Below are 57,671 nucleotides of genomic sequence, written 5' to 3' on the forward strand. Positions count from 1 at the left end.
GGCTGGAGTTCCAGAATGATATATTGAGTGTGCAAATAAGATTACATATATTTTCCCTAAGGCCCACGCTACAGCTTATGTACTTATGTGCTGAAAAATAGCTTACTTTAAGTTAGAGTATCCTGTAGACTTCTATGCGGCTTATTTAACAATTACAAATAGACACTTTGATGTAGAGACACTTACAACAAATGATTTAGCTACTATAAAGAGAAAATATCAAGAGGGAAAAATGCTTATAAAGAGTAAAAAGAGTGGAGAAAATATAGAAAAAACTAAATACTTAGTAATTATTTATGAAGTAGCCCTAGAAATGATTTCTAGGGGAATTACATTTAAGATGGTTGATTTAAATGAGTCACTCGCAAGTACATTTAAGCCAGATAGAAAAAATAAAACAATATTACTTCCATTCTCTTCTATTGCTAGATTGGGAGCTATTACAGCTAAACAGCTAGAAGATGAACGAAATAGAGGAGGTAAGTTCTTAAATAGAGAAGACTTAGAGAAAAGAGTTAAGTTGAATGTAAGTATTTTGAAGTTACTTGAACAACTAAAAATAATAGAACCAAAAGTAAAAAGTAGTTAAGGAATTCACTTAACTGAGGCATGATTGCCTCAGTATTAAGTCTCAAGTTGGAGTTAAATTCAATATTCCAGGATAAGTAATTTGTATTTCGAAAGCATTAACTTCTTTTAATTCTGGAATTCCTAACTTTCCCCTCTTCTTTTTCAATAAAAGAAGTTGGGAATAAGTAATTAATCAAAATGAAGACTTTGAGTGAAAGAAGTGAATTAATAGAAATGCATTCCCTCCGCAAGAATCAATTTCCTCCATTTGAGTCAATTGATGCTTCTTTATGAGAGAAAATTTAAAGTTTTCTTCTTTAGTTTCTTTAAGTTCTATGGAAAAATATTTTCCAGAATAAACTCCATAGAAATCTAAATCACCTTTAGAAATTAATTTCACTTGAAAAGAGGATTTAGAGGGCTCAAAGCCTCTTTTTCCAGAAGTTGATAAGTGACTATAGTCTGGATTAGTTTTTCGCAAATAAGCTATCTTATTTGCTCTATAGTATTCAGCAGTATTGAGCATTAATTCTTCCAGAATTTTCCCTCTATTTCTAAAAGTTAGGTGTCCCATATTAGAAGTTCTTTCTATTCCTTTATTATCCCGTTGGGGATAAAAAGGAATAAAAATTAGTTATTCTCTAGTTTTTGTGAAGACTCAAAGTTCTGCACTTCTAGAAGCTCAATTAGTTTCTATTTCAGCTCTACTAGGGAGTAGAGGTGAATTAGATTTAAGAGTGAAACGAGGGGGAATAATTTCTCCCATTTCTGGAATTTTTATATAAGAAGAGTTTTGTCGCTTTCACTCCAAAACTATTTCATCCTCTAGAGATTGGAATGTAATTATTAAAAGTTTTCCATTAACTTTTAATAATTCTGCAGCTTGTCTTAATGCTTCTTTGAAACAATTTAGTTCATTGTTGCACTCAATTCTTAAAGATTGAAAGATTAATTTCATTGGATTTTTATTCTTTCTTTTATTGAGAATTTTGCTTCTCTCTATTATCTCCTTTAACTGATTTACTTCAGTTATAGGAGTATTCTTTCTAAATTGAATAATTGTTTGAGTTAATCTTTCAGCTTCACTGATATTTCCATATTTCTTAAATATTCAATTCAATTTTTTGGGAGGATAGTTATTTAGTATTTCATAAACACTTTTACCTTCTAGACCAAATCTGAGCTCTAGTGTTGAAGAAGAGCTATTGTAACTAAAAGTTCTTTCTTCATCCTTCAATTGAAGAGTTGAAAGACCTAAGTCAAATAGTATTCCATCCGCGGGAGGAAGACTGTTAGTTTTTCAATAATTTCTCATACTTGTGTAATTTACATTTAGAAAACTAAATCTAGAATCCTGAGAAGATAACTCCTCAGCATATGGAATTACTTTAGGGTCAACATCCATTCCTATAAGTCTGGAATTCACTCCTAAACTTTTTAGAAATTCTTTGGAGTGTCCTCCACATCCAAATGTGCAATCAATATAAATTCCATTTGCAGATGAAAGTCAGTTTTCGCAAACTTCTCTTAGCATTACTGGAATGTGCATGTACAACTATCTTTTTCCCCTAAAGTGGGGAAAAGAAATTAATTTATTCCGCTAAGTGTTTTTCTGGAGTTTCTTTAATAATTTGTTCTTCTTTTCAACTATCAAATAATTCTTTAGATCATACTTCAATATAGTCTCCAACTCCTATGAAGTACATTTCTTCATCTGCATCAAACACATTTAGAAGTTCATCTGGAATTCACATTCTTCCTTTGGAATCGATATCAACAGTTTTGGAGCTTCCAATAAAAAATCTTCTAACTGTATCAACTTCTTCCATAGTTGTACATCCATTTAATTTTCTAATAGCATAATATTCGAAGAAGTCTAGTGTTCACATACTCAAGCAACCTCCAGCCGATCTTGTCATAACTACTTTGTCCTTTAGTATGTGTCTTCATACTAGAGGAACATTTACTCTATTTTTTCCATCCATTCTTTCAGCATAAGTTCCTGCGAAAAAGTGTCTTGTTATTGTTTTGGGCTTATTACTGCCCTCCACTTTCTATTTTTTATTTATGGATGAAACTTGTAATAAAGTATTTTTTGCTCTGAAACCCATTCTTTTTCTATGTCTCTTTTGAGAAATTAAGTGAATAATATGAAGTTTTTTAGCTTTTAAGTGTTTAACTACCTTACACTTAACTTCTAGGTTTTCTAGGTAAGGAGTACCCACTTTTTCATCTCACATAAGAACTTTATCGAAAGTTAATTCACTTCCAATTTCTGTATTGTCCAAGAAACAAGAAATAATATTATCTCCTACACTGCATAGATATTGTTTGTTTCTTATTTCGAAACAAATATTAGGAATCTTTTTTTCTTCTTTAATTACTTCTTTTTTCTTGGCCATTTAATCTTTATTATTCTTCATCTTCAGAATCATCTGAATCTTCTAGATCTTCTTCCTCTTGAGTTTCAACATATTCATTTAAACCATTTAAAGTTTCAAGATCTTCTTTAGATAACTTTATTTCTTTAGCTTTAATTATTTCTCTTATTTCTTCTTCAGCTTCAGGAACTACTATAGGAACAATTTCATGATTAAGAAGGAAGGCAGCTAATAGTGCTTTAATAGTAATTCCATATTTTGCAGCCATATCTATTAGGATTGGATTTTGCTTATTTTTGGAATAATCTCCAAAAGGTAGAGAAGCTTGAACTTCAATATTGTGTTGCTTTCCGAATTCTATTCCCTTTCAATTCATACTATCTACTGAGCAATCATATTGGAGAATGTCTGGGAAAACTCCAGTTAATTTGTGCAGTCAGTTAATCATTGCATTACTGAAATTGCAAAGACCAATTCTCTTTGTTAGAGAATTTTGCTTGCAATTAACTAATTGCTTGTAAGCTGAGAAATTTAGTTCTTTATTTGGTGAAGGTCTGTGAAGCAAATAGGTGTGCATAACTGTAGTAACACCTATTTTGCTTAGAGAAAACTTTAGAGATTTAATGATTCCTCCTGAAAATTGAGAAGGTCATACTTTTGACTGAAAGTATGGAAGAAAATTGAAGTTTGCATCTTCCTTTCTAAGAGTTTTGAGAGTTAATCCAATGATAGCTTCATTTCCATACTTTCATGCACAGTCAACAAAGTCATAATTACTTTCATTAGCAGCTTTTAGATATGGAGTAAGAATTTCAATAATTCGAAGAGATTCTGTCCCAAAACCAATTTTTGGAACAAATTTAGATTCTGAACTCATGAAGACTATCTCTTAGTGAATTGAGGAGATCTTCTAGCTTTGTACTTACCAATTTTCTTTCGTTCCTTAACTCTACTGTCTTGAGTTAACAAATTAGCTTTTCTGAGAGATACTTTCATTTCTGGATAGTATTTCAGTAAAGCTCTTGCTATAGCTAGAGTAAGAGCCTTAGCTTGAGAACTCAATCCACCACCCTTAACAAAAGCTTTTATTAAGTACTTTTGTCCTAGGTGATTAGCAGGTAAATAGGAAAAAGGAGAAAACAGTGTAGGAACTAGATATTCATCATTGAAGTAATCAATAGGAGTAATAGTTCTTCTATTTTCATGGTTTCCTACATAGATTTCCATTTTGTGTTCTAATCCTTCAGTACCACTGAAAGGAGTAAGAACAACATTCACTCTACTCTTTTTCCTTTTAGAGTAGGATCTAATTTCTGTCATTGATTTAGTTATTTGTTCTTAAAAACTATTAATAATGTAAATAATTTAAGAGCTTTTTAGAAGCTTTTAAAACAAAAGATAAATTGACCTAAGATAAGACTTTTTACTTTTTTAAATTTTATTTTTTTCTATATTTATATTTCTTCTTTACTTAAGTTAAAAGTATAGAAATAAAAGTTTTAGCAATCAAATATTTCATTTGCTAAAATATTTGAAGAATTAAGATAGTTAGCAAACTATAGAAAAGCTCTTTAACTATAGTTAACAAAAGTTAACTAAATAATAAGTTATTAATTTAGTGATTTTTTTAATTTTTTAGCTATTAAATATATGGGAAGTGTAAAAAAGAATATTTACTTAATTATTTAGAAAACAAGATGGCAGGAAGAAAAAAAGAAAAAGAAGAAAACAATTTGGATATTCCAGTTTTGAATAATTCCCTCCCACTCTTAATTTCTAGAAATCTTGTAGTATTTCCTCACTCTAAAAGTTCCTTAGAGGTCGGAAGACCTCATTCACTATCAGCCATTAATTGTGCCCTTGAAGCTTTCAAGGGACAAATAATAGTAGTTTCTCAAAAGGATTACGATGTCGATCATCCTTTGCAATCAGATTTCTTTAATGTCGGAACTCTCTCAAAAGTTGAAGTAACTAAGAGACATAGTGATGACTCTTTATCAATTGAACTTAAGGGAATTCAAAGAGTAAAGATATTTAAGGCTAAGCTTCAGACATTCCCTAAACATGAAAATCTTGGAAATTTCTGATTAGCTGATTATGAAGTATTAAAGGAAAAGAATACTTCCTTCTCTAAAAATAAAGCTAATCTTGAAAAGCTATTTAAGTATTTTGAGGGAATTTTTGAAATGTCAGGAGAAGAATTTGAAATGCTTAAAAAGCTTTTCTTGTTTGAGGGTTCTCCAACAAGATCAGCTAAGTGTTGCGCTGAATTAATAGATAAGCTTTGCGGTATTTGACCGCAAGGAGAGGGAGAAAATGTATTAACAAAACAAAAATGATTGGAAGAGCTAAATCTATCAAAAAGAATTGCTTTGATGTTGGAATATGAGTTCCTAACAGAATCTGAAAAAGCAGAAATAAATAGTTCTATTACTAAGAAAGTAAATAGAAATATCTCTAAACAACAGAGAGAATTCTATTTAAGAGAAAGAGTAAAGGTAATTAAAGAAGAGCTCGGAGAAGGGGTATCTAAAGATGGAGAACTTGCTAAGTTCAAGGAATGACTTAAAGACAATAATGCTCCAGAAAACATTAGAGAAAGAGTAAAGGAAGAAGTAAAGAAGTTAGAGTTTGCAAGTGCTCTTTCAACTAATGAATCACTAATTATTCATACTTATGTTTCTTGACTAACTTCTTTACCTTGAAATTCTTTCTCAAAAGATCAAAAGAATATTTCCAAGGTAAAAGAAGAACTTGACAAGAATCATTATGGTCTTGAAAAAGTAAAGGAAAGAATAATGGAATTTGTTGCAGTCCAAAAGAAAACTAAGAATCCACAAGGAACCGTTATCTGTTTAGTTGGGCCTCCAGGAGTAGGTAAAACTTCTCTTGCCCAATCAATAGCTAAGGGACTTAACAAAGAGTGCGTAAAGATTTCACTAGGTGGAATGAATGATGAAGCAGAAATAAGAGGTCACAGAAAAACCTACGTGGGAGCTATGCCCGGAAAAATCATAAGAGGCTTAAAGCAAGCTAAAGTAAGTAATCCTCTATTTCTTCTAGATGAAATAGACAAGATGGTGGAAAGCCATCATGGAGACCCAATATCTGCTCTTCTAGAAGTATTGGATCCAAAACAAAATAGTGAATTTATGGACAACTACATAGAAGAAGAAGTGGATCTATCCAAGATAATGTTCATAGCTACAGCTAACTATGAGGACAATATTCCTGATCCTTTGTTAGATAGATTAGAGATTATTAGATTAACTTCCTATACAGAAAGAGAGAAGTTAGAAATAACTAAAAATAAGTTAATTTCTGAGGTTTTAGAGGAACATGCTCTAAAACCTAGTGAATTAACTTTCAAGGATGAGGCAATAACTTACATTATTCAAAAATACACCAGAGAAGCTGGTGTAAGAAATCTAAAGCAATGTCTTGCTAAGATAGCTAGAAAGTTCATTCAGAGACAAGAAATGGAAAATGGACCTGATTTTGAAGAAATAACTATTGAATTAGTTAAAAAGTATCTTTCAACTGAGAAATATGAAACTACATCAAAAGATGAAGTTTCAATTCCCGGAGTAGTTAATGGAATGGCATATACAGAATATGGAGGCAACTTACTTCCAGTAGAAGTTAGTTACTATTCTGGAAAAGGCAATTTAATACTTACAGGTAACTTAAGAGATACTATGAAGGAATCAGCAAGCGTTGCTCTTTCCTACATAAAAGCTAATCAAGATGAGTACAAGTTGAGTGAGAATAAGTGAGGAGAATTAGACATAAATCTTCATGTTCCTTCAGGGGGAGTACCAAAAGATGGTCCTTCTGCAGGTATTACTATAACTACAGCAATGCTTTCAGCATTCCTAAAGATTCCAATACCTAATAATGTTGCTATGACGGGAGAAATGACTCTGAGAGGAAAAATACTACCAATTGGAGGTTTAAAGGAGAAGATAATTTCTGCTGTAAGAGGAGGAGTAGAAATCATCTTCTATCCTAAGGCTAACGATAGACACTTAGAGGATATTCCTAAAGAAATACTTGAAAAAATACAGTTAAAGCCTGTGAGATATTATTCAGAGCTTTACAACGAGCTCTTCCTAAATATTTGTAAAAAAGCAGATACCTAAGGAAATCTTAGGAATTAATAAGCCATGTTCTGTATTTTTCGAGAAAATGTGAGTAATTAATCTAATTTAGTTTTTCAACTAAATTCCTAAGCTTAGTTGAATTCCTAAGCTTAAATTCCCTTACCATTATTTAGGTTTCTTGCTTGAGGGGTTTACCGCGTTTCACACTTTTACATTTCTGTAAAGCTCGTCTCTGTGGCACTTTAAAGAAACTAATTCATATAGCTTTAGGCTACTTAGAATTATTTTCCGCCATCAACTAGATTTCTCTAGCCGTTAAGTTTTATTTTTTATGTACTTACACAAACACTATAGACATCTCAGTCTATGCAAGCATGGACTTTCCTCTCCCCTAAAATAGCTCTAGGAGAGCTACTCACTTATCCCTAAAATACCTTTAGGTACCTGTTTTTTATCATACAAATTTAAGAGTGATTAAAAAACAAATGATTTAAATTTAACTAGGAAACTATGAGTATGAGAAAATTTCACAAATTAAAAGAAGATCAAGTTAATCAGTTAGTACAGAAATTTAAAGATTCCAACTCTTTCTTAACGTTGAAGTATGATTCCTTGGGAGTCAAATCTTCAAACTGGTTACGGAAAGAAGTAGGAAAAAAGGGAGGAGAAGTGAAAATGGTTTCAAATAATGTTTTGAGAAGAGCACTAAAGAGTTTTTCTAATTCTGAGATAGATTTAGAGTCTAAAGGACAACATTTTGTCCTCTTAATTAATTCAGAAAAGATTGAATTATTAAAGCTTTTGGCTGAACTAGCTAAGAAATATGAGCCACTTCAAGTTGGTATTGTTTACTGCGATAAAAAGTTCTTTTTAGATAAGGAACAAATTGCCTATTTGCCCGCTTGGGGAGAGAAGGAAGTGGCTATTGGAAAGCTTGCTTATCTATTAACTTTCCCAATCCTTTCTTTAATATTTGTATTGAAGGCTATAGAAAGTAAAAAATAAAATAATGTCAGACGCATTGAAGAAAAGCGGAAAGGAAATAATTGAATCAATTAAGTCCTTTACAGTTGCTGAACTTAACGAACTAGTAAGACAATTAGAAGCGGAATTCCAAGTTAGTGCTGCTAACTTTGCAGCTCCATCAGCTGCTTCAGGAAAGAAGGAAGAAGGTGAAGATTCACAAGAAGCAGTTAACAAGGATCTTTACCTAGCTTCTGCAGGAACAAACAAGATTGGTGTTATTAAGTTGATTAGAGAATTAACCTCACTAGGATTAATGGAAGCTAAGAAGATAGCTGATAGTGCTCCGTCACTAATTAAGGCTGATGTAACTGCTGCACAATTTGATGAACTTAAAGCAAAGTTTGAAGCTATCGGAGCAACTGTAGAATTTAAATCCTCTTCTAAGTAGAAGAGTTTAGCGTCTTCGCAAAAGCGAAGAGTTAAAAAAATTATTATGTTTTCTTGTTTTAAGTTTTTTGAAAATTTTGGAAGAAATAATAAAATGGTGCCGAATAAGTGAATCGAACACTTCTCTAGTCATTACCATTGACTTGTTTTACCACTAAACTAATCCGGCTGGTACTTTGGAGTTTTCTTTAATCTCCTATTTCTATATTACCCAGAAGGTTTAAAAAAGCGTTCAATGTCTAAACTTTAAAGTAATTTGTCTAGCGTTCTAAAAATTAAATTAACTTCTTTTGATTACAGACTTCTAGATCTGTGAGTGAAGAAAATTGTTGAATTAGCTTTAAGACACAATTCAGTAGTTAGAGGACCTATCCCTCTACCTACTAAGACAAAAATCTATACTGTTTTGAAATCCCCTCACGTTAATAAGCCTTCAATGGAACACTTTCAAAAGAAAGAACATAGAAGACTAATTTTGATCTCAGAATATGACAGTAAGCTGTGTGCTTACTTTGAAAAGATGAGTTTACCAGCTTCTTTAGACCTTAGATTGTCAATAATGATGTAATTCTATGTCTAGAGAAGTTATTTGTCAAAAAATAGGAATGAGCAGCATTTTTTCTGAAGGAGGAGAATTAATTCCTGTAACACTTCTTAAATTAATCCCTTTGCAAGTTTTGTCTTGCAAAACAGTTGAAAAGGAAGGATATAATGCACTAGTTGTTGGAGTTGGAGAAGAATGTGAAGAACGAAAACTATCTAAACCAGTTAGAGGTCAATTCCAAAAAAAGGGAGTAGCACTTAGAAGAAAAATTACTGAATTATCTTGAGATGGTATCAAGGAATATTCAGTAGGTAATTTTGTTTCTTTCTCCGATTTGTTCCAAATTGGAGAAAAAATAAAAATTCAAGGAGTTTCAAGAGGTATGGGTTTCACTGGAGCTATTAAAAGATGGAATTTTGCCACTGGACCAAAAACTCACGGTGCAGGTTATCCACACAGATTCCAAGGTTCCTTGGAAACTGGTAGAGGAGGTATGTCACCTCAAAAAGTTTGGAAGGGAAAGAAAATGTCAGGTAGAATGGGGGGAGAAAATTGCACTATTCTTAACCTAAGAATAGTTCACATTGATTCGGAAAATAATATTGTTGCTGTTAAGGGATCTATTCCCGGAAGAAAAAAGAGATTAGTTAGAGTTAGATCACTTCACAAGGCAAAGGCAATTGTTCCTTGTGAACTTCTAAATTTAAAAAAAAGTAAATAGTAAATGAGCGTAAAAGAAGAAATAAAAATATATACATTAGATGGAGAGGTTGAATCCTCCATCAAATTTAGTGACTTTATTCCAGATTGAAAATCTGATTTTTACTATTCAGATGCAATTTTCCAAACAACTGTTAGTGAACAACAATCTAAGAGGTTAGCTAGACCTCACACAAAAACCAAAGGGGAAGTTTCAGGGGGAGGTAAGAAGCCTTACAGACAAAAGCACACAGGTAGAGCTAGACAAGGTTCTAGAAGAAACCCACAATTTGTAGGTGGTGGTGTAGCTTTTGGTCCTAGAAAGGAAGTTAATCACTACAAAAAGGTAAATAAGAGAATAAGAGCTCTAGCTATCAGATCTTCCTGAACATTAGCTCTAAATGAAAATAGAGTGTTCGGAATTTCTTCTAAAAAGCTGGAAAACTTTCCAGCTAATAGAACAAAGATTTTTTATTCTTTCCTCGGAAAATTAGGATTCCAAGGAGAAAAGAGAGTATATCTTATTGTTAAGAGTCTTTCTGAAGATATAGTTTTGGGAGCTAGAAATCTCCCAAACCTAAAAGTAGTAAAGGTTAATTCCATTACTATTTTTTCTCTTCTTAATGCAAGAAGAATTATCCTAAGTAATGAAGGATTTGAATGACTAAAAACTAATTATTTCTCACTATGGAAGTAATAGACGTAATAAGAGAGATCTATTATTACCAAAAGGGGCACCACTATAGATCTAGTAAAAGTTACAAGATAGTGTTCTTAGTAGATAGAAGAGCTAATAAAGTAATGATTAAGAAAGCTTTTAAGACTATGTTTGGAGTTCAACCTGAAAAAGTAAATACTCAAAATAGACATCCACAACCTGCAAGAATAATGCCTAAAAGTAGAAAGAACTTTACAAAAGCTAAAAAAATAGCTTTTATATATCTAAAGAAAGAAGATTTTGAAAAGCTAAGACAATTGTTTGCTATGGAAACAATTCCAGAAGAATTTCAATCAATGGCTTCAACTCTTGAAAGTGAAGTGGCAGAAGCAGCTGCTGCAGCAGCGGCTGAAGTTGAAGCTCAAAATAATTCTGAAGGAGAAATAAAGGCTGAAGATGCAGCTAAGGAAATTCAAGTTGAAGAAGTGGGAGATCCTGTAGAAATAAAAAAGGAAGAAGAAGAAAAGAAAGAATAATTATTAGTACTAAATGATTCTTACTGGAATTGCAAAAAAGATCTTTACTTCTTTGTTCCTTGGAACTTCACTAGGGGCAGGTCCTTACGGAATAGCAATGTCTTCATCAGCAATTAATGGAAGAGATCTTACTCCTGTAGATAGCAAAGATCCAGGTTTTGGAGAACTTTGTCTTCTAGATGAAGCTGTTTGTGAAGCTATTGCTGATAAAGAGTGAAAAGAAGATGAAGAAGCTTTGAAACAAGAGGAAATAAATAAAAATAAAGAGTATGAATCTGATTACTGAAAAGCTAGAAAAGATGACTACTGTGGATGAGGTTTTCAATGAGAAACATTAAATACATTCTTAGCTTGTGATGCTGAAGATGCTACACAACTTAAAAATCAACAATCTAAGTAGATATGGCAATTAAGCAAAAAGTACCTAGAAGCTCGGGAAGGAGAGTTGTAATCTCTATAGATTACAACAAGACTCTAACTAAGGATAGACCACACAAACCTTTATTAACTAAGTTAAAGAAACATGCAGGTAGAAATAATACTGGTCAAATTACTGTAAGACACAGAGGGGGAGAAAATAAGAGAAAGTATAGAATAATTGATTTCAAGAGAGACAAGCTAAATGTAAAGGGAGTTGTACAAACTATAGAGTACGATCCAAACAGAACTTGCTTTATCTCCCTTGTACACTATGCTGATGGAGAAAAAAGATATATTTTGGCTCCTTCAGAAATTAAGAAAGGAGATATAGTTGTATCAAGCATGGAAAGAACCAATTTAAGAATTGGTGATTGTATGCCTATAGGTGTAATTCCTGAAGGTATGATGGTTCACAATATTGAGATAAAACCTGGAGATGGTGGAAAAATGGTTAGATCTGCTGGATCTCAAGCACAAATACTTGGTAAAGACTTAACAGGTAAATACACTATTATCAAACTTCCTTCAAAGGAAGTTAGAAAAGTAATTAATGGTGCTAGAGCAACTATTGGTCAATTGTCAGCTATAGAACACAACTTAGTTAGATTGGGAACTGCAGGAAAAAATAGACACTTAGGAATAAGACCTACAGTTAGAGGGGTAGCTATGAACCCAAATGATCACATACACGGTGGTGGTGAAGGTAGATGTTCTATTGGTAGAGATGCTCCTAGAACTCCTTGAGGTAAGAGACACTTAGGAGTTAAAACTAGATCTAAGAAGAGATACTCTAATAGAATGATTGTTCAACGAAGAAATGCTAAAAATTAGATAGAGAGATGAGCAGAAGTTCTAAGAAAGGTTTATATGTTTTACCTAGCCTTCTTAAAAAGGCTGCAAAGATGCAGCAACAAGAAAAAAAGAAAGCCATTAAAACATGATCAAGAAATAGTACTATTTATCCAGAATTTTTGTCACTAACTTTCCTTGTTCACAATGGAAGAACATTTGTGACAGTTGTATGTAATGAATATATGTTGGGACACAAATTGGGAGAATTTGCTCCAACTAGAGTGTTTAAACAACACACTCTAGCTAAGTCAGGACATAACAAGAAATAGTTATGTTAGTTAAAGTAGTTCACAAGAATGTTAGAGTTTCCCCAAAGAAAGCTATTCTTGTTTGCAGATTACTTCAAGGTAAGTCTCTTACTGAAGCTTATAGAATACTAAGTTCTATAAATGAAAAGAAATCAGTGAAACTTCTTAGAAAAATACTTCTAGAAGCTTCAGCTAATGCAGTAAATAACTATGCTATGAGAGGAGATAATTTGCAAATACAAGAATGTGTTGCGAATAAAGGAATTATCTTAAAAAGAACATTCTATAGAGCTAAAGGTAGAACTGACTTAAGACTTAAGAGATGATCTCATATCTCAGTTACACTTAGAGAGGGAGAACAAGTTAAGAGATCAAAAGAATCAAGCAAAAAACATGAAGGTAAGGAATTAAGTACTAAGAAGGCTGAATCCAAGTCTTCAGAAGAATAGTTAGGTATGGGTCAGAAAAGTAATCCTAATTGCGTAAGACTTGGGTTCAATAAGAACTGACTGTCTAGATGAAATTCTCCAGACAGAAAACATGCTGCTCTTTGAATACTTGAAGATGAAAAAATTAGAAAATTCCTAAATAAGGAATGCAGAGATGGAATTCTAGCTCAAATAGAAATTGATAGATTTATCAATTTACAAGGTGTTTGAACACTTTCAATTACATTACATCTAATTGAAATTGGACTTTACAATCACGGTGAAACTAAGAATAAATTAGTGAGAATGCTTAGAAGGTTAACTAATAAGAAATGAGAAATTAATTTGATATTCCTAGAACTAAAAAATCCAGGAGTTAGTTCTATAGTTCTAGCTAATGAAGTGGTTGAACTACTAGAAGCTAGAACTCCACTAAGAATGGTTATGAAAAAGACTATTAAGAAGGCTATGTATTCTGGAGCTAGAGGAGTAAAAATACAAGTTTCTGGAAGAATTAATGGAGCTGACATGGCAAGAATAGAAAGCTGTACAGAGGGAGAAATTCCTTGTTCTACTCTTAGAGCAGATATTGAATACTGCTATAGAGTGGCTAGAACCACTTATGGAGTTCTAGGAGTAAAAGTTTGAGTTAATAGAGGACTATATTTTGGCTCTTATTTTGCTCCTATGCCTGATAGAGTTAGAGTGTATAGAGATGAGACTGGTAAATATTTAATTTCTCAAGGTAACTAGAGAAATAATTAAGATATCATGCAACCAAAGAGAACTAAGTGAAGAAAGCCTCATAAAGTTAGTTTTGAGGGAAAAGCTAAGGGGAATAGATATCTTTCTTTTGGATCAGCTGGACTTAGAGCGCTAGAAGGAGCTTGAATAACTGAAAGACAATTGGAAGCAGCAAGAATTGCTATTTCCAAGAGATTGGGGAAAACTGGAAAAATGTGAATAAGAATATTCCCGCATAATTCTATGACTAAGAAACCATTGGAAGTAAGAATGGGTTCTGGTAAGGGTGCTCCAGATCACTTTGTGGCTACTGTAAAAATGGGAACAATTATGTTTGAAGTTGAAGGACTTCCAGAAAAGGAAGTATTAAAGACTTTTTATAAGGCAAGTGCAAAGTTGCCTATAAAAACTGAGACAGTTTTTAAGGGAAAACCACTTCCGAAACTTTAGAGATTAGATTATGCTAAAAGAGTTAAGAGAAACTGATACAGAATCTTTAAAGTCAATGCTTTTCAAGTTAAAAGTAAAGCTATTGGAATATAGATTCCAATTAGCTCAAGGAGCTCTTAAAAATACTAGTTTAATAAAGCTAACTAAGAGAACAATTGCCCAAATATTGACAATTCTTCACGAAAGAAAAGAGCGTTTTAGTAATCAAGATTTTGCTAGATTCCTAAAACAAGCAGAAGAAGAAAAACAAGAACAAATAGCAAAGGCTAATAAGAAGTAATTATGGAGGGAGAAGGACAAGTAAGAAGAGCAAAAGTACTAACTGGACAAGTTATTGCTGTAAGACCTAAAACTATAGTTGTAAGGATAAGAAGGATATACAGAATTCCTAAGTATGGTAAATTGAAAATAAAGTACAAGAAATGTCATGCACATGATGAAAGAAATATAGCTAAGATAGGAGAAACTGTGAGTATCAGAGCTACTAGAGCTAGATCAGCTCTAAAGAGATGATCTTTAATTGTTCCTAATTCAGAGGTTTCATCCTCTAAATAGTTAGGTAAGTATGATTCAAGTTTTATCTAGATTAAATGTTGCAGATAACACTGGAGCCAAAGAAGTTGGTGTTATCAAAGTATATGGAGGTACTAGAAGAAGATATGCCGGAATAGGAGATATAGTTTTAGTTTCAGTGAAAAAGTTATCAACTTTTTCAGGAGTTAAGAAGGGAGAAATGTTTAAAGCTTTAATAGTTAGAACTAAGACTGGTATTAAGAGAAAGTCAGGAGCTACTCTTAGTTTTGATGAAAATGCATGTGTTCTTCTAAAAAATGATGGAACTATTCTTGGAACTAGAGTATTTGGTCCTCTAACAAGAGAGTTAAAGGAAAAAGGATATAACAAATTGATTTCAATAGCTGAATTCGTTCTTTAGTTATGAAAAGACTAAAGAAAGGCGATCAAGTTATGGTTATGACTGGAAAAGAAAAAGGTAAGCAGGGAAAAATTAAGCAAATAATTGTTGATAAGCAAAGAGCTGTTGTTGAAGGAGTTAATAGTTGTAGAGTTTATAAGAAAAATAGAGGAGCAGTAGATATGGAAAGACCTATTCATTTATCTAATTTAGCTCTTATGTCAGGAGGAAGAAAATCAGAACCTATGAAAGTTTCTTACATAGTTAAAGATGGAAAAAAGGAAAAAGTAAATAGAAAAAGTAATAAAGAATAGATATGTCTTCTAATAGCAATCCTGTTAGTTCTTTTAACTGAAATCTAAAGAGTAAGTACAGAGAAGAAATAATTCCTTCACTAATGAAGGAATTTAATTTCACTACTCCTATGCAAGTACCTAGACTTCAAAAAATAGTAGTAAATATTGGTTGCGGTGATGGGGCTAAGGAAAAACTTTATATTGAATCTTCATTTAAAGAATTAGAGTTGGTAGTGGCTCAAAAGCCAGTAATAACTAAAGCTAAGTCTTCTATTTCTGAATTCAAATTGAGAGAGGGACAACCAGTAGGAATCAAAGCTACTTTAAGAAATGATCGAATGTGATCATTTCTTGAAAAGCTATTTAAAGTAGCTCTTCCAAGAGTGAGAGACTTTAAGGGAATTAGTAAATCATCAGTAGATAAGCAAGGAAATCTAAATATTGGGCTAAAAGAACAAATTATTTTTACTGAACTAAACTATGACAAAGTAAAAAAATTAAGAGGAATGAATATTACATTTGTTACCTCTCTTAAAAATAGAGAAGCTTCTATATCTCTATTTGCGCAACTAGGATGTCCATTTTCTAAAACTTAAACTAACTTAGTAGGATATGGCAAGAAAAGCATTAATACTTAAACAACAAAGAATTCCTAAGTTTAAGACTAGAGCTTACACTAGATGTGGTAGATGCGGAAGAGCTAGAGCAGTATTTAGAGACTACAATCTTTGCAGACTTTGTTTTAGAGATCTAGCTAGTTGAGGATATATTCCTGGAATAACTAAGTCCTCATGATAACAGATTTAGTTGCTGACGCACTAAATCAAATTAAGTTAGGTAGTTGTGTCAAGAAAAAAGAAGTAAGTTTTTGATCTTCAAAATTACTAGAAGAAATTTTGAGAGTAATGGAAGAAGAAGGATATATTAGAGGATTTGTTACAAAGATTGAAAACAATAAAAGAAGAACTACTGTTTATCTAAAGTACAAAGATGGAGTTTCTTCCATCTGTGGACTTAAGAAAATTACTACTCCGAGCAGATTTGTTAGCTCTAAAGCCGAAAAGCTTCCTATATTAATGTCTGGACTTGGAACAGTAGTTGTAAGCACTTCTAGAGGTGTTATGTGTGAGAAAACAGCTAGAAAGCAAGGACTAGGGGGAGTTATTCTTGCATATATCTGATAAATATATATGTCACGAATAGGAAATAGAAAAATAGAAGTTCCAGCTGGAGTTAAAGTAGAAACCAATCCTAATTGTCTAATTTTTGAAAAAGATGGAAAAGTTAGAAAAATTAATTATGACAGTAAATTAGTTAAAGTGAGTTTGGATAATTCAGTTTTGTCATTTACAAGAGCTGATTCTTCAAAGTTCTCAAATATGATGCAGGGAACTTTGAATTCTCTTTCTCTTGGAGCTATTATTGGGCTAACTAAGGGATTCCAAAAAAAATTAATTATTGAGGGTGTAGGTTATAAAGTAGTTCAAAAGGGAGAAGAAATAGTTCTTTCTCTTGGATATTCCAAAGACATAATATTAAAAGTTCCAGCTGATGTTAAATTGGAAATTCCTTCCAATGGTAAGGAAATGACACTAAAGTCTCACAATAAGGAAGTATTGGGAGAATTTGTTGCACTTATAAAAAAGCAAAGACCAGTTGAACCTTACAAGGGAAAAGGGATTAGAATAGATGGAGAATATGTAATGAGAAAACAAGGTAAGAGTTCTGAGGGGACTAAGAAATAGTTAAAAGTTAATGTCTAAGGATAGTCTTGTAGAGATAAAAAAGAGACAGCTTAGAAGAGCTAAACGTGTCTCTGCTAAATCTAAAGAAGGTAAAAGATATATTCTTAGAGTTAAGAAAACAAATCTTCACCTTTATCTTTTAGTTAGATCTCACATTACAGGTAAGATGCTTTTTTCTTGTTCAACTTTGCAATTGAGAATTAAAAAAGGTAGTGAAGAATACATTGAGAAGCTTACAGCTTCTCTAATTGAAAAGCTAAAAGAAAGAAATATAGATAAATTAAGTTTGGACAGAGGATATCATTCTTACTCAGGAACACTTCAAAAAGTAAGAGAGATACTTTTAGCTAATGAAATAAAAATATAGTAAGTATGCAAGAGTTTAAGAAAGTAGGTTTTTACTATGACTACAAAAAGTCAAGAGAAGAAACTAATGTAAAGAGAAAGAACTCCAATCTACCTGCTGGTAGTCAATTAAAAGATGGAGAACAAAAGAAAGAAGATGAAAAGAAAACATTTAATTGACAAATTAGTGAATTTGAGGAAAAAGTGATAAAGATTAAGAGAGTATCTAAGACTACTAGAGGTGGTAGACAAGGAAGAGTATGAGTATTAGTTGCTGCAGGAAATAAAAAGGGGAAAATAGGTTTTGCAATTGGTAAGTCTAAGGAATACTCTACAGCTTTTAGTAAAGCTGCTAAGAAAGCAGCTAAAAGAGCTGTTAGAGTTCCAATGAATAGTAAAGGAACTATCTATCACGAATATTTGGGAAAACACAATGCTTCCAAAATTTTGCTAAAACCAGCAAAAGAAGGTACTGGAATTATTGCTGGTGGTCCAGTAAAGAAATTACTTCTTTTGGCTGGTTACAAAGATCTTTATTCAAAGAATTTGGGAGCCAATAATCCTGTTAATATGGTTAGAGCAACATTTGATGCTCTACTTTCTCAAAGATCTCCAAGAACTATAGCTAAATTAAGAGATAAAACATTTAATGAATTATTCCATTTAGAAGATAATGTTCAAGATCAAATTTCAGAAAATATAGACAATAGTTAGGTAATGAAGTTACACGAACTTCATTACTCTCCAGGTTCTAGAGGTCAGAGAAGAAAAAGAGTAGGTAGAGGTTTTGGTTCTGGTATTGGAGGTAGATCTACAAGAGGTACTAAGGGGCAAAATGCTAGAAAGTCTGGTACAGTAAGACTAGGGTTTGAAGGGGGACAAATGCCCCTATTTAGAAAAATAGGTAAATATGGTTTCAGCAATAGAGCTTTCAGGGAAAAAATCAGAACTATTCCATTAGCTAGATTTGAATTCTTTCCAGATGTAAAAGAATTCAATATGCTAACAATGCAAGAGCTTCGAATTATTAAGAGAAGAGATAGAAAAATAAAAATTATTGGAAATTCTTGTTCTCTAAAAGGTATTAAGATTTCTGCCCACTTATTCTCTAGGGGAGTAATTTCTTGAGCAGAACAAAATGGTGTTGAATTACATACTCTTGAGGATACTCAAGTATTAGATTGTTAGTCATCCTCCCAATAAAAAAATTCAACTAGCTCTAGGAAAACAAAGAGGGGCTTGAAACCCCTCTTTATTCTTCAGCAAGAATAGGGGAACTATTATTTCCCTTTCCGCTACTTTCGCTATTCTTTTCCTATTCCAAATAGGATCACATATAACAGCTCCTCTAGTCGATTCTTCTAGAAAAAATTCTTTATCTGGGTTAGCTCAACTTTTAAACCTATTCGGAGGAGGAGGATTTAAGAGAGCAAGTATTTTCTCTGTAGGGATTTCTCCCTACATTACTGCTCAGATAATTATGCAAATACTATCTAATGACCTTATTAAGAAGCTCACGGAATTAAGGAAAGCTGGTGAGATGGGAAGAGTCAAAATAGAGCTTTACACTCGTCTCTTGACTCTTCCATTTGCAATTATTACCTCACTAGGTACTCTTTACCTCCTAAATAATGAGGGAATTAGCTTCATTCACTTGTGAGAGCCTCCAACTAGAGATGGGACTCTTTATAAAGCTGGTCAACAAGTTGCTGAAAATCTTTCAACAACTGGTGGCAAACCATTTATTACATTTGGTCAACTGTACTTTATGCAAAAAGTACTAATGGTACTTGTATTTGTTTCAGGAACTTATATTTCCCTATTCCTTTCTGACTTAATTTCTAAGAAAGGATTGGGAAATGGTATCTCCCTTCTTATTGTTTCAGGAATTATTTCTTCAATTCCTGAAAACTTCTATTCTTCTTACCAATATCTTTCTTCATTGGAAGGAGGAGCTCACAATGTGAAGCTATTAATAAACATATTTAAGTTCCTTATATATGTTTTCTTCTATGTAATGGTTATAGCTTTAATGGTCTTTATCACAGGATCTGTGAGAAAGATTCCTATTCAGCAAACAGGTGCTGGACTAATACTAGATAAAAAGAAGTTAGGTTATTTACCTATAAAAATAATGCCTGTGGGCATTATGCCAGTAGTGTTTGCTGGTTCTGTAATGATCTTTCCTATAGGGATTGCAGAACTAACTAAATCTTCTTCTCCAGGATTTAATGCATTTATTAGAGATTATGTTTCTTTTGGTAGTCCAACAGGACTACTAATTTATTTCCTTCTAATAGTGGTTTTTTCTTTCTTGTATTGTCAAGTACAGTTCAATACAGAAGAAATGTGTAGATCATTTCAAAAACAAGCACAATTCATTCCTGGTGTTATGATTGGACAGGAAACTCATAACTATTTAAGAATGATTCTTAATAAGATAAATTGGTTTGGAGCTCCCTTTTTAGGATTAGTAACAATTATGCCCAATTTATTAAATTTATGAACGGGAATTCCATCACAGATTGCTTTTGGAGGAACAGGAATATTACTTCTTGTATCAACAGCACTTAACATATATGAAGAGCTATTGTCTACACATATAATTTCCAAATATAAAGCTGAACAAGAACTAGAACTATCTACTCTGGAGAATAAGTTACATTTATCTACAAGTAGTAAATCTCCTTACTTGCTATGGTAGATAGTTCTAGAGAGTTCACTTTAATAGTTCTTATAGCCCCTCCGGGATCAGGAAAGGGAACTCTTTCAGAATTATTAAAAGAACGAAAAGGTATTTACGTTCTTTCTGCTGGAAAAATATTTAGAACTTTAATTGCTCAGAGAAAAGAACAAGAAGATAATAGTGGGGAAAAATTACAAGATGTAAACAAAGGTGGATATCTTGCAGATGAAGTAGTTAATAAATATGCTATTGCTGAATTAGAAAGAATTCAGCAAGAACTAATAGAAAAAAATAATAGTAAAAAACTATTTATTACTTTGGATGGATATCCAAGAACTATGGGACAAGCTAAAGAACTAGAAAGATGATCTAAAGATAAAAAACTAATAATAGTTACGCTAGAAGGACTAAGTGATATTCAAATTCAAGAAAGACTAAGTAATAGATACTTATGTCAAGAACATGAGCATATATTTAATGCTCTTAATAAGGATTTTCCAACTAATGGAATTTGTCCAAAAGATGGATCAAAACTTATTAAGAGAGTTGATGACTCTCAAATAGAAGTTATGCAAAAGAGACTTAATTTACATAAGTCTCTTACATCACCTATTTGTGAGTACTATAAGTCACAAAATATAACTACTATAACAATTGACAGTAGTCTAACTATTGAGGGAATGTATCTTTCTTTCTGCGAAAAAATAGGTATCTAATTTTTTTTTAATTAACTTTTTTCCCTCAGCAGAAAACTAAAAAAGAAATAGAAAAAGAACTTTTTAGATAAGAGAAAGCTCCGTAAGGGAGATTTTCTCTTATCTATTTAGTATTTCCTTTTAAAGAATGCCTGAATATTTAGTGGGAATAGTTAGAGAAGTTGTTCACAAGAAATTTGTAATTGTTGAGTGTGAAATTGCAAATCCCTCTACTTTCTATTGCATTCTTTCTTGAAAAATAAGACTCAAAAAAATTGTGTCTTATTTTTTGTCTAGAAAATTTCCAGAAAAAATAAAACCCTTTTCTCTGGAATCCAAAGAAGTCATTTTTAAGTTAAAAAATTGTGAAAACTTTTCACTTCAGGATTCTGGAATTATTGTTGAAATAAGAAATTAACTTTTAGTTTTTTTGCTAGCAGTAGCTATTGTTGTGAGTACTCTTGCAGCAGCTTTCTTAATTTGAATTATTATTGAAGTTTCAATAACAAGAACAACTCCTTTTATTTGAAATTTTTTTGTAAAAAAAGTAGATCATAGGTGAGTTCAGTGACGCAAAGGTTTTATTATTTTCTCTCAGTGTCCCTACTTCACTAAATATCTTGTTTTAGTTGGGGACACTGATATGAATGGAACAAACCATTATTTAAAAAGAAGTTGTCAATTATCTTTCTGATTAGGTATCAGAAATAAGATAAAACCTATTAAGTTATTTGAGGGAGATGTAGTTCTAGTTTTGTGCAGTAATCCAATATTTGATGAATGAAAAATATTTAGAATAGTTAAGTTAAATTCTGCTCAGTTTGAGCAGAAAAACTATTCAAATATTCAAAATTAATTAATAGAAATGATTTTTAACTTAAATAGACCAGAAACTGTGAAGCCAAAGGCTGAACATGAAATTCAAATAATGAGAATAGGTGGTCTCATTTGACAATCTATTAGAGACCACCTAATTAGGGAAGTTAAAACCGGAATGACTTTAAGTCAAGTTGAAAAATTAGTAGAAGTTCAATTTAAAAAATATGGACTTTTTCCATCTTTTAAGGAAACTGGAAAGTTTCCATATTTAATTTGTACTTCTCTAAATAGTTGTGTAGTTCATGGAGCTCCTTCTGAAGAAGTAATAAAGGAAGGAGATAAGTTAACTATTGATTTAGGGTTTAAGTACAGGGACTACAATATAGATTCAGCTTTCTCCCTATTTTTTGAACCTGCGGGAGAAAGTGAAAAATCTAAAGAATTAACTGCAAAAATAAGAGATTACAAATATCTTGATCAATTAACTAAAGCAGCTTTTTATGAGTCTATTAGTGAATTAAAAGCTGGTTGCACTACTGGACATATTGCAGAAAAAATAGAGTCTTTCGTGAAGACCTATTTTCCTAAAAAGTATTCAATACTTTATGGCTTTACAGGACATGGAATTGGAAAGACGTTGCATGACTTTCCAAGAATACCAAATTATGGTTTAAAGAAAGAACAAGGTCATATTCTTTCTGCAGGCTCTACTATATGTATAGAGCCTATGATAATAGAACAGGAAGATGGTAAGTGAGAAATAGATAAAGATGGTTTTAGTGTTTGTGCAAAAAATAAGAATGCACAAACAATGCATTATGAGCACTTAGTGTTAATACTCGAAGATGGAGTTGAAGTATTAACAGCTAGTCAGTGAGAAATGGAAGAATTAAGATCTTCCTGAGAGATAATAAAGGGAGTTTAGTATATGTCTAAAGATAGTTCAAAGTTTTCTTTAGAGGGAAAAGTAGTTAAGATGGTGACAGCTGAAAATGTTAAGGTGGAACTTTCAAATAAAAAAGTAATGGATTGTCACTTAGCTAAAAAGCTCAAGAAGTATAGTTCATACATTCTTGAGGGAGATCCAGTTATTGTGGAAATTGATCCTTATGATCTCTCAAAGGGAAAGATAATAGAAAGAATAAAAGTTAGATAGAGGATTTTTTCCCTCTAAAAAGAGGGATATACTTTCTTTAAACTAAGTTTTTTATTCTTTTATAAAAATGACTAATACAGGAGATAAGGAATTAAGTTTCTATGAGAAACTTAAGTCTAAGTGAAGTCTAGCTGATTACCTAGAAGGTGAAATAAAAGAAGAAATTATTGGAAGTAAATACATATCAATTGAATGTAAAAACATTCATCCATTTGTATTTCAATGTGTTCTTTCCTGAAAACTTAGAAGACAATTTAGAAAAATTTCTAGAAAGGAAGAGGGAAATTCCTTTCTAGAAATAGGTAAAAAAGTGAAATTTAAGTGCAAGTTAAATTCAGAAAATGTTCTTAAGGGAAGAGCTTTAAATGGAGTTGGTATTGTAGTAGAACTTCTAGACTAAATAGACTAGAAGTTAACTAAAAAATGGAGCCAATAGCATGGATTATTACAGTATCTCTGCTATCCATCGCTTTTCTAGCTACAATAGCAGAGATAAAGAGATCTAAAACACTTCCTTCTACTTGATATCTTTTGTGTCAAAAGATAGATCATAGATGGATTCTGTGGAGAAAGGGAATAGTCCTTTCTTCAGAAGGAGAAGATAATAAAAAATACTCTGTTAATTTAGGATACTATGACGGAAATCGAGAACTCTATTATCTTCCTCATAGTTGCAAGCTATCGCTGCGACTCAGATTAAAGAGTTTACTTAGTGACTTTAGTCTAGAACCCGGAGTCCAAGTTCTAGTATTAATGTGTAATAAGAACATAAAGAAGATAATAAAAATAGTTAAATTTAAATAGTAGAGAGTAGAAATATATGAAAGTAAGAGCATCAGTTAAAAAAATTTGTGAACACTGTAAAGTAGTTAGAAGAAAAAACAGAATAAGAGTTATTTGTAAGATAGCTAAGCATAAGCAAAGACAAGGTTAGTTAGATGGCAAGAATATTAGGTGTAATTCTTCCAGATAAGAAAGAGCTATTTGTAGCTCTTACAAAAATATATGGAATTGGATTAACTACTTCCAAGAAGATTATTCAGTACTGGGTACTGAATAAGGTAATTTCTGAAAATAAATTGACTGAAGCAGAGAAGTCAAAACTAGAAGTCTATATGAAAAAAAGAGTCTATAGTTTGTCCTCCGAGGAGTTAGCTTCTCTATCTCAAGCCATAGTTAAACTTCAGTCAATTCAAGAGGAAGTGCCTGAAGTGTCTAGTTTCTTCAAGGATAGATTACTTCTGGAAGGGGATTTAAGAAAGAAAATTAGTGATGATTTGACTAACTTAAAGGAGATTGCTTCTTATGTTGGATTGAGACATAGAAGAAATTTACCAGTACATGGACAAAGAACAAGAACTAACGCTAGAACAAGAAAAGGTCCTAGAAAAACTGTTGCAAATAAGAAGATTGAAGGTAAGAAATAGTAAAATTTAATTGGCTGTTAAATAAATGTCAGTTGGAAAAGAAAAACCTAAGTCAAAGAAAAATAAATTTTCTTTCTCAAGCGGAATAATGCACGTAACTACTTCTATCAATAACACAATCATTTCTCTTTCCGATCTAGAAGGAAACGTAGTTCTTTCGGAAAGTGCTGGAACCATCGGATACAAGGGAACTAAGAAGGCAACTCCTTATGTTGCAAATCTAGTTGCTACTAAAATAGGAAAGGAGGCTAAAGAAAAAGGAGTTAGTACATTGGCAATTCATATGAAGGGAATTGGAAAGGGAAAGGAAATCGCTCTTAGAACTTTAATTGGACTTGGATTTGAAATTACTGAAGTAGCTGATAAGACTCCTTTGCCACACAATGGATGTACTCCAAGTAAGAGACCTAGATAGTTAGTTATGTCACTTTTGAATAAATTTACAAATTTTGCAATTGAAACAGAAGTTGTAGATTCTTCTGAAACTTCTGCTTCAGTAGTTTTTTACCCTCTAGAGAGAGGACTTGGCAACACCATTGGAAACACTCTTAGAAGACTTCTTCTAAGTTCAATTCCTTCTCCTGCAGTATTTGCAATAAGAGTTGCAGGACTACCACATGAATTTTCTCCAATTAAGGGAGTAGCTGAAGATGTTACTCAACTTATTATCGCTATTAAGAAGCTAGTTCTTAAGGTTGATGAAAAAATTGCTGATTTTGAACACCTAAAGGATCTTCCAATTGAAAAGTGACCTTTCTTGAAAATTAGAAAGAGCAAAGTTGGAGTTGTTCAAGCAAAAGATATTGAATGTTTTGCTGGAGTTGAAGTTGTAAATCCAGAACTAAAACTTTGTGAAATAACTGAAGAAGGAACTTCACTTGAAATTGACCTTTACTGTATGGTTGACAGAGGTCACAGAAGTTCAAATGAAAATAGAGAAAGACTAAGTACTCTTTCCCTAATTCCTATCGACACTACTTTCTCACCTGTTCTTCTAGTTGATTGAAAAGTTAGTGAAGAAAAGACTACAAAATATGGTATTAGTGACAGACTAAGACTTAATGTTTCAACTAATGGATCTATTAAGGCTCTTGATGCAGTATGGTATGCAGCAAAGATTTTGATTTCAATGTTCACCAAGATAGCTGAACATGATGTTGAACTATTTAAGCTTGATAGTTATGCTAAAAAAGTTGATAGAAAAGAAAAGGAAGAAGTTCACTCTTCAATCTCTTCTTCTCCAATTGAAGACTTGGAATTGACTCAACGGACATTCAATATCCTAAAGAATAGTGGAATTAACACTATTTCTGAGCTAGTTGCTTATAGTTTTGACGAACTGGCTGAATTCAGAAATCTTGGAAAGAAAGCTCTGTTGGAAGTTCAAGCAAAACTTGAAGAAAGAGGATACAAGTTCAGAGAAAGTAGTTCTTCAGATTCTTAGTTAAGTAAGGGACTTTAAAAGTCCTTTTCCCCCACTCAGGGGGAGAGAAAATATTTAACCTTTTTTCTTTAGGTAGGAAAAGAAGAGTGTTGTTAGGGGCGGAAAGCCCCTCCTTAACTTTTACCTACTGATTATCACTCGGAGCTGAAGTTGAAGATGAAAAAGCTCCATTGTACTTAACGATCGCCACAACTACAACAACTCCAATGGAAATATAAAAAATTCTTCTAATTCAGCGAGGGACAGCCATTAAAGCCCTTATCAACATAAACATATTTAAGGTTTCTTCTTTTTAATTCGAGATTCTTCCCTGAATTGTTTTATTTTAGATTGATTTCCTGAGAAAAGCACATCAGGAACTTTATAACCCATAAAGTTCTTTGGAGGTGCATATACAGGAAAATCTAAGTCACTATCTGATTCAATAGTATTAAAGCTTTCGGAAAGCAAGCTTTCCGCAGAAATAACATCAGGAACTAATCTAACTACACTTTCTAGAACTATAGAGGCTGCTAAAGTTCCTGAAGAAATAATGTAATCTCCAATGGAGATTGCTTCACTAACAAAATTTCTTATTCTTTCATCTATTCCTTCATAGTGACCACATATAAAGACAATATTCTTAGTTTCTGAAATTCTCTCTAATTCTCTAGATTTAGTTTGAGTTAATTTTTCTCCTCTAGGGCAGAGGAGAATAATGTGAGTATTTTCCAATAAGTTGTTTGCTTTCAAAATGTTGTATATAGGTTCTACTGAAATTACCATTCCACTACTTCCCCCATATGGTGTGTAATCAACTTGTTGATTTCACTTTTGTCTTAAGTTAATTATTTTGAAGAGAATATTAGCTCTATAAATTGACTTAAGAGTTATAGAGTGAATTAACCAGTTGGTTATATCCACTGGGAAAAGAGTTATGAAATAAAACTCTCTCCTTTTAGCCCTTAAACTTAAAGCTTTATTTTTAATTTTTTTAAAGTCCAACTATTTTAAAATTTAATTCTGATTTAAAGGTTTAATCAATAATAAGCAAATAAATAGTTAATTAAAGTGGCAAGACACTATATAACTGAAGCTAAATTAAAAGAGTTGCAAAAGCAACTTGATAATTTAGTAAATGTTGAAAGACCTCAAGTTCTTGAAGAATTAAAGCAAGCAAGAAGTCTAGGCGACTTGTCAGAAAATGCTGACTATGATTCTGCAAAGCAAAGACAACATGAAATTGAAAAAAAAGTTCAAGAAATTGAAGCTATATTAAAGAACTATTCTCTAATTGACAAGAAAGGTTCTTCTGAAAGAGGGGAAAAAGTAGTTGAAATTGGTTCTAAAGTAAAAATATTCCACTCACTAACTAATAAAGAATATGTTTATGAAATACTAGGAAGTCTTGATGCAGACCCAGCAAATATGAAAATTTCCAATGAATCTCCTATAGCTAAAACAATTATGGGAAAACCTGTTGGAGGAACTTATCAAGTAGAAGGACTAAAGAAAAGCTATTACATCAAAATTCTAGAGATACTTTAAGTAAGTTTTTTCTTTAGTCCTTTATAGCTGTTTCTTTTTTTAGAAACTTAAATTTCGAACTACTAATAGTAGGTTCGATTTCAGAAGTAACCTCTACTGGAGTTTTAGTTACTCCAAAACTTTATTCCGTTTTCAACAAAAACAGATTGTTTTATTTCCAAGAAGTACCTAATAAAGCTACTAATTTACCTTGCAGCTTCCTTTCGTTAAGTGAGTTCTATGAAAATTGGGAAAAAATATCTCTTTCCAAGGAAGAAGAGCGATTTCTTCTTCCAGTTAATTGGGAATTAGTTCACTCCCTATTAACTGAACTTAAAGAAGAAGGAAAGCTAGATTTAGAACTTCCTTCTAAAGAGATTCCAGTTCAAGATCCAATTTCTCTTAGAGAATGGAGATTTCAAATAAAGCAAGCACTTCTTGCTTTGCTAGAAAGAGATTACAGACAACTTCTTGAAAAATACAACACTCAAGTATTTATTCACCCTTCCTCTAAGCTAAACTATAAGTTAGTTCACCCAGAAGAAATAAGACATAAAACAAAACCTGTTCCTACGATTTCAGCAATGAAGAATTTGCATTCATTCTTAAATCGTAGATTGGATATTCTTCCACTATTTTCCAATTCCAAAGATGCTAATCTAAAAGTATATGAGTCATGAAAAATAGAAAGTTTGAAGGGAGAAACTTCCTTTAAATTTGATGAATCACTTTTAAAGGAGTGAGAAACAAATGCATCAGATTTATTTGTTTTACATTCTTTTAAAGAACCTTCTCTCCCTAAGTTCTAAAGTATGGTAAGAATAAGACTTAAGAAGATGGGAAAAAAGCATTATCCTATTTACAGAATTGTTGCTGTAGATGCTAGAAGAAGTAGAGATTCAGCAGAATTAGATAATTTAGGCTTTTATATTCCTAGAAGAGATCACTTCCAACTAGATATGACTCTTTACAATGAATTCCTTTCTAAGGGAGCTCAACCAACTAAAAACCTATTGTCACTTATAAAGTCTCAGTCCAAGCTTTCTCACAAGTAGAAAGAAAAAAGAAAGTTGAAACTTTCTATTTCTGCCATCCCATCTGATCTGAAGTGAGATGGAAAAGAATGTTTTCCCATTTACGTTACATATGAAGAAGGAGGAATTGATAGTCTTGCAGACTTAAAAGCTTCTTGATCTCCGGCAGCTTTTCCGCTGCCAGAAAAAGTAAGAGCTTTTAATATAGATGAACAGCGCAAATATATGGACAATATACTCACTTTAAAAAAAGAGATAGGATATTACTGTGCAGCACGTGATATGTTATCAATAAATAGAGATTTACTATATCACTACATTATGTTGGGATGTGAAATTCAAAATGCACTCAAAAGAATATTAGTTAGACTTCTGCCTGAAATGGCAGAATTCAAAAAGATTACTTTTAACGCTATGTGCTCTCTCGAAAGTCTTGAACTAAAGAAAAGTTCAAGAATTATTGAAAAGAATGAAGAGTTCCTTAGTGCAAAATTAAAGTAAAGGGAATAAATAATATGAATCTTTTGGATCTAAAAAAATATTTTTATGACTTTCAGGGAGATTCTGCTAAGAGTGAAGTATTTAAGAGCATTAAGTCTGGTGATGTTGTTCTAGTATACGAAAGAATACTAGATGAAAAGAAAAAGGAAAGAATTCAAAAATTTAGTGGAATTCTTTTAAGAAAGAAGGGAACCCTACTAGGAGAAAATATTCTTCTAAGAGAAAAACTAAAGAATCACTGAGTAGAAAAGTCTTACTTTATTCACTCTCCATTAGTTCAGAAAATAGAAAAAGTAAGAGAAGGAAGATCTAGAAGAGCTTATCTTTCTTACTTGAGAAATCCTGAAGAATTACCAATAAAATTAAAAAGATTAAAGCCTAAGGATATAAGAGAAAAGGGAAAGAAATAGTTATATGCCAGTAATAAAGGTAAAAGATCAAGGTATTGAACAAGCTCTTGTTGAATTTAAGAGATTGTCAGTAGATGTTAAGAGAACAGCTATGAGATACACTTACTACTTAAGACCAGCTCTTAAGAGAAAGGAAAAGAAAAAGAGAGCAGATATGAAAAGAAGATTCTATTAATCTTCTTTTTTATACTAAAATAATTACTAGTTTAGTTAGATAATGAAGATAGTAGAATACACTATTCAAGATCCTGTAGGAATTCACGCAAGACCTGCATCTAAATTAGTTCAAGCTCTTTCTAAATTCAAATCCAAAATTATTTTGGAATTTGATGGAAAGACAGCTAATGCTAAGTCAATTATTAACTTAATGTCTCTTGGAGTTACTGGAGGTTCAAAAGTTACTTTCAAAATTGAAGGAGAAGATGAGGAGGAACTTTCAAATTCAATTCTTCAAATACTAGGAGACTTCGGTCTTTAATTCTTAACTAAATAGAAAAGAGGGGTTTATCCCCTCTTTTTGTTATTTTTTATAACCCAATAAAATTTTTATGAAAGCAATTTTTTTTAAATTGTTTTTTAATTGCTTTCTTTGACGTCAGGTGTTTGGTTTTTAGTCGGAACGTTTCGATTTTTTAAGTTATTTTTATTTTTTCTAGTTTGCAAATTATTCATTTTTAAAACCTAAGTGAGCACTTAGTAAATAACCAAACACTTTTATTAAGTTTTTTAAAAGTCATTTAACTAAATTCCTTTTTTCCTTTTTCTTCATTTTTCTTTTCACTGCACCACTAAATTAAAAAGTTTTTAATTTTTAGTTTTTTCTTAGAAAGAAGGGAATAATTCCCTTCCCTTACTTACTTAAAGCTTTTGTTTTTAAAAAACTAAAGGAAGGATTCTAAATAATATCTCTTTTGAAGAATCAATAACTTTTCGCTCTAAAAGAATATAAGTAAATCTGTTTTTATATATTTTTCTCTTTTTCCCGTTAAGGGAAAAGTAGTTTTAAAAAACTAAACTAGTTGAACTAAAAAGCCTTTTGGAGTTTTCAAAAGTCTTGTATAACCTCCTTTTCTGTTTTGATATTTCTTTCCTAATTCTTCAAATAGTTTTTGGACCAATTCTTGTCTTGTATGTTTTGAAGTTCTCAAAACAATTGAATAAGCTTTTCTTTTTGAAACAAGATCATTTGTTTTAGAAAGAGTAATAAGTTTTTCAAAGTATCTTTGAGTTGTTCTAGCAAAACTTAATCTAGTAGTGATCTGACCATATGAAATAAGGTCAGAACATTGTTGTCTAGTTACCATTCTTTTTCTAGCTGAATCTAAAGGTCTTCTTGGTTGATAAGACATATTTTTAACTAATTATTTATATAACTTAGATTTTATTGAGAGAAAGTAGTCAAATTAAATTTTTGAGCTAAAGGATTATCTTTTCTGAATTGACTTACTTTCTCTCAACTCTTATTTTCTCCACCATGTGTTTTCAAATATGGTTTTGCTGGTATAAATACCATACCAGCAAACAATACCATCTTCAATCATGATAGGAAAGTTACATTTCAATAGAAATCTATAGCAGTATTTACTACATAGTATGCTATAGCAGCAAATATGCTATAGGATACTAAATAATGTAAAGCTTTATGTAGCTTTACATCACTTTGTTCTTTCGCTTTCCAAATAACTACTGCAAGCATAAAGAATATAAATAGAGATACTAGCTCAGCTAGCATATCATTTATATCTCAGAATATATTTGTATTTCTTATGCATCAGTAGTACATTTGTGCTACTAATGCAATTAAAAGAGAATAAAAAATCATTTTCTTGATAATGTGACATCAACTACTTAATTTGACTTCTAAGTGAAAATTTTTCAAATTTTCACCTCTATTTAGAAGTCTCTTTCTAATTTTTTTATTGATGTCCTTGAAATCATATTTGTAGTGTAGTTGAATCAATTGATTCTGACTACACATACAAGCAATATTTAAGCTAGAAGCAAAAGTTAGGAATATAAGTATTGTTAGTACATCTTTTCAGTTTTTATCTCCTGAAAATACACTGAAATTTTGGAAATCACCCCTATTTTTATCACCAAATAGGGTGATAGTAATTATTAATAGGTAAATAGCTGTAATGGTATACAGAGAATACAAGATAATCTTTGTAAAAGATGTCTTAGATTTAGATTGTTCTTTCAGGGAAAGAACAGAATAGAAACCATCATACATAAAGAAGATGGAAGGAAGTCCTGACAATAGAATTGTTCAACCTCCCAGAGAATTAAAGCCTTCCAATCTACTTTGAGGTTCAAGTTGTTTTCCATTTTGGGAGTTATTTCCCGAAACAATAGAAATTATTCCACATATAAATACAAAAATAAGGGAAATAATAATACTAAAGAAAAGAGCTCTCTGAAATTTTTCAGAGACTTTAAAAGAGAAAGTGTTTAGGCTTATCATTACTGTCGCAGCCAGTAATGATATAAGTGCACTTTCTCATACTCACAGAAAATTAGCTCCAGCTATTCACTTAATTAGATAAATAGCAGTAGTGATTATGCCCAATGGATGGGCAAAATCTTTAGTAAACCTTACCGATCACTCAGTAAAGTTTTTTCCACAATATCCCTCAACTCACTCAATAAAACTTCTTCCAGTTGAGGAATATTTATTAATTAGTTTTGTGAATAGGAAAATCATTGAAGAAATGAGAATTGCGGAAAAAACAAAGAGAGCAATTAAAGGTTGGAAATTAAAACTAGATAATTCATTTAGAGTCTTTGACTTTATAAAGACTCCTATACCAATCATTGAAGAAAGAGACAATATGAATAATTGCCTCTTACTTAGAAGATTGCTTTCAGATCCGAAAGAATAAGAAAGGCTCATAAGTTAGCCTATCTCATTACTAGATAGGAAATATCTAGTATTTGCTTAGTATGAAGTCTTCTAGATCTTTAGTTTTGGGAGAAGTAAATAATGTTTGAGTTTCTCCTGATTCAACAATTTTTCCATTTTTTAGAAAAATTGTTGAATCAGCAACATGCTTCACCTGGGAAAGTGAGTGTGACACTATTATTATTGTCATTCTTCTAGAAAGCTTTAATATTAGTTGCTCAATTTTAGCTGTAGAGGCTGGATCTAAAGCGCTAGTAGGTTCATCTAAAAGAAGTAATTCGGGCTCTAATATTAGAGCCCTAGCAATGCATAATCTCTGTGCTTGCCCAACAGAAAGAGTATGCATTGGTAAAGTATCGAGCCTATCTTTTAGCTCTTCTCATAAACCACACTTTATGAGAATTTCTTGAAGCATTTTTTCTAGTAAGTTGGGATTATGAAGCCCCCTAGCTCTAAGGGCGAATAATATATTTTCCCTTATAGTTAGTGGAAGTAAAGTAGGTGTTTGCCTAATTCAACCTATTTTTTTTCTAAGTAATTCCATAGGAAAAGAGGAACTGAGAATATCAGTTCCTCTATAAATTATTTTTCCCTTTCAGAGATATTTTTTAATTACTTCTGACTCGAAAATCCCCTTAGTCATTGAAGACAATAAGAGGGATTTTCCAGCTCCAGAAGGTCCTATTATTGCATAAATCTTGTTTTTCTCAAAACTTAGATTTATGTCTCGTAAAAGAACTTTATTCTTTTTGGAAGACCTTTTACCTTCTTCACTTAGGAGAGTAAAGTCTTGAAAAAATAGAAAATCTTCTTCCTGAGTAGAAGAGAAGAGATTCTTTTTAGAATCTTCTCTCTCTTCTTTTCGACTTTTTAGAAAGTTAAGAAATCCCATAACAGGAGAATCCTTTCTTTTCCCTCTTTTATCTAAGAGAAATTAGATAAAAGATTTGAAAGAGAGAATATTCCTCCAGAACAAGCTTTCAAATATAACCTATAGTAAATTTTCTTGAAAAAGTTTTTCAAGAAAGTGAGAACTCCAGCTCACATTCCATTAAAGATAGAGAATATAAAGAGTGAAACAAACACTAGTAGAACTAGTGATTCATACATAACTGATTTTGCCTCAAGTATGTTGTACTTAAGTTTTGAGGCAAAAATCTTTGTAGTTAGTGTTTGTCCATGACCTCATCAAGTAAGTCTATTTGACTTAGATGCTCCCGCAGTCAAAAAGAGAAGACCACTTTCTCCATTAAGTCTTGTTATAGAGTCTGAAATTGATAGTTTCATTCTCTTTATTCCATCTTGGATTACTAAAAACATAATGTTGTAGGGATGTAATCCAAGAGAAAGGAAAGTATTTGAGTACTTCTTTAAGTAGTTCTCAAATAAATTAAAGAACTTACTAAATAAGAAAGGTAAGTTAAGTATGAAGAGTGACATTACTCCTGCGAAGATTGACACTCTTCCCATACTTAACTTCATTTGATCTATAAATAGAAACATTGAGAACATAGCTCAAAGCATAGGTGGAACTGTCCCGCAGCCAGAAATAAAGCTAGAGAGAATATACTTTAGTCTTCTTCATCTATAAAGATATGCACTAGCAAATAGTGCAGAGAAGAAACATACAGGAAGAGATCAAGTAACTGCAAAAAATAAAAGAAGAATAGTATTTCAAAGAGGGATTCCTAGTCCTTCTGCAGAATAACTTTTTAGATATCCCTTAAGAATATTTCCGAATATGAAATACTTACCTCTAATAAGTATTGTTAGTATTATTGCAGCAAAAATTGAAAGAATTAGAAAGGAAATGATATTTTCCTTTCACTTTCTAAATTTTTCTTTACTAGATTCTTTTTTTATCCAGTTTTCGCTGTGAAAGCGCAGCGAAATATATCTATAGTAGTAAAGAACAGGTTTTTTGAACTTTTTTCTCTCTACACAAGAATTAAGGTTGTTTTTGATTCTTGAAAAATATCTTTCTACTCAATTACGTTTGTGTTTTGTAGAAACACTTTTCTTAATAAGGAAATAATTGAGTAGGAAAGCTATTAATACTAGTGGAGCTCCATAGACAAACATAGCTTGTCTATTAGCTTCTCCTCCTGATTCTGCAAAATAAAAGGAAGAAATCATACTAGAGATAGTATGAGAATTAGAGCTTAGGAAGTGTCCTAAGCCAGAAAATGGCTTAGTAAAGTTAGAGCTTGAACAGAAAAAGCTTAAAGCTACACTTTCCCCAAGAGCTTTAACGAGAGTTACAGCTCAACTTAAAAAATAACTCTTCTAGATACTTTAGAATAAAGTTTTTCTCTTCACTTGGCATTAAGTCCAAGTGAAAGTAAGTTAGAGTTAAGTGTTTTCATTTCACTTGATTCAAATCAATTGATGTAGTTAAGGAAGAATATAGGGAGTGCAGTACAGAAGAATGTGAGAATAATGAAGAGTACTGCAACTCTTGCGCCAGCAATAACACCATTAATTCCAAAAAATACTGGTGTTATTGCTTCTGAAAGTACAAAAGCAGTAACAAAAGAAGGAATAACTGAAAGAATTTTTAGGGAAAGAATAATTATTTTTTTCACTTCACTTCTCATTCGACAGACATATTTTGCAAGTCTTATAGAAGTGAAGTGAGTCAAAAATATGGAAATAAACACAACTATAAGTGTGTATATTAGGGGAGGTCAAATAGACAGTTCTGGGGGATCGTTTTCTAAATTTCATGTGGCAAAGTAGTTATTAAAGCTTTTGTCCTGAACGGCCACAACAGCTTTATAAAAAATAAATGAAATGAAAAAAGCAAGAAAAGAAAAAATGAAAACAAAATTAAGGGAACTAAATCCCTTAAGTAAATAATTTCTCCCCAAAGAGGAGAGGGAGAAATTACCTACTACTTTCCTAATTAGCTAGTAGTGTAAGAGTTTTTCAAATTCCTAAATTGAAAAACCTAAATGATTAGGGAGATGTGATATCCAAGTAGAAGAAGGAAAGCACTTCCAAAAAATACTAATAGGAAGAAGAAAGGAGAAACAATCGCAAAACTTGCTGAAAGGCTTCACAGCAATAAGAAAGTATATGTAGCTATTAAAAGAACTAAGTTAACTATCCACTTAGAAAGTGGAGAAGTAAACATTCACATTAGTGTTCAGTTAAGGTTCTTTAACTTAGTTTTAGGTTTAAAAAAGTTTGATGTAATTGCTCTATTAGTTAATTGAGCGACAAAAGTAGAAAAATATCAGTCAAGTCAAACTTTTTTGAAGTAAAGACACCCTTTACCTCATCACTTCTTTTTGAATAACTTAAGTGGAGTGACAATCTCTCTTTCTTTTTTTCTTCTATTAAGTCATCACTTATAGAAGTCTTTTTTGCTATTCAATTTATCTCTAGTAGATAGTCAATAGCAATAAAGAGGGAATATTCCAGCACTTATTGCTGTCATAAATAAAAAGAATAGAACTTTTAGAACAGAATAAGAATAAAACTTAGTTCTAATGTGTGATTCAGTCGCTATATCTCCAAGAGTTTTGGAGTAGCAATAAGATAAGTTATCTAAAACATCAAAACCATATTTCTTTTGAACCAATTCCTGAAGAATTGATTCAAACTTAGTTTTTTCTATTACATGTTTTGTGATGGAACTTTCCAAGAATTTATATCTTGGATCCTTGTATTTTCTATAAAGGATATAGAAAATAATAGTTCCACAAGTAAGAACTAGTGAGATAACAAAAGCATAAATGTGTAGGAATTTAATATAGGGATCTTTTTTCCTATTTCTCTCTATTTCATATTGACTATATGGAATAGTAGAAAGAGAGTAAGAAATAATTCTTTCTGATCAATTATCTAACTCTCTTTCTTTACTTTCCCTGAAAGATTTTTCACTATCTTCTATTTTTTGGAAATAGTTTTTAGCATTTTGTATTTCTCTTTTTCTCTCATCTATCTCACTAAGTTGTCTTAGTGTTGATAGATAACTATATTCTTTTCTTTTCTTTCAAACGTAAAAAAAGAAATAAAGACCTCCTGTACAGAAAAATATTCCAATATTTTTAAATAGATTTTTTGTCCAAAGAGAGTTCAAATCTTTGGATGATAAATCAGTTGGATGATTGCAAATCAGTTGGTACCCATCTGATTTAGTTAGCCAGCTATTTTTTAACTCTAGCTCTCTAGCCTTTAATTCTTCTAAAACATTCTCTCTATTTTCTTTGAAGTGATATCTAGATAGTTTTGGAAACAAAATAGAGAAAAGAGAAGACATTATTGGACTAAAAAGTTAATTAACTTATCTAGAGACAGAAGATAATGCATAGTTTGGAAGCAAACTATTCATACTTAGGTATATTACTCCTACTCCTATAGAAAAGAATATAAGAGTACCTATTGCATCCAGTATTGTTGTTAATACTGGAGTAGTAAGGGCTGCAGGATCTCTTTTAAATTTATGAGCAATATAAGGTATTACAACACCTAAAAGTTTAGAGAGAATAATTACAAAGAATAGAGAAAGAGAGGAAACTAATGAGCCAATAATTCCCATTCACTCTGTATTTCCAGTATTCTCTGTGTTTCCGAAGAATTTAACTAGAGGTTGAACATATTGAGTGTAAGCAAAGTGCAAAAAACTTCCTATATCAACTTTTGAATGTAATTTTGCATCTAAAAAATTTAATTTTCCTGTTGATATCGGAAAAAACCAATAATAAATAGATAATCTAGCAAAGTTAACTAGCGAAACAATTCCCCCAACAACTAAAGAGATTTTTAATTCTTTTTTCAAAACATGAAGGAAATCTTTCCCCTTAAGTTCATCACTAGCGAAAGATTGAATAATGGAGGCAGCTGTTTGGCTCCCAGAATTCCCACACATATCTGTAATAAGTGGAATCATGGGAACCAAAATTGCTGAAGATATCCCCATTGTTCACTTAAACCCTAAGTCTTCAAACTTGTCAATTATTAGAGTAGTTAATGTTGTTGCGAACAACAATATAACTAGTCAGAATAGTCTAGATCTAACAACTTCCCAAGTTGTTGATTTCATATAAGAGTGAGTAAGGTTAACAATTCCATAGAATTTGTAAACATCTTCCATGTTTTCTTCCACAATTTCTGGAAGAATGTCTTTATTATTTACTACCCCTAGTATTTGATTTCTTTCATTTAGAACTGCAATAGAAGAAATAGGATACTTTTGGAAAGCATCTACTATTTCTCCTATTTGATCAGTAGCTCTAAATGTTATGTAGTCCTTTTCCATAATTTCCTGAACTGTCAGGGAATTATTAGGACTAAAGAAAAGATCTTGTAGGGTTATCATCCCTACAACTTCTTTACTTAGATTAACTACAAATAGTTCATTTTCTATATCTAACTTATGTCTTCTCTTTCTTATATAAGTAAGAGCTTGCGAGATTTTTAAGTTAGCTTGAATAGTAAGAATGCTAGTATTCATGATGCTTCCCACTTGTGAGTGGGAGAAATTACTAATAATACTTACATTCTTACGTAATTCTGGAGAAGCTAAGTAAATAATTTTTTTAGAAAGATTACTGTCAACCATAGAAAGTAATTCAACAACTTGGTCAGCTTGTAACTGAGCAAGTAGTTTAGAAAGTACTATAGGTCTCATAGTATTTAATATTCCTAACTTGTAGTTATCTGAGAATGAGAGAAAAAGATCTCTCATTCTATCTTGCTCTACAGTTAGGAAAGCAATATTTATTAGTTCGTAGTTAGAAAGATTTTCTAAAGCTTTAACTAAGACAGGGATGGAATAGTAACCAAGAAGGCTTTTGATAGCTCCATAATTTTTGTATTCGTAAGCTTTAGAAAGCTTTACAAATAATTTATTGCAAAGTCGATCATTCTTAGATCTAGAAGGAAGGAAAATTTCTCTGCTGTTCATGTTCATGTAAGACGCCTATCCAAATCTACTATGACTAGATTTTTTCTCTTTAAAAAATTTTAAAGAGAAAAATTAAGTCTAAATCTACATGTTACTTTATATAGAAGGATAACAATTCTTCTATTTTTTTAACTAAAAGTTGTTTATTGTTTCTATTTAGGGAATGAATTTCTCCGCCTTGGGAAAACATAATTTTCCCACTACTTTCAGATACTAGGAAAACTATTGCATCAGTTCTTCCTGTTATTCCCATTGCAGCTCTATGTCTAGAACCATATTCATTGGGAGTATTTTTAGCAGAAGTAATAGGAAAATAAGAGGAAACTGATTTTATATCTATTCCTCTCATTATTACTCCTCCATCGTGCATTGAGGATTCCTTATTAAGGAATACGTTATATAGGAAGTCGGGAAAAAATCTTGAGTGAATTGCATATCCTAAATTGATGTACTTTTGAAGATTCTGATATTTCTCAATAACTATAAGTGCTCCTATTTTTTTACGTGAGAACTTAATAAGTACATCTCCAAATTTTCCTATAAAGTTATCGAATTCAGTTTGAGAAATATTTTTTCGTCTGAATATTTTTCAAGTGTATTTGCTAAATCAAACTTTTTCGTTAGATACATACCAAAATACTAGAAAAAGAATAAGTACTACACACGCCAGAATGGCGTAATTAACGTATTCTGTCGTAGAGTTAAAAGCTAATAGTATTTTCAATATACTTGCAAATATTTAGCTAGAGAGTGAAAGCTAAATAGAAGTGATGGTAGAAACAAAATGTTTCCCCATTCACTTCTATAAGAGAAAAATAAGTAAGTAAGAATGACTGCTATGAATTGAATAGCAGTCTTATATTTAGCTGTATTACTTGCTTGCAATATAACATATATTTTTTTTAACTTATACCTTACTCCTTCAATGATGATTTCTCTCATTATTGAGAGAAAAGGAATTATTCAGTGCATAAAACTTTTTGAAGCAAAAAGAATTAGAAAAGCTGATACTATCAGCTTGTCTGCTAGAGGATCATAGAGTTTTCCGAAATTGGAAGTGCAATTCCATTTTCTTGCTAAATGACCATCAAAATAGTCAGTGACTAATGAAACAATGAGAGTTATAAACCCTAATGTAAATAAGGGTTTACTAAAAAGAAGAGAAGTTTCTTGACCCCCATTTAGTTCAGTACAAATGGAAATTGCATAAAAAAGAACTGACAGAAAACCAAGAACGAATCTTGAGATTGTCAGTAAATTCGGAATAGAATTCCGATTTACTTGTAAAAGAACTATCTAATTAACTCTTTTTTTTGACTACTGGCTCCTTAGAGTTTTCTTCTTCTTTTTCTTCTGTTTCTTCTTTAGATGATTTCATAGATTTAGCAAAATCTTCACTATTAAAGTTGAATTCACTCATAAGATCTATTCCCTTATCTTTTAGAGTTTCAAGAATGTCATTCACCTTAGTTTCAATAACTTTCATTTGATCATTTTCACTAGCTAATCATTTCAAGTAGAACAATATAAATTCCTCTATTGTTTCTACTTGCGGGAATCCATCCATCCTCTTATCCTTTAGCAATTCAAATTGCTTAACAATACTATCGTATAGACTTTTGTCCATACTAAGAGTTACTTCCACTTTTCCCTCTTTTTTCTTGCTACTGTCTGACATTATCTATAAAAAGTAACTCTTAGTCTTCTTACCTATTAATTTCTTTTAATTCTTTACTTATCTTTGCTCTTTCTTTTACCTTAGGTAAATAGTTAACAAAAAGATAATAAAGAATTACTCCAATAAAAAGAATACATATTGATACTGATAGAGTTACTGTTCCAGCTGTTCAAAACAGTAACTTTATTGGAACTTTTTAAGTTAGTAGAAAAAGGTCTTTTCAAGAAGTAAAACTAACCTAAAAGTACGTAAAATTGCTATCTATCTCGAATGTTAATAAATTTTTAAGACTACTATCACCTAGGTATTACGTGTAGGTGAAAATGGAATACTACTTGTTTAGCTTCAGCTCCCTGATTAGATATGTAATTAAATCCCTTTATTTCCGGAAACTTTTCTTTCAAAGAGTTTGCATAATCTTTAGCGAAAATTATTGCTTCCTGAAGAGCTTCATCAGAAGATGAAGAAAGATCTTGGTAATGCTCTCTAGTGATTACAAGAGCATGACCTCTACTTACAGGATTAATATCTGGAAGTAAAAATACTTTTTCGCCCCTTTTAAGTATTTTGCTATTAGTTTCTAGTCCTGAAGATATTTGGCAAAAAACACAATCTTTGTGTTCCATTAAATCTTTTTAGTTGTTATTTGGCTTCTGCAGGTGGACATTGTTGTTGTCCAGTAGATTGTGAACTAGAGCTACTTCCAGAAGCTTCATTACTATTAGTTCCTGTTTGATTTTTTTGACATTCTTCTTTTTTCTTTTCCTCTTCTATTTTTTTAACTTCTGGAAATCAAACAACAGCACTAAAAGTTCCTAGCCCTGCAGCCCCAATAGTGCTGGGTAAAAATACTTTTCAGAGAAAACTAATTGTTCTTTTATCCTATTAATTATTAATAAATATAGAGAAATTTAGCTAATAATTAATAGGTAAAAAATAATGCCTAAAGATAATTTAAAATCTAAAATTTTTTTCGGTTATTCTTTTAATTATTAAATAAATTATCTTTAAATCTAAATAGATTGTTGTGTTTGTTTCAGAATATTGTTTTAACTTATATTAATAATTAATAGTGAGTAGAGTTTTATTAGTGTTTATTAAGTAAAGAGCAAAACAGTATTCCAACACTTACACAACTAGCCAAACACGGGAGACAACGGAAAAAGAAAAAGTCCAAGTCTCAAGCTTTGCAAGAAAGCTGAAATTCACTTAAGAAAAAACCTATTAAGAGATCAAATCCTTTTAAAAGAGCTGTGTGTCTAAAGGTGTCAACTATGACACCTAAGAAACCTAACTCAGCTCTTAGAAAGTTTGCTAAAGTTAGAGTTTCAAATAATCACGAAATATTAGCTTATATCCCCGGAGAGGGACATAACTTACAAGAACACCACGTAGTAATGATTAGAGGAGGAAGAGTTAAGGATCTACCTGGTGTTAAATATCACATCGTTAGAGGAAAATTAGACACAGCTCCAGTTGAAAAACGAAAAAAGTCAAGATCTAAATATGGAGTTAAAAGAGAGAAGAAAGCTTAGTTAAGGGAAAATGAGAAAAAAGAGAAAACTAAAGAAGAGAAGACTACTTCCTGACACAAAGTACAACTCTACTGTTGTGTCAAAAGCTATAAATGTAATTATGTGAGATGGTAAGAAGCAATTAGCTAGAAGAATTATTTATGGAGCTTTCGAAAAGATAGAACAAAAGACAGGAAAACCTGCTATGAATGTTTTTATGCTAGCTTTGAAAAATGTAGCTCCAAGCATTGAATTAAAAACTAGAAAAGTTAGAGGATCTAACTATCAAGTACCTGTTGAATCAACTCCTGAAAGAAGAGAAACATTAGCTCTTAGATGATTAATTAAGTACAGTAGAAAGAGAGAAGAAAGAACTATTGTTGATGCACTATGTGCTGAAATCATAGATGCATCAAACAATACAGGTCTTTCAATTAAGAGAAAGATAGAAGTTATTAAGACTGCTGAAAGCAATAAAGCTTTTGCATACTATAGGGTTTAGTATTTAACTTAAATGTCTAAGAATCACAGTATAGAACAAAAAGAGGAGCTAAGACTCCTAAATCTTAGAAACTTTGGTATCATGGCCCATATTGACGCTGGTAAGACAACTACCAGCGAAAGAATTCTTTACTATACAGGAAAGATTCACAAAATGGGTGAAGTTCATGAAGGTAGTGCAACTATGGACTGAATGGAACAAGAAAGAGAAAAAGGTATTACTATTACCTCTGCAGCTACAACTACAGAATGAAAGGGTTACACACTTAACTTAATTGACACACCTGGTCACGTTGACTTCACAGTAGAAGTTGAAAGATCTCTAAGAGTTCTTGATGGAGCTGTTGTAGTTCTTGATGGAGCTATGGGAGTTGAACCTCAAACAGAAACTGTTTGAAGACAAGCCAATAAATATAAAGTTCCTCGAATTATTTTCTGTAACAAAATGGACAAAATTGGAGCAAGTTTCTCTTACTCCCTAAAGTCTTTAAAAGAAAGACTGAATATTAATTTTTCTCCAATTCAACTAAATATTGGAAATGAATCAGGATTTAGGGGAATAATAAACCTTGTAACTCTAAAGGCTTATCAATTTGAAGGTGGAGAAGAAGATAACTTTGAAGAAATTGAAATTCCTGCAGATCTAAAAGATGAAGTACAACTTCACAGAGAAACACTTCTAAATGAAGTGTTAGTTCACGATGATGACATTCTTCAGAGATATTTAGGAGGAGAAGAAATTAGTGTTGAAGAAATTAAGAGTTGTATTAGAAAAGCAACTCTTACAGCTTCTTTCTTCCCTGTGCTTTGTGGTTCTTCATTTAAGCACAAGGGAGTTAAGTTCCTACTAGATGCTATAGTTGATTATCTTCCTTCACCTCTAGATATTCCTACAACTACTGCATATACTAGAGGAGGAGAAAAACTTCAAATTGAAAATAAGACCTCTTCCTCTTTAGTCGCAGTAGCTTTCAAGATCGCTACTGACCCTTTCGTAGGAAGATTAACATTCGCGAGAATTTACTCAGGTAAATTGGAAAAAGGTTCTATGGTTTACAACTCAACTAGAGAAATTAAGGAAAGAGTTGGGAAACTAGTTAAGATGCACTCAAATCACAAAACTGAAATTGAATATGCAGGAGCTGGTGAAATTTGTGCTTTAGTAGGACCTAAATCAACTAAAACTGGGGACACCTTAACAGGTTCTCAAGATGATGATTTCTTGCTAGAAGAAATGGTATTCACTGATCCAGTTATTTCTCTAGCTATTGAACCTAAGACAAAATCTGACCAAGAAAAATTGTCAATAGTTTTGAAGAAACTTGCAGATGAGGACCCAACATTCAAGATTTCTTCAAATCATGAAACTGGTCAGACTTTGATTTCAGGTATGGGAGAACTTCACCTTGAAATTCTTATTGACAGAATGAAGAGAGAATTTGGACTTCAAGTTAATGTAGGTGCTCCTCAAGTAGCTTATAGAGAAACCTTTACCGCAACTCAAGAAGTTGAGGGTCAATATATTAAACAAACTGGTGGTAGAGGTAACTATGGTCACGTTTGGATTAAATATGAACCAAATCCTGAAAAAGGATTTGAGTTTGTAGACAAAATAGTTGGAGGAAAAATTCCAAAGGAATATATCAAGTCTATTAGAGAAGGACTTGTGGAAGCTATGAAGTCTGGACAATTGGCTGGTTATCCAGTTATAGACATAAAGGCTACTCTTTATGATGGTTCTTTCCACGAAGTTGACTCCAATGAAATGGCATTCAAAATAGCTGCTTCTCTATCTCTAAAAGAAGCTAGCAGGAAGTGTAATTCCATTCTTCTAGAACCAATTATGGAAGTAGAAGTAAATTCTCCTCCACAATATTTTGGAACTGTAATGGGAGACATTACAGCTAAAAGAGGGTTAATTACATCTACTGAATTAACTTCTTCTTCTAGCTCAATTAAGTGTAAGATCCCACTTAAAGAAATGTTTGGATATGCTACAACACTGAGATCTCTAACTCAGGGAAGAGGTATTTACTCTATGATATTCTCTCACTATCAACCTCTTCCAAAACATCTTCTTAAGGAAATTCCAGGATTCTTAGGAGAAAAGAAGTAGTAAGAACTAGTTTCTTCCTTTAGCTAGTCCGAGATGAGCGTTGATTTTTACAACGTTCTCGGAGTATCTAGAAGTGCTTCGCAAGATGAAATTAAAAAAGCATATAGAAAGTTAGCTAAGGAATACCATCCCGACATTAACAAGTCGGCTGGTGCTGAAAAAAAGTTTAAGGAAATAAATGAAGCTTACGAGGTTCTAGGAGATCCTCAAAAGAAAGCTAATTACGATAGATTTGGTAGTGCGGCTTTCGATGGAGGAGCTTCATCTTTTGAGGGAGGAACTAATCCTTTTGACTTCTTTAATAGTTTCTTCACTAGACAAGATGATGACGATGAAGATGGATTCTTCACGTCATTCAGAACTACTGGAGGAGGTCCAAGACCTTCTTCATCTAGAGAAGAAGTTAATAAGATATACAAAACAATTAATATTTCGTTTTTGCAATCCATAAAGGGTTGCAATTACGAAATTCAATATAAATCTAATCAAGTATGTAAAGAATGTAGAGGTAATAAAGCATTTAAGGGAGACAAATCCTATATAAGTAGTTGTCTCGGATGTAAAGGTTATGGATATGAAGTAATAAGAAGTAAAGGATTATTTGGAATTATGGAACAGAGAATTACATGTAGATATTGTGGAGGATCTGGAGAAAAGATAGCTAAAGTATGTACTACATGTAAAAAACAAGGATATGTTACTGAAATAAAAAGTATGAATATTTCAATAAGAAGTGGTATTAAAAATGGAGAAGTTCTTATGTTCGATGATAAGGAGTCTTATCATGAACAAAAAATACATGTAACTGTTGTAGTGGAAAGTTCCAAAGTATTTAGAAGAGAAGGAGATAATCTATATACAAAAATATTTGTAAATCCACTAGTTCTATTTTTGGGTGGGGATGTAAATGTTCCAACACCATTTGGACTTAAATCTTTTAAATTACCTCCAGGAACTAATACAAAAGATTTACTGAAACTAAAAGGAATGGGAATAACTTTTGGAAAGAAATCAGTAGGTAATTTATTTATAAAAATAGAGGCTGCTCCCACAAAATTAAGTCATATTGATTTAGAAAAAATAAAATCAATAGAGTTAACTGACCCAAAAGATAATGGAGAGTGACAAAAGAGCTTTAAGAAAGAATATGAAGAATCTTCTGTTGAATAGATAGTTAAATAATGACTTTTAAGGAAGAAGATAATCAATTGGAAATGGAAATTCTTGAAAGTGAACAACTTCAAGAATTTGAACAATATCAACAAGTTAATGGAGAAGTTCTTGGAGAACTTTTAGATGAAAGTCTTAGTCTAGATGAAGAAGAATTTAATGAATCAGATTCAGATGAAGAAGATGTTTCTTCATCTAAAAAGAAGAAAAAGAAAGGTGATAAGCTTTCTGATTTCTACTTAAAGAAAATAAATGATTTGGAAGTAGAACTAGCAGCTTATAAAGCTAGGGAACAAAGCTTTAAGGATGAATTAAATAAAAAATATTTAGAAAATATTCAAAAAAAGAGTGAGGAAGCAATTGCTCTTCTAGAAGAAAAAGAAAAGAAAATAGAGCAAAAATATAGTCTTAAGTTTGAAGAGCTTAAGAATTTTATGTATGAAGATCAATTAACTGAATTAGTCAATATTATTTCTGGAATGGAAAAAGTGATAAATTCGGAACCTAAAAGTGAAGAAGTCAAAAACTATCTATTAGGTTTTAAGATGTTTTTGACTCAATTTGAATCACTTCTAGAAAGTCTCAATATAAAAGTGATTTCCCCCCAAATAAATGAAGAATATGATTCAGAAAAAATGGAAAGTGTAATGACAGAAGGAGTTGAAGAAGAAAAAAAGAATAAAATAATTGAGGTTTTTAGTAAGGGATATACATTAAACGATCGAGTAATAAAGTTGGCTCAAGTTAAAGTGGGAGTATAGTATGCCAGTAGTAAGTGGATTTGAAGCTATGAAGAAAGCTTTTGAAGGTAAATATGCTGTTGCGCAAATCAATACAAATAACCTTGAGTGAACAAAAGCTATTCTTTTAACTGCACAAAAGCTTAATTCTCCAGTAATAGTTGGAGCTTCTGAGGGAGCTATCAAGTATATGGGGGGATTCAATGTTGTCTCTTCACTTGTTCACTCTATGGTTAAAGATTTGAATATAACTGTTCCTATAATCCTTCACCTTGACCATGGAACTTATGAAGGATGTAAAAAGGCATTAGATGCTGGCTTCTCATCTGTTATGTTTGATGGTTCTCACTTCGAGTTCAGTGAAAACTTTCAAAAGTCTAAAGAAATTATTGAATTAGCTTATAAGAAAGGTGTTTCTGTTGAATTAGAAGTTGGAACTCTAGCTGGAGAAGAAGATGGAGTTATGGGATTAGGAAATCAAGCGAAAATAGAGGAATGTGTAGAAATTGCTACATTAAGTCCTACTATGCTTGCTGCAGGAATAGGAAATATGCATGGACCTTATCCTCCTAACTGAAAAGGTTTAAATCTAGATCTTTTGGAAAATATTTCTAAGGAAACTCAAATTCCTCTTGTTCTTCACGGAGGAACAGGAATTGATGATGAAAGTATTAAGAGAGCAATTTCTCTAGGAGTTACAAAAATAAATGTAAATTCTGAATTGCAAATGAAATTTGCAGAACAAACTAGAAAATATATTGAAGAAAATAAAGACTTAGATATGAAGGCTAAGGGATATGATCCTAGAAAACTTCTAAATTATGGATTCCAAGGAATTTTGGGAGTTATTGAAGAAAAATTCAAACTCTTCGGTTCAGTTGGCAAAGCTTAGTAAGACTCTTTAACCCGTTAGGGTTTTCTGAGTCTCTGGGACTAGGTAAGTTTTATAAAGTTTATTCCTCTTTCCCTTCCTTTTCTTCAGTTTCTTCAAGAAGGTTAACAGGAATATTTTTTTGGAAAGATTCTTTTAATTTATTAATAGATTCTTTTCTAGCTATTAAGATGATTTCATCTGATCTTTCTAATTTTTCATCTTCTGAAACAGGAAATATAATGCTTCCTTTCTTCATTCTCTTAATGCTTAAAATAGAAGCATTATTTTCTTTTAAGAATAGAAGAGAACTTATTTTCTTTTCTCGCAATTTAGAGTTATAAACATTTAATTTAAAAATAAAGATTTCATTTTCACATTCTTCTTTACTATATGGAAGTTTTTCAACTTCTATGTCAAACATAGTTTGATAAGCTAAATTTTCAGCTACATACAGTTCGGGAATAATACTATGTATGATTCCCATTAATTTAAGAATTCTTTTGTGAACTTCATCTTTGGCTTGAGCCAATATTCTAATTACTCCTAGCTCTTTTAAGTTAGAGCAAATGGAAATAGATTTTTCTACATTATCTATTCCCACTATTACATAGTCAAAGTGTTTTATATCTACATCTTCTAGTTCCTTTATATTTACAGCGTCACAACTCTTTGACTCTGTAAATTCTCCTCCTAGATTATCTATTACATCAGAATCATTATCTAGAACAGTAACATTTTGATTCTCTTTCATGAGAATTTTTCCAATTTCATAATTAAATTTGCTTAATCCTATTAAGCAATAATCTCGCTTTAAATTATTCTTTTTTTCCCGATGATAATCATCTCTATCTACTTATCTAGCTTTCTTTATAAATTCACCAATAATTCTATTGTCTATAAATAAGGAATTTAAATTTTCTTAAAAAATATAAAATAACCCTCTTTCTTTTAAAGTTTCCACTAATAAATTAAGTGGAAGAAAAATAAAGTGAAACCCAAAAAAGCTAATTTAGAGCTTTTTTGAAAAACATTAATTGGGAAGAATATTTATCAGAGAATTTCGAGAGTTTATTTTCTCGTTGTTCTCTTGGGCTTTGGAGCTCTAAATTTACCTTTTGCCAAGGGAAATGGAGGTGGCTCCAATGGAAATTGATTTTCCAATCTTTTCATTGCAGTTAGTGCCTTTACCACAACTGGACTAACAACTAATTCACTTAATTGTTCATATAGTTGATTTGGACAATTAGTTGTTCTTTTATTAATCCAAGTTGGTGGACTTGGATTAGTTACAAGCTGAATGTTCATAAAACATTGCTTCTTCAAAAGTAAAAAAAGAACAATTGAAGAAAGACTAAACCTTCACTCAGAAAGAGGAGGAATGAGCCAAGCTCATTCCTACGATATTGTTATGTCTGCTCTCAAGATACTTCTATCTTGTGAGGTAATAGTAGCTATACTATTAACTTTCTTCTTTTATTTTGTGGCACCAAGTGTTGGGTGCGCAGATAGTTTTAAAGGTGATTTTGTGAAATCACTTTGAGGGGGAATATTTCACTCAATCTCAGCAATAAATAATGCTGGATTGGATATTATTTCCCAGAACTCAATTATGCCCTACTCAAGTGGTTGGGGAATTATCCTATCAATAATATTTGCTATTTCTTCAATTATTGGTGGGATAGGATACCCAGTACTTTATGAATTCAAAGAATGGTGTAAGAATAAGAGAAGACGAAAGTCTTCTAAAAATATCTTTTCTTTATTCACCAAAATTTCTATTTTGATGCACTTTTTAATTACCATAATAGCTGCGGGAGCAGTTATTCTGGCAGAAACAACTAGTGGAAATCTTAGTTGTATTAAAAGTTGCTGTTTAAGTACATCAGAAAAAGTGTGACAACTACTTTATCTAATAATTTCTGCAAGATCCTCTGGATTTGCAGGACTAGATATTACTTCTCTTCACGAAAAGACTCAGTGAATACTTCTAATACTTATGTTTATTGGTGCCTCTCCAGCTTCAACAGCTGGAGGTATTAGAAGCATTACTCTTTTCCTAATAATAGGAAAAGTATGAGTAACTATGAGAGGAAGAAAATCACTTTCTATTTTCTCTAGAACTGTTTCAAGTCAAACAATTGATAATTCCTTCATTGTTTTCTTCCTTTCATCAGCTCTTGTAATAGTTGCTTCTCTCGTTATTCCAGATAAGAATAATGGAGGAAATGGAATAGCTCAAGAAATAGGAAGACATGCTAAACTATTTGAATCTTCTTCTGCCTTTGGTACCTCCGGATTATCTATCGGAGTTACAGGTAAAACTAACTGAGTAGGACATATTGTTTTGATGGCATTAATGTATGTGGGACAAATGGGTGTCCCTAATGTTTTGTCCTATTACACCAAATCTAGACCATCAAAACAAAAGATCTCTTACCCAGAAGAGAAATTAAGAATCGCTTAATATTAAATCTAAATATATTATTAATAAGTTACCCTTCGATATTTAGGCAAAAAATTAAATATATATAAATATATATAGTAAGTAGATAATGTCAGCAGAACAAGAAAACAATAAATTGCTTCCAAGCCTTTCATTAGGCTTGGAAGATGTTCTTATTGTTCCGGGATATTCTGATTTCTTACCTTATGAAGTTTCACTTGAAGTGAAGCTTAATAATGAAATGAAAGTTTCACTTCCATTTCTATCTGCAGCTATGGATACTGTTACAGAAATTGATATGGCAAGAGCTCTTCTTTCTGTTGGGGCTATTGGAGTTCTACACAGAAATCTAAATATTTCTACAGTAGTTGAGTGAATCACTCAACTAAAGAGTGAATTTGGAGAAAATAAACCTTATGCTGTTGCAGTAGGTGTATCTACTCCAGAAGAAGATATTAGAAGCTTAGTGAATTGTGGAGTAAATATGATTCTTATAGATTCCGCTCACGGACATTCTAAGAATATAGGTGAAAAGATCAAGGAAATTAGGGAAATAGCTCCTGATCTTTTCATAATCGCAGGAAATGTAGTTAGTGCTGAGGGAGCAGAATATTTGATTTCCTGCGGAGTTCAAGCAGTTAAAGTTGGATTAGGTTCTGGTTCAATTTGTACTACTAGATTGATTACAGGTGTAGGATCTGGAGAATTCAGCTCACTGATTGAAGTTTCCAGAGTATGTAAAGCAGCAGGAGTATTAACAATTGCGGATGGAGGTTTAACTTCTCCAGATGAAATTGTTAAAGCTTTAGCTGCAGGAGTTGATCTAGTAATGCTTGGATATTTATTTGCTGGAACTGATGAAGCTCCTGGGGAGAAGAAGATAATAGATGGAAAAGAACTAAAACTTTATAGAGGTATGGGATCACTTGGAGCTATGAAAGCTGGTTCTGCAGATAGATATTCAAAGCATTCTACTGATCCTAAGAATTGGGTATCAGAAGGAGTAGAAAGTTATGTTAGATATAAGGGAAGTGTTGATAGTGTTCTTTCATATTTGAAAGCTTCTCTCCAAACAGCTTTTGGTTACATAGGAGCTAAAAATATTAACGAACTACATCAAAAGGCTAAATTTGTTAGAGTAACTAAATCAGTTTCAAAGAAGTCACAAGTTCACGCAGTAGAAACGATACTAAACTTCTAGACTAAGAAATTTTCCTTAATTCCTTTTTCCCCTTTTTGGGGAAAAAGTTTTTAAAGAAAAACTTAATTAATAAAAAGAGAAATTATTCTCACTCTATAGTTCCACCAGGCTTAGTTGTTAAGTCGAATAGAACTCGACTTACTTGGGGGAACTTAGAAACCATTTTGTTTGCTAGAGAAACTAATTCGCTTAGCGGAATTTGGCTCACATTAGCACTCATAAAATCTATAGTTTTGACAGCTCTTAAAACTACAGCATTACCATAAACTCTTTGATCTCCCTTAACTCCAACTGCTTGACCTGGTAAAAGAATTGGGAAATGCTGATCACTGTATTTTCCAATTTTTCTTTCTATAAATTCTCTTTCCATGAAATCATGAAGAGAAGAAATAAGTTCCACTTTTTCTTTGGTAACCTCTCCAATAACTCTAATGGCTAGTCCAGGTCCCGGAAAAGGTTGTTGAGACAATAAGAATGCTGGAAGATTTAATCTTGCTCCCAGCATTCTTACTTGATCTTTAAATAAGTCAGAAAGAGGTTCAACTACCTTGTAAGGTAGTGAACTCTCATTTTTAACCATTTCTACATTATGATGAGTTTTTATCTTCGAATATTTCGAAGATAACTTACCTGACTCTATCACATCAGAGTAAATAGTTCCCTGAGCTAAGTGAGTGATATTTCTCTTAACTTCTTGTTCGTAAATTTCATCAAAAGTTTTCTTAAACTTTTGAGCTATTATTTTTCTTTTCTCTTCTGGAGAAGTTACTGACTTTAGATCATTAAATATACTGTCTTCTCAAGAAACAACTCTAAAGTTAGAGAATTTATTAGCAAAATATTTAATAACTTTTTCTTCTTTTTCTTTTGGTACTAATCCAGTAGAAATATATACTGGATAAATATTTCTATCTATAGTCATTTCTGCCAAGAAATGAATTAAAACACTAGAGTCTAATCCTCCAGAAAGAGCAACTAATATTCTTGCATCTTTTAGTTGCTCTTTATATTTTTCTCTTAATGCTTCTATTTTGCTATTAATTTCTCTAGAGTTATCTATTTCTTTATTGTTTTCCTCTAGTTCCACATTAGAAATTTCAACTAAGAAATTTCTAAATAATTGATCTCCGAATTCAGTTTCATTTAATTCTGGATGAAACTGAATAGTATAAATAGATCTAGTTACGTGAGAGGAAATCATACTTATTTTTCCTCTATTAGCTAGAGAATAAAAACCATGTCCTAATTTAGTAACACTTTCATTAAAAGAGCCTCAGATCTTAAATTTCTGAGGAATATTTAAGAATAAAGGATGATTTCTTTCTCTTTCTATTTGGCTTTCACCAAATAGAGGATCTACTTGTTCTATTTTTCCTCCAAAGAAATGATGAATAAGTTGCATACCAAAACAAATACCCATAATAGGTACTTGTTTTGAACTAATAATTTCATTCTTTAGTCAGGAATATCCAGCTTTATCATCAACTTCACTTACAGAAGCTGGACTTCCCGACAAAAAAACAACTCCAAAATTAGAAAAAGTAAATTCTTCGGGAGGAACTTTTTCTTCTTCAAAAAAATATTTAGTTATGTTGCAACCCAAACTCTTTAGTTTTCTCTCAAGTACACAACTGTACTGAGAGCCTAAATCAATAAAAAGTACTTTATTTTCTCTCTTAGAGCTCAAATTAACTGACATACAAGTTAATTTAAATAACTATTTTTATTAAGTCTGAATTGACTTAATAAAGTTCTTTATTGCTATTGCTGCAATAGCTCCATCATTCATTGCAGTAACTATTTGTCTTAATTCTTTATTAATAACATCTCCTGCAGCAAATATTCCCTTTAAATTAGTTCTCATTTCATGATCTACTAATATAAATCCTCTTTCATCTCTCTTCAGTGCTAGACTGGAGAGGAAATCAGTTTCAGGAAGCAAACCAATAAAGATAAATACTGCTTTACCACTTATTACTTTTTCCTCTCCAGTTTCTGAGTGAGTGACTAGAAGTCCACAGACTTTATCTCCATCTACTAATACTTTTTTTGGTTTGTAAGGGGTATGTATTTCTACATTCTCCTTACCTTTAAGTTGCTTAACTAATATTTCTTCTCCTCTAAATTCTCTTCGTCTGTGAACTAATTTAAGGTTAGAAGCCATTGCAGTTAAATATATAGATTCTTCTAGTGCGCTATTACCTCCCCCCACCACAATAACTTCTTCTCCTGTATACAAATTTCCCTCACAAATAGCACAATAAGAAACTCCCTTACTGTAGTATTCAGTTTCATTCTCTATTTCTAGTTTTCTTTCTCTCATTCCCGTAGCTATCAATATAGCTCGGGATTTAAAACTAGATTTTTTAGTCTCAATAGTTCAACTATTTTGAGACTCAACTATATTTAGTACTTCTTCAGTTTTTATCTCAACATTTAACCCTTTTAGTTGAGTTAAAAGGTTATCTGATAATTGAAATCCACTTCTATCCAGATAACCTGGATAGTTATCTATGAATAAAGTTTTAGTTAGTTTTCCACCTACTAAAGCTTTCTCAAGAATGAGAACGTTTAAACAAGATCTAGCACAATATATTGCAGCAGTAGCTCCTGCTGGGCCTGAACCAATAATGATTACATCTCATATTCGATCAGACAATATCCTTTAGTGAAACTAATTAAATTAAGTTATTACTATTATTTCCTAAATAATTTTGGTGGGACTAATGAGGTTCGAACTCATAACCTTACCCTTATAAGAGGTGTGCTCTGCCGGTTGAGCTATAGCCCCGTGATTTTAACTTAAATTTAAACAAAATTTATTAATTATTAACTTATATTCTTATCTATATAGATAGAAAAATATTTACATAAATTAATAAATTTTGATTAATTTTTGAAAAAACTAAAATTTAAATGTTAGTTGAAACTACTAAAAAATAAATTAGTATCTACTTAGGGATTTAAATTATTAGTTTTTCACTTTAAAAATAAATATATAGAATAGATGGCTAGAAAAAAATCAGAAGAAAAACTGTCAACCAGCAAGTCTGGTAAGACTAAGACTACTGAAAAGAAAGTAAGAAAGCCTAGAGCTCCTAGGGGAAGTAAGAAGAGCGGCTTAACAGCCGCTGAACCAAAGAAGGTAAAGAAAACAATAAATAAAGAATTGTTAGAAAAGAATACAAAGAAAATACAAGAAGTTAATGAACATCTTTTAGCTCTTAGAGCTGCAGAAAAAGCTCAAGAAAATAATTTTGAAAAAGCTTTTGTGTTGGAATCCAACTCAAAGAAACTGAAAGTTAAAAATGGTAAGAGCTTATTAACTTCTGTATTTCCACTAATTCTTAACCAAGCGACAAAACCTAGATTAGGAAAAGATAAGTTAACTGTTGAGGAAGCTGTAATGTTCTTGGAAAATCAAGAATCAATTCCGGAAGATTTCTGAGAATTACTAGCTCTTAAGTTAACTGAAAACTCTATTCAGTTAATTGATGGAGATAAATTAACTGAAGAAGAAAGAGATGCTCACCTTGAATATCAAGATGAAAATATTTCTAACTTCAGGTTCTATCATTCTTCAAGCACTAAGGACAAGATTAGTGACTCCTCTAAGTCATTCTTGTCAACACTTTGCTTCTCAAGAATGTTGACAGCTGATGAAGAAAAAAAGATTGCTCAATTAATGGATATTCCTGAAAAGAGAAGTTTTGCTGAAAAACAATTAATGACTTCAAACTTAAGACTAGTTATTTCAGTTGCTAAGAAATATTTAAATTGTGGATTTAATCTTGGAGACTTAATCCAAGAAGGTGTTTTTGGGCTTAGAAAAGCTATTACCAAATTTGACTACAAATTCGGTAATAAGTTCTCAACTTATGCTACCTGATGGATTAGACAAGCTATTACAAGATCGATAGCCGACCAATCAAAAATTATTAGAATTCCAGTTCACATGATGGAAGTCATCAATAAGATGACTAAGGCGGAAAAAGAATTAGTTCTTAAGACTGGTAATCCTCCGACTCTTGAAGAACTTTCTTCTGAAATGCAAAAATATGGAACTCAATTTACTCCAATCAAAATTAGTGAAATTAAAAAAATTAATGTTGATTTAGTTTCACTAGACAAGCCAATACTAAATAATGAAAGCTCTAACTTTGCGGACTTCGTTAGAGAAGATGGGGATGAAGCTAATCCGGAATGGATTGCTTCAAAAAATATTTATGAAGAAAAACTAAAGAGTTTGCTTCAAGAAACTCTTAAGAAAGATGAGTACTTAATTCTTGCACTTCACTTTGGTTTAAATAATCAAGAATCTCATACTGTAGAACAAATTTCTCAATTATTTGCCAAGAATTCTGATTATTTCTCAGGAATTCTTACAAATAAAAAAATAAAGAAATTATTAACTCCTACAACTGCTTCTGGAAAAAAACCAACTAAAAGAGGTAATGTTTACTCTTCAGCTAGCTTAAGAAACTTAACAGCTGAAATAGAAAAATTCAAAAATGAAGCTATTAGAAAGTTAAGAGAAAAAGCAAAAAATACTGATCTTCAAGATGTATTCCTTAATGTACTTTCCGAGAGAGAAGCTTAGTAAAAGAGATTATTTACCAACTTCAAGAGAGCAAGAAAGAAGTCTAGTCTCCTTCCTTTCTTTTTAGTTTTTTAGAAGTAAAAAGAAGTATCTCCAATAAAAACTAAAAAGAAAGTAGTTTAGTATGGTTTTTCACACAGTAGAACAACACATATTCGAATGTAGAAAAAATAAGCAAAAGGATCCTACTTTCTTCTATTCCATTGGAGGAATAGAAGAAATAGGTAAGAACTGCTACTGTGTAGAACACCTTGATGAAATAGTCATTATGGACTTTGGAATCAAGTTCGGTAATAAGTTAACTCAACCAGGTGTTACTGGCGAAATTCCAAACTTGGATTACTTAATTGAAAATCAAAAGAAAATATTTGGTCTTTTGATAACTCACGGACACGAAGACCACATTGGGGGAGTTCCACACCTAGTGAATTCTCTAGACATACCTGTTATATATGCTCCAGCTTTAGCTATGGAACTTATAAAAAAGAAACTAGAAGAAAACAAGATTGAAAGACTTCCGAAATTGGAAGTCTATGATCCAGACACAATAATATTCACAAAACATTTTGCTTTTGATGTTTTCCCAGTTAATCACTCAATTCCAGACTCATTTGGATTTGCTATTTCGACTCCAAATGGAGTTGTAGTATTTAGCGGGGACTTCAGATTTGACTTAAAGAACAAGATAGATAGTAAAGCTTTCCAAAGACTTATAAGTATTGGAGGAAGACAAGTTGATCTTCTTCTGTGTGAATCCACAGCAGCAGCTCAACCTGGATTCAATGAAAGCGAAGCAACTATCATTCAAGAGCTAAAAAATATTATTTCTTCCTCCGAGGGAAGAATAATAATTACTTTCTTTGCTTCCAACTTAGGAAGAATAGAGGAAATAGTTAAGTTAGCTAGTTCGGCTGGAAGAAAAATAATAGTGTTTGGTAGATCTATTGAAAGTAGCTTAAAATGCTCTCAAGCAGTTGGAATTCTTAATTCCAATGAACTTAAAAATGTATTTATTCCTTCTTCAGAAATAAATACAGTACCAGATAAAAAGATACTTATTATCTGTACTGGTTCCCAGGGAGAAGAATCCTCAGCCCTTAATAATATTTCTAAGGGTCTACACCCAATAATTCAACTAAAGCCTTCAGATGATATTATTTTCTCTTCAAATGTAATTCCAGGGAATAAACAAGCAGTTAATGAATTAGTAAATAGACTTTACAAGTCTGGTTGCAGACTATTCTTGAACTCAAATGAGTGCAAGATTCACGCTTCTGGTCACGCAACTAAACTTGAACAACAATTATTTATTTCCTTAATTGCGCCTTCATTCTTAGCTCCAGTTCACGGAGAAAAGAAAATGTTACATGATCTTAAGAGAAATATCTCAGAACTAAAAATAGTTCCGAGTGAAAATATTTTTATTCTGAAGAATGGAGAAAAATTAAAGATATTTAATAGAAAAGTGACTAAAGCTGAACCTGAAGAACATCTTCAATTTAAGTTCCCTTACTATGTAATGGAAAATAAATTGACTGACCATGGTAGAGAAACATTGGGGGCTAGAACTAAGTTAGCAACCAATGGGTTGTTAACTGTTTCTATGACAGTAGATCTATCAACTAAAAAATTATTCTCTATTTCTCCAGTAACAACTATTGGTTCTCTCTCATTCTCCCTATCAGCTGAAATTCTTAGAGATTTAGGGAGAATGATTTCTAAGAATACAGAGGAATTATTTAATAACAGTAAAGGAGGATTATCAAAAGAAGATATTATTTCCTCTAACTCAAAGATAATTACTGATTTCTTCAATAAGAAAGGACATAAGATTCCTCAAATACTAATACTATTAGAAGAAACTAATAGTAATGAATTGTGAGAGAATTCTATAAGTGCTAACACTTACAGTAAGCCAGCTCCTGCGGGAACTCAATCTTCTGAGCAACAATCCAATTCTTCTACTACTAACTAGTTAACTAGTCTTTAAATTTTTCCCCTTGACGGGGAAAAAGAAAAACTAAATTAGTTTATTGTTGTTTCTTTCCTTGGTTTTGAGTTCCCTCTGTTTTTATATTAGTTGTTGGTTGTGTCTGAGATCCTCCTTTTAGGGATTCTATGTTTGGTTGAATAGTTACTTTAGGAACTTTCTTTGTTGAGCTATTTTTTTGACCTTTTTCAGTTTGATTTTGAGGAGGTAGTGTTTGTAAAAGTACTACTGAAGTTCCTACTGTACCTGCTATGCCAAAAAAATTAAACAATTTAAAGAAAATACTCATTTAAAACTCTTTATTTAGTCTTTACTAGACTATCATTTTTAGCATTTCTTCCCACTAGGATGATTGTAGAGGGAGGAATACTTTCATTTATTGGTTCGCAGAAATTTTCATCTGGATCCCAACTGTGATTATTTCCACTTCCATTAGTGATTCTTCTTTGAACTCTTTGTGAGAATAAGTCAAAAGAAAAAGTTTCCATTAAACCTAATTTTTCTGAATAACACTTAGATGATAAAGGTTTATCTGCCACAACTCCAGCAACAATTTCGAAAGATACTAATTGTTTTTCTTCTGCAGCTTGAGAGGGAGAAGAGGAGGGAGAACCTCCTCCCCCTCCCCCTCCTCCTCCACTATTATCAGAAACTTGAGAAGTTTGTTCACTTTGATTTTTTTGTGTAGATTCAAGTAATTGAATTTGATCTCCTACTTGATAATTTCAAAACTTGTTATTTGTGCCAACTAAGTAATATTCTTCACTACCTCATGTAAAAATTCCTGTAACAAGATTTGAGAGAAGATTTCCTCATGAATTTTTATTTTCATCATTTTTGTTTAATTCTGAATATTTTTTCTCATCTAATTTGTACATCAATCTCATATCTAAACCAGAAAGATCTGCTCCTTTTTCAGTTACTGGAATTAGAGGGAATCTCCAAATTCCATTAACTCCTACTTTTTCCTCAAATTTTTGTTGTGGCTGGTTTGGTAATTTTTTC

79 protein-coding genes, 2 tRNA genes and 1 other RNA gene (2 of these 82 only partly in view) are annotated in these 57,671 nt (G+C 31.8%); 55 read left to right on the plus strand and 27 right to left on the minus strand.

What is annotated here, in order from left to right; all coding sequences use genetic code 4:
* A protein-coding gene (locus tag MSU_RS01990) for a PolC-type DNA polymerase III (RefSeq protein WP_013609840.1) crosses the window boundary here: on the plus strand, nucleotides 1-589 show its end. 3,728 nt of this gene lie to the left of the window's left edge; only the last 589 of its 4,317 coding nucleotides appear in the window; the start codon falls outside the window, past its left edge; its stop codon occupies nucleotides 587-589.
* 9 nt (nucleotides 590-598) lie between these two features.
* Here the strand turns inward: MSU_RS01990 and MSU_RS01995 are convergent, their stop codons facing one another.
* Genes MSU_RS01995 through rpsI form a run of 6 tightly spaced genes read right to left on the minus strand, consistent with a single transcriptional unit; the run spans nucleotide 599 to nucleotide 4,271 of the window.
* Entirely contained in the window at nucleotides 599-1,144 is a 546-nt protein-coding gene (locus tag MSU_RS01995) for a Holliday junction resolvase RecU (protein ID WP_013609841.1), read from the minus strand.
* A gap of 60 nt (nucleotides 1,145-1,204) precedes the next feature.
* A complete protein-coding gene (gene rsmH / locus MSU_RS02000) occupies nucleotides 1,205-2,119 on the minus strand; it encodes a 16S rRNA (cytosine(1402)-N(4))-methyltransferase RsmH (RefSeq protein WP_013609842.1) in 915 nt (304 codons plus the stop codon).
* Between the two features lie 43 nt (nucleotides 2,120-2,162).
* Nucleotides 2,163-2,621 carry a division/cell wall cluster transcriptional repressor MraZ gene (locus MSU_RS02005; protein WP_013609046.1) on the minus strand — a complete coding sequence of 153 codons (459 nt, stop codon included), beginning with the start codon at nucleotides 2,619-2,621 and terminating at the stop codon, nucleotides 2,163-2,165.
* A gap of 3 nt (nucleotides 2,622-2,624) precedes the next feature.
* Complete coding sequence (gene rplU / locus MSU_RS02010; RefSeq protein WP_013609047.1) at nucleotides 2,625-2,972, minus strand: 50S ribosomal protein L21; 348 nt, start codon at nucleotides 2,970-2,972, stop codon at nucleotides 2,625-2,627.
* Nucleotides 2,973-2,982: 10 nt separating this feature from the next.
* Entirely contained in the window at nucleotides 2,983-3,828 is an 846-nt protein-coding gene (locus MSU_RS02015) for an aldo/keto reductase (RefSeq protein ID WP_013609843.1), read from the minus strand.
* A gap of 5 nt (nucleotides 3,829-3,833) precedes the next feature.
* On the minus strand, nucleotides 3,834-4,271 hold the full coding sequence (rpsI, locus tag MSU_RS02020) for a 30S ribosomal protein S9 (RefSeq protein WP_013609049.1): 438 nt from the start codon (nucleotides 4,269-4,271) through the stop codon (nucleotides 3,834-3,836).
* Between the two features lie 377 nt (nucleotides 4,272-4,648).
* Between rpsI and lon the strand changes: the two genes are divergently transcribed.
* Nucleotides 4,649-7,093 carry an endopeptidase La gene (gene lon / locus MSU_RS02025; RefSeq protein WP_013609844.1) on the plus strand — a complete coding sequence of 815 codons (2,445 nt, stop codon included), beginning with the start codon at nucleotides 4,649-4,651 and terminating at the stop codon, nucleotides 7,091-7,093.
* Between the two features lie 13 nt (nucleotides 7,094-7,106).
* On the opposite strand, the gene rnpB is transcribed toward lon, so the two are convergent.
* An RNA gene (gene rnpB, locus MSU_RS04440) (RNase P RNA component class B) lies at nucleotides 7,107-7,480 on the minus strand.
* A gap of 84 nt (nucleotides 7,481-7,564) precedes the next feature.
* Here rnpB and rplJ point away from each other — a divergent pair.
* Both rplJ and rplL read left to right on the plus strand, forming a co-directional pair.
* Nucleotides 7,565-8,059, plus strand: coding sequence for a 50S ribosomal protein L10 (rplJ, locus tag MSU_RS02030; protein WP_013609051.1), 495 nt, complete (start codon nucleotides 7,565-7,567; stop codon nucleotides 8,057-8,059).
* 4 nt (nucleotides 8,060-8,063) lie between these two features.
* A complete protein-coding gene (gene rplL, locus MSU_RS02035) occupies nucleotides 8,064-8,468 on the plus strand; it encodes a 50S ribosomal protein L7/L12 (protein WP_013609845.1) in 405 nt (134 codons plus the stop codon).
* A gap of 94 nt (nucleotides 8,469-8,562) precedes the next feature.
* Here the strand turns inward: rplL and MSU_RS02040 are convergent.
* Nucleotides 8,563-8,636 (minus strand) — tRNA-Thr (locus MSU_RS02040).
* Between the two features lie 87 nt (nucleotides 8,637-8,723).
* On the opposite strand from MSU_RS02040, the gene rpsJ reads away from it, so the two are divergent.
* The 33 genes from rpsJ (at nucleotide 8,724) to MSU_RS02205 (ending at nucleotide 25,572) form a co-directional block, all read left to right on the plus strand.
* Complete coding sequence (gene rpsJ, locus MSU_RS02045; protein WP_013609053.1) at nucleotides 8,724-9,035, plus strand: 30S ribosomal protein S10; 312 nt, start codon at nucleotides 8,724-8,726, stop codon at nucleotides 9,033-9,035.
* Between the two features lie 4 nt (nucleotides 9,036-9,039).
* Nucleotides 9,040-9,732 (plus strand): 50S ribosomal protein L3, encoded by a 693-nt coding sequence (rplC, locus tag MSU_RS02050; RefSeq protein WP_013609054.1) that lies wholly within the window; start codon nucleotides 9,040-9,042, stop codon nucleotides 9,730-9,732.
* Nucleotides 9,733-9,735: 3 nt separating this feature from the next.
* A complete protein-coding gene (gene rplD, locus MSU_RS02055) occupies nucleotides 9,736-10,407 on the plus strand; it encodes a 50S ribosomal protein L4 (protein ID WP_013609055.1) in 672 nt (223 codons plus the stop codon).
* On the plus strand, nucleotides 10,398-10,904 hold the full coding sequence (gene rplW / locus MSU_RS02060) for a 50S ribosomal protein L23 (RefSeq protein WP_013609846.1): 507 nt from the start codon (nucleotides 10,398-10,400) through the stop codon (nucleotides 10,902-10,904). The genes rplD and rplW overlap by 10 nt, the downstream gene beginning before the upstream one ends.
* Before the next feature lie 13 nt (nucleotides 10,905-10,917).
* Nucleotides 10,918-11,304, plus strand: coding sequence for a hypothetical protein (locus tag MSU_RS02065; RefSeq protein WP_013609847.1), 387 nt, complete (start codon nucleotides 10,918-10,920; stop codon nucleotides 11,302-11,304).
* A gap of 2 nt (nucleotides 11,305-11,306) precedes the next feature.
* Nucleotides 11,307-12,155 carry a 50S ribosomal protein L2 gene (rplB, locus tag MSU_RS02070; RefSeq protein WP_013609058.1) on the plus strand — a complete coding sequence of 283 codons (849 nt, stop codon included), beginning with the start codon at nucleotides 11,307-11,309 and terminating at the stop codon, nucleotides 12,153-12,155.
* An 8-nt stretch (nucleotides 12,156-12,163) separates the two neighbouring features.
* Nucleotides 12,164-12,445 (plus strand): 30S ribosomal protein S19, encoded by a 282-nt coding sequence (gene rpsS, locus MSU_RS02075; RefSeq protein ID WP_013609059.1) that lies wholly within the window; start codon nucleotides 12,164-12,166, stop codon nucleotides 12,443-12,445.
* A 2-nt stretch (nucleotides 12,446-12,447) separates the two neighbouring features.
* Entirely contained in the window at nucleotides 12,448-12,873 is a 426-nt protein-coding gene (rplV, locus tag MSU_RS02080; RefSeq protein ID WP_013609848.1) for a 50S ribosomal protein L22, read from the plus strand.
* A gap of 6 nt (nucleotides 12,874-12,879) precedes the next feature.
* Nucleotides 12,880-13,605, plus strand: coding sequence for a 30S ribosomal protein S3 (rpsC, locus tag MSU_RS02085; RefSeq protein WP_013609849.1), 726 nt, complete (start codon nucleotides 12,880-12,882; stop codon nucleotides 13,603-13,605).
* A gap of 15 nt (nucleotides 13,606-13,620) precedes the next feature.
* Nucleotides 13,621-14,046, plus strand: coding sequence for a 50S ribosomal protein L16 (gene rplP, locus MSU_RS02090; protein WP_043885157.1), 426 nt, complete (start codon nucleotides 13,621-13,623; stop codon nucleotides 14,044-14,046).
* A 10-nt stretch (nucleotides 14,047-14,056) separates the two neighbouring features.
* On the plus strand, nucleotides 14,057-14,326 hold the full coding sequence (rpmC, locus tag MSU_RS02095) for a 50S ribosomal protein L29 (RefSeq protein WP_013609063.1): 270 nt from the start codon (nucleotides 14,057-14,059) through the stop codon (nucleotides 14,324-14,326).
* A gap of 2 nt (nucleotides 14,327-14,328) precedes the next feature.
* Nucleotides 14,329-14,601 carry an uS17 family ribosomal protein gene (locus MSU_RS02100; RefSeq protein ID WP_013609064.1) on the plus strand — a complete coding sequence of 91 codons (273 nt, stop codon included), beginning with the start codon at nucleotides 14,329-14,331 and terminating at the stop codon, nucleotides 14,599-14,601.
* A gap of 10 nt (nucleotides 14,602-14,611) precedes the next feature.
* Nucleotides 14,612-14,980 (plus strand): 50S ribosomal protein L14, encoded by a 369-nt coding sequence (gene rplN, locus MSU_RS02105; RefSeq protein ID WP_013609065.1) that lies wholly within the window; start codon nucleotides 14,612-14,614, stop codon nucleotides 14,978-14,980.
* A 2-nt stretch (nucleotides 14,981-14,982) separates the two neighbouring features.
* Nucleotides 14,983-15,273 (plus strand): 50S ribosomal protein L24, encoded by a 291-nt coding sequence (gene rplX, locus MSU_RS02110; RefSeq protein WP_013609066.1) that lies wholly within the window; start codon nucleotides 14,983-14,985, stop codon nucleotides 15,271-15,273.
* A gap of 2 nt (nucleotides 15,274-15,275) precedes the next feature.
* Nucleotides 15,276-15,851 (plus strand): 50S ribosomal protein L5, encoded by a 576-nt coding sequence (gene rplE / locus MSU_RS02115; protein WP_013609067.1) that lies wholly within the window; start codon nucleotides 15,276-15,278, stop codon nucleotides 15,849-15,851.
* A 16-nt stretch (nucleotides 15,852-15,867) separates the two neighbouring features.
* On the plus strand, nucleotides 15,868-16,053 hold the full coding sequence (locus MSU_RS02120) for a type Z 30S ribosomal protein S14 (RefSeq protein ID WP_013609851.1): 186 nt from the start codon (nucleotides 15,868-15,870) through the stop codon (nucleotides 16,051-16,053).
* A complete protein-coding gene (gene rpsH, locus MSU_RS02125; RefSeq protein WP_013609852.1) occupies nucleotides 16,047-16,439 on the plus strand; it encodes a 30S ribosomal protein S8 in 393 nt (130 codons plus the stop codon). The genes MSU_RS02120 and rpsH overlap by 7 nt, the downstream gene beginning before the upstream one ends.
* 6 nt (nucleotides 16,440-16,445) lie before the next feature.
* Complete coding sequence (rplF, locus tag MSU_RS02130; RefSeq protein ID WP_013609853.1) at nucleotides 16,446-17,000, plus strand: 50S ribosomal protein L6; 555 nt, start codon at nucleotides 16,446-16,448, stop codon at nucleotides 16,998-17,000.
* A gap of 10 nt (nucleotides 17,001-17,010) precedes the next feature.
* Nucleotides 17,011-17,367 (plus strand): 50S ribosomal protein L18, encoded by a 357-nt coding sequence (locus tag MSU_RS02135; protein ID WP_013609854.1) that lies wholly within the window; start codon nucleotides 17,011-17,013, stop codon nucleotides 17,365-17,367.
* 5 nt (nucleotides 17,368-17,372) lie between these two features.
* On the plus strand, nucleotides 17,373-18,059 hold the full coding sequence (rpsE, locus tag MSU_RS02140; RefSeq protein WP_013609072.1) for a 30S ribosomal protein S5: 687 nt from the start codon (nucleotides 17,373-17,375) through the stop codon (nucleotides 18,057-18,059).
* A gap of 3 nt (nucleotides 18,060-18,062) precedes the next feature.
* Nucleotides 18,063-18,533, plus strand: a complete 471-nt coding sequence (gene rplO, locus MSU_RS02145; RefSeq protein WP_013609073.1) for a 50S ribosomal protein L15 — start codon at nucleotides 18,063-18,065, stop codon at nucleotides 18,531-18,533.
* A gap of 94 nt (nucleotides 18,534-18,627) precedes the next feature.
* The gene (secY, locus tag MSU_RS02150; RefSeq protein ID WP_408632408.1) at nucleotides 18,628-20,049 is read left to right on the plus strand and encodes a preprotein translocase subunit SecY; all 1,422 of its coding nucleotides are present in this window, start codon (nucleotides 18,628-18,630) and stop codon (nucleotides 20,047-20,049) included.
* Nucleotides 20,043-20,747 (plus strand): adenylate kinase family protein, encoded by a 705-nt coding sequence (locus tag MSU_RS02155; RefSeq protein ID WP_013609856.1) that lies wholly within the window; start codon nucleotides 20,043-20,045, stop codon nucleotides 20,745-20,747. The genes secY and MSU_RS02155 overlap by 7 nt, the downstream gene beginning before the upstream one ends.
* Nucleotides 20,748-20,874: 127 nt before the next feature.
* A complete protein-coding gene (locus MSU_RS02160; RefSeq protein ID WP_013609857.1) occupies nucleotides 20,875-21,144 on the plus strand; it encodes a hypothetical protein in 270 nt (89 codons plus the stop codon).
* Nucleotides 21,145-21,156: 12 nt separating this feature from the next.
* Complete coding sequence (locus tag MSU_RS02165; RefSeq protein WP_013609858.1) at nucleotides 21,157-21,582, plus strand: hypothetical protein; 426 nt, start codon at nucleotides 21,157-21,159, stop codon at nucleotides 21,580-21,582.
* Between the two features lie 9 nt (nucleotides 21,583-21,591).
* The gene (gene map / locus MSU_RS02170) at nucleotides 21,592-22,470 is read left to right on the plus strand and encodes a type I methionyl aminopeptidase (RefSeq protein WP_013609859.1); all 879 of its coding nucleotides are present in this window, start codon (nucleotides 21,592-21,594) and stop codon (nucleotides 22,468-22,470) included.
* A 3-nt stretch (nucleotides 22,471-22,473) separates the two neighbouring features.
* Nucleotides 22,474-22,701, plus strand: coding sequence for a translation initiation factor IF-1 (locus MSU_RS02175; RefSeq protein WP_013609079.1), 228 nt, complete (start codon nucleotides 22,474-22,476; stop codon nucleotides 22,699-22,701).
* A 67-nt stretch (nucleotides 22,702-22,768) separates the two neighbouring features.
* A complete protein-coding gene (locus tag MSU_RS02180; RefSeq protein ID WP_013609860.1) occupies nucleotides 22,769-23,101 on the plus strand; it encodes a hypothetical protein in 333 nt (110 codons plus the stop codon).
* 23 nt (nucleotides 23,102-23,124) lie between these two features.
* Nucleotides 23,125-23,505 carry a hypothetical protein gene (locus MSU_RS02185; protein ID WP_013609861.1) on the plus strand — a complete coding sequence of 127 codons (381 nt, stop codon included), beginning with the start codon at nucleotides 23,125-23,127 and terminating at the stop codon, nucleotides 23,503-23,505.
* A gap of 16 nt (nucleotides 23,506-23,521) precedes the next feature.
* Entirely contained in the window at nucleotides 23,522-23,635 is a 114-nt protein-coding gene (rpmJ, locus tag MSU_RS02190) for a 50S ribosomal protein L36 (RefSeq protein WP_013609082.1), read from the plus strand.
* Nucleotides 23,636-23,639: 4 nt separating this feature from the next.
* Nucleotides 23,640-24,128, plus strand: coding sequence for a 30S ribosomal protein S13 (gene rpsM, locus MSU_RS02195; protein ID WP_013609862.1), 489 nt, complete (start codon nucleotides 23,640-23,642; stop codon nucleotides 24,126-24,128).
* Nucleotides 24,129-24,153: 25 nt separating this feature from the next.
* Nucleotides 24,154-24,543, plus strand: coding sequence for a 30S ribosomal protein S11 (rpsK, locus tag MSU_RS02200; protein ID WP_013609863.1), 390 nt, complete (start codon nucleotides 24,154-24,156; stop codon nucleotides 24,541-24,543).
* Between the two features lie 6 nt (nucleotides 24,544-24,549).
* The gene (locus MSU_RS02205; RefSeq protein ID WP_013609864.1) at nucleotides 24,550-25,572 is read left to right on the plus strand and encodes a DNA-directed RNA polymerase subunit alpha; all 1,023 of its coding nucleotides are present in this window, start codon (nucleotides 24,550-24,552) and stop codon (nucleotides 25,570-25,572) included.
* A gap of 124 nt (nucleotides 25,573-25,696) precedes the next feature.
* On the opposite strand, the gene MSU_RS04915 is transcribed toward MSU_RS02205, so the two are convergent.
* Together MSU_RS04915 and MSU_RS02210 are read right to left on the minus strand one after the other, a co-directional pair.
* Nucleotides 25,697-25,822: a hypothetical protein gene (locus MSU_RS04915; protein ID WP_272941025.1), complete on the minus strand. Its 126-nt coding sequence runs from the start codon at nucleotides 25,820-25,822 to the stop codon at nucleotides 25,697-25,699.
* Nucleotides 25,823-25,848: 26 nt separating this feature from the next.
* Entirely contained in the window at nucleotides 25,849-26,556 is a 708-nt protein-coding gene (locus MSU_RS02210) for an RNA methyltransferase (RefSeq protein ID WP_013609086.1), read from the minus strand.
* Between the two features lie 66 nt (nucleotides 26,557-26,622).
* Here MSU_RS02210 and greA point away from each other — a divergent pair, with 66 nt between their 5' ends.
* The 7 genes from greA (at nucleotide 26,623) to MSU_RS02245 (ending at nucleotide 29,501) form a co-directional block, all read left to right on the plus strand.
* On the plus strand, nucleotides 26,623-27,099 hold the full coding sequence (gene greA / locus MSU_RS02215; protein ID WP_013609865.1) for a transcription elongation factor GreA: 477 nt from the start codon (nucleotides 26,623-26,625) through the stop codon (nucleotides 27,097-27,099).
* Between the two features lie 146 nt (nucleotides 27,100-27,245).
* Nucleotides 27,246-27,887: a hypothetical protein gene (locus MSU_RS02220; protein WP_013609088.1), complete on the plus strand. Its 642-nt coding sequence runs from the start codon at nucleotides 27,246-27,248 to the stop codon at nucleotides 27,885-27,887.
* Nucleotides 27,888-27,890: 3 nt separating this feature from the next.
* A complete protein-coding gene (gene rpsP / locus MSU_RS02225) occupies nucleotides 27,891-28,133 on the plus strand; it encodes a 30S ribosomal protein S16 (protein ID WP_013609089.1) in 243 nt (80 codons plus the stop codon).
* A gap of 15 nt (nucleotides 28,134-28,148) precedes the next feature.
* Nucleotides 28,149-28,613, plus strand: coding sequence for a hypothetical protein (locus MSU_RS02230; protein ID WP_013609866.1), 465 nt, complete (start codon nucleotides 28,149-28,151; stop codon nucleotides 28,611-28,613).
* Between the two features lie 14 nt (nucleotides 28,614-28,627).
* Complete coding sequence (locus tag MSU_RS02235) at nucleotides 28,628-29,023, plus strand: 50S ribosomal protein L19 (protein ID WP_013609867.1); 396 nt, start codon at nucleotides 28,628-28,630, stop codon at nucleotides 29,021-29,023.
* Between the two features lie 4 nt (nucleotides 29,024-29,027).
* Nucleotides 29,028-29,198, plus strand: a complete 171-nt coding sequence (locus MSU_RS02240; protein ID WP_013609868.1) for a 30S ribosomal protein S21 — start codon at nucleotides 29,028-29,030, stop codon at nucleotides 29,196-29,198.
* Between the two features lie 42 nt (nucleotides 29,199-29,240).
* The gene (locus MSU_RS02245; protein WP_013609869.1) at nucleotides 29,241-29,501 is read left to right on the plus strand and encodes an HPr family phosphocarrier protein; all 261 of its coding nucleotides are present in this window, start codon (nucleotides 29,241-29,243) and stop codon (nucleotides 29,499-29,501) included.
* Between the two features lie 532 nt (nucleotides 29,502-30,033).
* Here the strand turns inward: MSU_RS02245 and rplQ are convergent.
* The 11 genes from rplQ to MSU_RS02300 form a co-directional block, all read right to left on the minus strand.
* Nucleotides 30,034-30,372, minus strand: coding sequence for a 50S ribosomal protein L17 (gene rplQ / locus MSU_RS02250; RefSeq protein WP_013609094.1), 339 nt, complete (start codon nucleotides 30,370-30,372; stop codon nucleotides 30,034-30,036).
* A 32-nt stretch (nucleotides 30,373-30,404) separates the two neighbouring features.
* Nucleotides 30,405-31,916: an amino acid permease gene (locus MSU_RS02255; RefSeq protein ID WP_013609870.1), complete on the minus strand. Its 1,512-nt coding sequence runs from the start codon at nucleotides 31,914-31,916 to the stop codon at nucleotides 30,405-30,407.
* A gap of 34 nt (nucleotides 31,917-31,950) precedes the next feature.
* Nucleotides 31,951-32,817, minus strand: coding sequence for a phosphate ABC transporter ATP-binding protein (locus MSU_RS02260; protein ID WP_013609871.1), 867 nt, complete (start codon nucleotides 32,815-32,817; stop codon nucleotides 31,951-31,953).
* Nucleotides 32,818-32,849: 32 nt separating this feature from the next.
* A complete protein-coding gene (locus MSU_RS02265; RefSeq protein ID WP_013609872.1) occupies nucleotides 32,850-34,061 on the minus strand; it encodes an ABC transporter permease in 1,212 nt (403 codons plus the stop codon).
* 134 nt (nucleotides 34,062-34,195) lie between these two features.
* Nucleotides 34,196-34,693, minus strand: coding sequence for a hypothetical protein (locus tag MSU_RS02270; RefSeq protein WP_148221842.1), 498 nt, complete (start codon nucleotides 34,691-34,693; stop codon nucleotides 34,196-34,198).
* Between the two features lie 182 nt (nucleotides 34,694-34,875).
* Nucleotides 34,876-36,192, minus strand: a complete 1,317-nt coding sequence (locus MSU_RS02275; RefSeq protein ID WP_013609874.1) for a hypothetical protein — start codon at nucleotides 36,190-36,192, stop codon at nucleotides 34,876-34,878.
* A 24-nt stretch (nucleotides 36,193-36,216) separates the two neighbouring features.
* Nucleotides 36,217-37,839, minus strand: a complete 1,623-nt coding sequence (locus MSU_RS02280; protein ID WP_148221868.1) for a magnesium transporter — start codon at nucleotides 37,837-37,839, stop codon at nucleotides 36,217-36,219.
* A 91-nt stretch (nucleotides 37,840-37,930) separates the two neighbouring features.
* Nucleotides 37,931-38,563: a diadenylate cyclase CdaM gene (gene cdaM / locus MSU_RS02285; protein WP_013609100.1), complete on the minus strand. Its 633-nt coding sequence runs from the start codon at nucleotides 38,561-38,563 to the stop codon at nucleotides 37,931-37,933.
* Nucleotides 38,548-39,135 (minus strand): CDP-diacylglycerol--glycerol-3-phosphate 3-phosphatidyltransferase, encoded by a 588-nt coding sequence (gene pgsA, locus MSU_RS02290; protein ID WP_334198812.1) that lies wholly within the window; start codon nucleotides 39,133-39,135, stop codon nucleotides 38,548-38,550. Before pgsA ends, cdaM begins: the two co-directional genes overlap by 16 nt.
* Nucleotides 39,136-39,139: 4 nt before the next feature.
* Nucleotides 39,140-39,517 (minus strand): hypothetical protein, encoded by a 378-nt coding sequence (locus MSU_RS02295; RefSeq protein WP_013609877.1) that lies wholly within the window; start codon nucleotides 39,515-39,517, stop codon nucleotides 39,140-39,142.
* A gap of 293 nt (nucleotides 39,518-39,810) precedes the next feature.
* Complete coding sequence (locus MSU_RS02300; RefSeq protein ID WP_013609878.1) at nucleotides 39,811-40,143, minus strand: HIT family protein; 333 nt, start codon at nucleotides 40,141-40,143, stop codon at nucleotides 39,811-39,813.
* 20 nt (nucleotides 40,144-40,163) lie between these two features.
* On the opposite strand from MSU_RS02300, the gene MSU_RS02305 reads away from it, so the two are divergent.
* The 7 genes from MSU_RS02305 (at nucleotide 40,164) to fba (ending at nucleotide 46,450) form a co-directional block, all read left to right on the plus strand.
* The gene (locus MSU_RS02305) at nucleotides 40,164-40,406 is read left to right on the plus strand and encodes a hypothetical protein (RefSeq protein WP_013609879.1); all 243 of its coding nucleotides are present in this window, start codon (nucleotides 40,164-40,166) and stop codon (nucleotides 40,404-40,406) included.
* 229 nt (nucleotides 40,407-40,635) lie between these two features.
* Nucleotides 40,636-41,052 carry a 30S ribosomal protein S12 gene (gene rpsL, locus MSU_RS02310; protein WP_043885159.1) on the plus strand — a complete coding sequence of 139 codons (417 nt, stop codon included), beginning with the start codon at nucleotides 40,636-40,638 and terminating at the stop codon, nucleotides 41,050-41,052.
* Nucleotides 41,053-41,062: 10 nt separating this feature from the next.
* A complete protein-coding gene (gene rpsG, locus MSU_RS02315; protein ID WP_013609880.1) occupies nucleotides 41,063-41,533 on the plus strand; it encodes a 30S ribosomal protein S7 in 471 nt (156 codons plus the stop codon).
* Nucleotides 41,534-41,545: 12 nt separating this feature from the next.
* Nucleotides 41,546-43,648, plus strand: coding sequence for an elongation factor G (gene fusA / locus MSU_RS02320; protein ID WP_013609881.1), 2,103 nt, complete (start codon nucleotides 41,546-41,548; stop codon nucleotides 43,646-43,648).
* 33 nt (nucleotides 43,649-43,681) lie between these two features.
* Nucleotides 43,682-44,818: a DnaJ domain-containing protein gene (locus MSU_RS02325; protein WP_013609108.1), complete on the plus strand. Its 1,137-nt coding sequence runs from the start codon at nucleotides 43,682-43,684 to the stop codon at nucleotides 44,816-44,818.
* Between the two features lie 11 nt (nucleotides 44,819-44,829).
* On the plus strand, nucleotides 44,830-45,579 hold the full coding sequence (gene grpE / locus MSU_RS02330) for a nucleotide exchange factor GrpE (RefSeq protein WP_013609882.1): 750 nt from the start codon (nucleotides 44,830-44,832) through the stop codon (nucleotides 45,577-45,579).
* A gap of 1 nt (nucleotide 45,580) precedes the next feature.
* A complete protein-coding gene (gene fba, locus MSU_RS02335) occupies nucleotides 45,581-46,450 on the plus strand; it encodes a class II fructose-1,6-bisphosphate aldolase (protein WP_013609883.1) in 870 nt (289 codons plus the stop codon).
* A 61-nt stretch (nucleotides 46,451-46,511) separates the two neighbouring features.
* Here fba and MSU_RS02340 read toward each other — a convergent pair whose 3' ends face one another.
* The gene (locus MSU_RS02340; protein WP_013609884.1) at nucleotides 46,512-47,183 is read right to left on the minus strand and encodes a potassium channel family protein; all 672 of its coding nucleotides are present in this window, start codon (nucleotides 47,181-47,183) and stop codon (nucleotides 46,512-46,514) included.
* 336 nt (nucleotides 47,184-47,519) lie between these two features.
* On the opposite strand from MSU_RS02340, the gene MSU_RS02345 reads away from it, so the two are divergent.
* The gene (locus MSU_RS02345; RefSeq protein ID WP_237696880.1) at nucleotides 47,520-48,896 is read left to right on the plus strand and encodes a potassium transporter TrkG; all 1,377 of its coding nucleotides are present in this window, start codon (nucleotides 47,520-47,522) and stop codon (nucleotides 48,894-48,896) included.
* 88 nt (nucleotides 48,897-48,984) lie between these two features.
* Complete coding sequence (locus MSU_RS02350) at nucleotides 48,985-50,076, plus strand: guanosine monophosphate reductase (protein ID WP_013609886.1); 1,092 nt, start codon at nucleotides 48,985-48,987, stop codon at nucleotides 50,074-50,076.
* 82 nt (nucleotides 50,077-50,158) lie between these two features.
* On the opposite strand, the gene guaA is transcribed toward MSU_RS02350, so the two are convergent.
* The 3 genes from guaA to MSU_RS02365 form a co-directional block, all read right to left on the minus strand.
* The gene (gene guaA, locus MSU_RS02355) at nucleotides 50,159-51,775 is read right to left on the minus strand and encodes a glutamine-hydrolyzing GMP synthase (RefSeq protein WP_013609114.1); all 1,617 of its coding nucleotides are present in this window, start codon (nucleotides 51,773-51,775) and stop codon (nucleotides 50,159-50,161) included.
* A 27-nt stretch (nucleotides 51,776-51,802) separates the two neighbouring features.
* On the minus strand, nucleotides 51,803-52,735 hold the full coding sequence (locus MSU_RS02360; RefSeq protein WP_013609887.1) for an NAD(P)/FAD-dependent oxidoreductase: 933 nt from the start codon (nucleotides 52,733-52,735) through the stop codon (nucleotides 51,803-51,805).
* Nucleotides 52,736-52,791: 56 nt separating this feature from the next.
* Nucleotides 52,792-52,867: transfer RNA gene (locus tag MSU_RS02365), tRNA-Ile, on the minus strand.
* 216 nt (nucleotides 52,868-53,083) lie between these two features.
* Here MSU_RS02365 and MSU_RS02370 point away from each other — a divergent pair.
* Nucleotides 53,084-54,676: a sigma-70 family RNA polymerase sigma factor gene (locus tag MSU_RS02370; protein WP_013609116.1), complete on the plus strand. Its 1,593-nt coding sequence runs from the start codon at nucleotides 53,084-53,086 to the stop codon at nucleotides 54,674-54,676.
* A gap of 124 nt (nucleotides 54,677-54,800) precedes the next feature.
* Nucleotides 54,801-56,651 carry a ribonuclease J gene (locus MSU_RS02375; protein ID WP_013609117.1) on the plus strand — a complete coding sequence of 617 codons (1,851 nt, stop codon included), beginning with the start codon at nucleotides 54,801-54,803 and terminating at the stop codon, nucleotides 56,649-56,651.
* Between the two features lie 55 nt (nucleotides 56,652-56,706).
* Here the strand turns inward: MSU_RS02375 and MSU_RS02380 are convergent, their stop codons facing one another.
* Both MSU_RS02380 and MSU_RS02385 read right to left on the minus strand, forming a co-directional pair.
* Nucleotides 56,707-56,937 (minus strand): hypothetical protein, encoded by a 231-nt coding sequence (locus MSU_RS02380; RefSeq protein ID WP_043885161.1) that lies wholly within the window; start codon nucleotides 56,935-56,937, stop codon nucleotides 56,707-56,709.
* 28 nt (nucleotides 56,938-56,965) lie between these two features.
* Nucleotides 56,966-57,671: the 3' end of a hypothetical protein gene (locus MSU_RS02385; protein WP_013609888.1), read on the minus strand. It continues 1,112 nt past the right edge of the window; only the last 706 of its 1,818 coding nucleotides appear in the window; the start codon falls outside the window, past its right edge; its stop codon occupies nucleotides 56,966-56,968.

Source organism: Mycoplasma suis str. Illinois (assembly GCF_000179035.2).
Taxonomy (GTDB): domain Bacteria; phylum Bacillota_I; class Bacilli_A; order Mycoplasmatales; family Mycoplasmoidaceae; genus Eperythrozoon_A; species Eperythrozoon_A suis.